Source organism: Nocardia sp. NPDC004260 (genome assembly GCF_053603155.1).
In genome coordinates, this window is the sequence record NZ_JBSGEZ010000044.1 from 1 (window position 1) to 56,287 (window position 56,287).

Annotated in this window: 57 protein-coding genes and 1 pseudogene (1 of these 58 cut by a window edge); 41 read left to right on the plus strand and 17 right to left on the minus strand. The window is 68.1% G+C overall.

Going from position 1 to position 56,287, the window contains the following annotated elements:
* Positions 1-132: 132 nt before the first annotated feature.
* From ACWEO7_RS24020 to ACWEO7_RS24075, 12 genes are all read left to right on the plus strand, one after another.
* Positions 133-1,260 (plus strand): glycosyltransferase family 4 protein, encoded by a 1,128-nt coding sequence (locus tag ACWEO7_RS24020; protein ID WP_452426265.1) that lies wholly within the window; start codon positions 133-135, stop codon positions 1,258-1,260.
* 29 nt (positions 1,261-1,289) lie between these two features.
* The gene (locus tag ACWEO7_RS24025; protein WP_452426267.1) at positions 1,290-1,673 is read left to right on the plus strand and encodes a polyketide cyclase / dehydrase and lipid transport; all 384 of its coding nucleotides are present in this window, start codon (positions 1,290-1,292) and stop codon (positions 1,671-1,673) included.
* Between the two features lie 37 nt (positions 1,674-1,710).
* On the plus strand, positions 1,711-2,145 hold the full coding sequence (locus ACWEO7_RS24030; RefSeq protein ID WP_450025660.1) for an SRPBCC family protein: 435 nt from the start codon (positions 1,711-1,713) through the stop codon (positions 2,143-2,145).
* 23 nt (positions 2,146-2,168) lie between these two features.
* The gene (locus ACWEO7_RS24035) at positions 2,169-3,443 is read left to right on the plus strand and encodes an ArsA family ATPase (protein ID WP_452426365.1); all 1,275 of its coding nucleotides are present in this window, start codon (positions 2,169-2,171) and stop codon (positions 3,441-3,443) included.
* Complete coding sequence (locus ACWEO7_RS24040; RefSeq protein ID WP_452426269.1) at positions 3,433-3,849, plus strand: hypothetical protein; 417 nt, start codon at positions 3,433-3,435, stop codon at positions 3,847-3,849. Before ACWEO7_RS24035 ends, ACWEO7_RS24040 begins: the two co-directional genes overlap by 11 nt.
* Complete coding sequence (locus tag ACWEO7_RS24045) at positions 3,846-4,856, plus strand: ROK family protein (protein WP_452426271.1); 1,011 nt, start codon at positions 3,846-3,848, stop codon at positions 4,854-4,856. Before ACWEO7_RS24040 ends, ACWEO7_RS24045 begins: the two co-directional genes overlap by 4 nt.
* Positions 4,857-5,033: 177 nt before the next feature.
* A complete protein-coding gene (locus tag ACWEO7_RS24050; RefSeq protein WP_452426273.1) occupies positions 5,034-5,765 on the plus strand; it encodes a lysophospholipid acyltransferase family protein in 732 nt (243 codons plus the stop codon).
* A gap of 44 nt (positions 5,766-5,809) precedes the next feature.
* Positions 5,810-6,481 carry a phosphoribosylanthranilate isomerase gene (locus ACWEO7_RS24055; protein WP_452426275.1) on the plus strand — a complete coding sequence of 224 codons (672 nt, stop codon included), beginning with the start codon at positions 5,810-5,812 and terminating at the stop codon, positions 6,479-6,481.
* 72 nt (positions 6,482-6,553) lie between these two features.
* Positions 6,554-7,318, plus strand: coding sequence for a sporulation protein (locus ACWEO7_RS24060; RefSeq protein ID WP_452426277.1), 765 nt, complete (start codon positions 6,554-6,556; stop codon positions 7,316-7,318).
* Positions 7,319-7,388: 70 nt separating this feature from the next.
* Positions 7,389-8,954, plus strand: coding sequence for an alkaline phosphatase D family protein (locus tag ACWEO7_RS24065; RefSeq protein ID WP_452426279.1), 1,566 nt, complete (start codon positions 7,389-7,391; stop codon positions 8,952-8,954).
* Positions 8,955-9,006: 52 nt separating this feature from the next.
* Positions 9,007-10,284 (plus strand): FAD-binding oxidoreductase, encoded by a 1,278-nt coding sequence (locus ACWEO7_RS24070; RefSeq protein WP_452426280.1) that lies wholly within the window; start codon positions 9,007-9,009, stop codon positions 10,282-10,284.
* 95 nt (positions 10,285-10,379) lie between these two features.
* Positions 10,380-10,685 (plus strand): YciI family protein, encoded by a 306-nt coding sequence (locus tag ACWEO7_RS24075; RefSeq protein ID WP_450025642.1) that lies wholly within the window; start codon positions 10,380-10,382, stop codon positions 10,683-10,685.
* A 192-nt stretch (positions 10,686-10,877) separates the two neighbouring features.
* Here the strand turns inward: ACWEO7_RS24075 and ACWEO7_RS24080 are convergent, their stop codons facing one another.
* The 3 genes from ACWEO7_RS24080 to ctaC form a co-directional block, all read right to left on the minus strand.
* Positions 10,878-11,534, minus strand: a complete 657-nt coding sequence (locus ACWEO7_RS24080) for a TetR/AcrR family transcriptional regulator (RefSeq protein ID WP_452426282.1) — start codon at positions 11,532-11,534, stop codon at positions 10,878-10,880.
* Between the two features lie 122 nt (positions 11,535-11,656).
* Positions 11,657-12,073 (minus strand): cytochrome c oxidase subunit 4, encoded by a 417-nt coding sequence (locus tag ACWEO7_RS24085; protein ID WP_450025638.1) that lies wholly within the window; start codon positions 12,071-12,073, stop codon positions 11,657-11,659.
* A 13-nt stretch (positions 12,074-12,086) separates the two neighbouring features.
* Complete coding sequence (gene ctaC, locus ACWEO7_RS24090; protein WP_452426284.1) at positions 12,087-13,178, minus strand: aa3-type cytochrome oxidase subunit II; 1,092 nt, start codon at positions 13,176-13,178, stop codon at positions 12,087-12,089.
* Positions 13,179-13,542: 364 nt separating this feature from the next.
* Here ctaC and asnB point away from each other — a divergent pair, with 364 nt between their 5' ends.
* Positions 13,543-15,486 carry an asparagine synthase (glutamine-hydrolyzing) gene (gene asnB / locus ACWEO7_RS24095; protein WP_452426367.1) on the plus strand — a complete coding sequence of 648 codons (1,944 nt, stop codon included), beginning with the start codon at positions 13,543-13,545 and terminating at the stop codon, positions 15,484-15,486.
* Between the two features lie 58 nt (positions 15,487-15,544).
* On the opposite strand, the gene ACWEO7_RS24100 is transcribed toward asnB, so the two are convergent.
* Together ACWEO7_RS24100 and ACWEO7_RS24105 are read right to left on the minus strand one after the other, a co-directional pair.
* On the minus strand, positions 15,545-16,513 hold the full coding sequence (locus ACWEO7_RS24100; protein ID WP_452426286.1) for a carbohydrate kinase family protein: 969 nt from the start codon (positions 16,511-16,513) through the stop codon (positions 15,545-15,547).
* Between the two features lie 252 nt (positions 16,514-16,765).
* Entirely contained in the window at positions 16,766-17,116 is a 351-nt protein-coding gene (locus ACWEO7_RS24105; RefSeq protein WP_355072914.1) for a HesB/IscA family protein, read from the minus strand.
* A gap of 256 nt (positions 17,117-17,372) precedes the next feature.
* On the opposite strand from ACWEO7_RS24105, the gene ACWEO7_RS24110 reads away from it, so the two are divergent.
* The gene (locus ACWEO7_RS24110) at positions 17,373-17,987 is read left to right on the plus strand and encodes a DUF3043 domain-containing protein (protein ID WP_452426369.1); all 615 of its coding nucleotides are present in this window, start codon (positions 17,373-17,375) and stop codon (positions 17,985-17,987) included.
* Between the two features lie 161 nt (positions 17,988-18,148).
* On the opposite strand, the gene ACWEO7_RS24115 is transcribed toward ACWEO7_RS24110, so the two are convergent.
* A complete protein-coding gene (locus tag ACWEO7_RS24115) occupies positions 18,149-18,310 on the minus strand; it encodes a hypothetical protein (protein WP_452426288.1) in 162 nt (53 codons plus the stop codon).
* An 85-nt stretch (positions 18,311-18,395) separates the two neighbouring features.
* Here ACWEO7_RS24115 and ACWEO7_RS24120 point away from each other — a divergent pair, with 85 nt between their 5' ends.
* The 5 genes from ACWEO7_RS24120 (at position 18,396) to ACWEO7_RS24140 (ending at position 23,047) form a co-directional block, all read left to right on the plus strand.
* The gene (locus ACWEO7_RS24120) at positions 18,396-19,364 is read left to right on the plus strand and encodes a helix-turn-helix domain-containing protein (protein WP_452426290.1); all 969 of its coding nucleotides are present in this window, start codon (positions 18,396-18,398) and stop codon (positions 19,362-19,364) included.
* A gap of 157 nt (positions 19,365-19,521) precedes the next feature.
* Positions 19,522-20,082, plus strand: coding sequence for a bifunctional adenosylcobinamide kinase/adenosylcobinamide-phosphate guanylyltransferase (cobU, locus tag ACWEO7_RS24125; RefSeq protein WP_452426292.1), 561 nt, complete (start codon positions 19,522-19,524; stop codon positions 20,080-20,082).
* A gap of 154 nt (positions 20,083-20,236) precedes the next feature.
* Complete coding sequence (cobT, locus tag ACWEO7_RS24130; RefSeq protein ID WP_452426294.1) at positions 20,237-21,316, plus strand: nicotinate-nucleotide--dimethylbenzimidazole phosphoribosyltransferase; 1,080 nt, start codon at positions 20,237-20,239, stop codon at positions 21,314-21,316.
* A 163-nt stretch (positions 21,317-21,479) separates the two neighbouring features.
* On the plus strand, positions 21,480-22,235 hold the full coding sequence (locus ACWEO7_RS24135; RefSeq protein ID WP_452426295.1) for an adenosylcobinamide-GDP ribazoletransferase: 756 nt from the start codon (positions 21,480-21,482) through the stop codon (positions 22,233-22,235).
* Between the two features lie 98 nt (positions 22,236-22,333).
* Positions 22,334-23,047, plus strand: coding sequence for an MBL fold metallo-hydrolase (locus ACWEO7_RS24140; RefSeq protein ID WP_450024738.1), 714 nt, complete (start codon positions 22,334-22,336; stop codon positions 23,045-23,047).
* A 1-nt stretch (position 23,048) separates the two neighbouring features.
* Here ACWEO7_RS24140 and ACWEO7_RS24145 read toward each other — a convergent pair whose 3' ends face one another.
* The 3 genes from ACWEO7_RS24145 to ACWEO7_RS24155 all read right to left on the minus strand — a co-directional run bounded on the left by ACWEO7_RS24145 (position 23,049) and on the right by ACWEO7_RS24155 (position 26,003).
* Positions 23,049-24,146 carry a branched-chain amino acid aminotransferase gene (locus ACWEO7_RS24145; protein ID WP_452426297.1) on the minus strand — a complete coding sequence of 366 codons (1,098 nt, stop codon included), beginning with the start codon at positions 24,144-24,146 and terminating at the stop codon, positions 23,049-23,051.
* 106 nt (positions 24,147-24,252) lie between these two features.
* A complete protein-coding gene (gcvT, locus tag ACWEO7_RS24150) occupies positions 24,253-25,353 on the minus strand; it encodes a glycine cleavage system aminomethyltransferase GcvT (RefSeq protein ID WP_452426298.1) in 1,101 nt (366 codons plus the stop codon).
* Positions 25,350-26,003 carry a GNAT family N-acetyltransferase gene (locus ACWEO7_RS24155; protein ID WP_452426300.1) on the minus strand — a complete coding sequence of 218 codons (654 nt, stop codon included), beginning with the start codon at positions 26,001-26,003 and terminating at the stop codon, positions 25,350-25,352. The genes gcvT and ACWEO7_RS24155 overlap by 4 nt, the downstream gene beginning before the upstream one ends.
* Before the next feature lie 109 nt (positions 26,004-26,112).
* Between ACWEO7_RS24155 and ACWEO7_RS24160 the strand changes: the two genes are divergently transcribed.
* The gene (locus ACWEO7_RS24160) at positions 26,113-26,916 is read left to right on the plus strand and encodes a TetR/AcrR family transcriptional regulator (protein WP_452426302.1); all 804 of its coding nucleotides are present in this window, start codon (positions 26,113-26,115) and stop codon (positions 26,914-26,916) included.
* A gap of 9 nt (positions 26,917-26,925) precedes the next feature.
* A complete protein-coding gene (locus ACWEO7_RS24165; RefSeq protein ID WP_450024748.1) occupies positions 26,926-28,437 on the plus strand; it encodes a leucyl aminopeptidase in 1,512 nt (503 codons plus the stop codon).
* A gap of 192 nt (positions 28,438-28,629) precedes the next feature.
* On the opposite strand, the gene ACWEO7_RS24170 is transcribed toward ACWEO7_RS24165, so the two are convergent.
* Positions 28,630-28,992 (minus strand): oxidoreductase, encoded by a 363-nt coding sequence (locus tag ACWEO7_RS24170; protein ID WP_452426303.1) that lies wholly within the window; start codon positions 28,990-28,992, stop codon positions 28,630-28,632.
* Positions 28,993-29,253: 261 nt separating this feature from the next.
* On the opposite strand from ACWEO7_RS24170, the gene sucB reads away from it, so the two are divergent.
* From sucB to ACWEO7_RS24205, 7 genes are all read left to right on the plus strand, one after another.
* Positions 29,254-31,035 carry a 2-oxoglutarate dehydrogenase, E2 component, dihydrolipoamide succinyltransferase gene (gene sucB / locus ACWEO7_RS24175; protein WP_452426305.1) on the plus strand — a complete coding sequence of 594 codons (1,782 nt, stop codon included), beginning with the start codon at positions 29,254-29,256 and terminating at the stop codon, positions 31,033-31,035.
* A gap of 19 nt (positions 31,036-31,054) precedes the next feature.
* Positions 31,055-31,963, plus strand: a complete 909-nt coding sequence (locus ACWEO7_RS24180; RefSeq protein WP_452426307.1) for a TIGR01777 family oxidoreductase — start codon at positions 31,055-31,057, stop codon at positions 31,961-31,963.
* Positions 31,960-32,496: an N-acetyltransferase family protein gene (locus ACWEO7_RS24185; protein WP_452426308.1), complete on the plus strand. Its 537-nt coding sequence runs from the start codon at positions 31,960-31,962 to the stop codon at positions 32,494-32,496. Before ACWEO7_RS24180 ends, ACWEO7_RS24185 begins: the two co-directional genes overlap by 4 nt.
* Before the next feature lie 259 nt (positions 32,497-32,755).
* On the plus strand, positions 32,756-33,502 hold the full coding sequence (gene lipB / locus ACWEO7_RS24190; protein ID WP_452426310.1) for a lipoyl(octanoyl) transferase LipB: 747 nt from the start codon (positions 32,756-32,758) through the stop codon (positions 33,500-33,502).
* Positions 33,503-33,512: 10 nt separating this feature from the next.
* Positions 33,513-34,553 carry a lipoyl synthase gene (lipA, locus tag ACWEO7_RS24195; RefSeq protein ID WP_452426312.1) on the plus strand — a complete coding sequence of 347 codons (1,041 nt, stop codon included), beginning with the start codon at positions 33,513-33,515 and terminating at the stop codon, positions 34,551-34,553.
* A 240-nt stretch (positions 34,554-34,793) separates the two neighbouring features.
* On the plus strand, positions 34,794-35,984 hold the full coding sequence (locus ACWEO7_RS24200) for a Fic family protein (RefSeq protein WP_452426314.1): 1,191 nt from the start codon (positions 34,794-34,796) through the stop codon (positions 35,982-35,984).
* A 773-nt stretch (positions 35,985-36,757) separates the two neighbouring features.
* The gene (locus ACWEO7_RS24205) at positions 36,758-37,351 is read left to right on the plus strand and encodes a transglycosylase SLT domain-containing protein (protein ID WP_452426316.1); all 594 of its coding nucleotides are present in this window, start codon (positions 36,758-36,760) and stop codon (positions 37,349-37,351) included.
* Positions 37,352-37,536: 185 nt separating this feature from the next.
* Here the strand turns inward: ACWEO7_RS24205 and ACWEO7_RS24210 are convergent, their stop codons facing one another.
* The gene (locus ACWEO7_RS24210; RefSeq protein ID WP_379253031.1) at positions 37,537-38,226 is read right to left on the minus strand and encodes an esterase/lipase family protein; all 690 of its coding nucleotides are present in this window, start codon (positions 38,224-38,226) and stop codon (positions 37,537-37,539) included.
* Positions 38,227-38,763: 537 nt separating this feature from the next.
* A complete protein-coding gene (locus ACWEO7_RS24215) occupies positions 38,764-39,984 on the minus strand; it encodes a helix-turn-helix domain-containing protein (RefSeq protein WP_452426318.1) in 1,221 nt (406 codons plus the stop codon).
* A 275-nt stretch (positions 39,985-40,259) separates the two neighbouring features.
* Between ACWEO7_RS24215 and ACWEO7_RS24220 the strand changes: the two genes are divergently transcribed.
* From ACWEO7_RS24220 to ACWEO7_RS24250, 7 genes are all read left to right on the plus strand, one after another.
* Positions 40,260-40,475 (plus strand): hypothetical protein, encoded by a 216-nt coding sequence (locus tag ACWEO7_RS24220; protein ID WP_355072875.1) that lies wholly within the window; start codon positions 40,260-40,262, stop codon positions 40,473-40,475.
* Positions 40,472-40,681, plus strand: a complete 210-nt coding sequence (locus ACWEO7_RS24225; protein WP_452426320.1) for a hypothetical protein — start codon at positions 40,472-40,474, stop codon at positions 40,679-40,681. Before ACWEO7_RS24220 ends, ACWEO7_RS24225 begins: the two co-directional genes overlap by 4 nt.
* 114 nt (positions 40,682-40,795) lie before the next feature.
* Positions 40,796-41,305, plus strand: coding sequence for a DNA-directed RNA polymerase subunit beta (locus tag ACWEO7_RS24230; RefSeq protein ID WP_452426322.1), 510 nt, complete (start codon positions 40,796-40,798; stop codon positions 41,303-41,305).
* Positions 41,306-41,456: 151 nt separating this feature from the next.
* On the plus strand, positions 41,457-41,996 hold the full coding sequence (locus tag ACWEO7_RS24235; protein ID WP_452426324.1) for a DUF3558 domain-containing protein: 540 nt from the start codon (positions 41,457-41,459) through the stop codon (positions 41,994-41,996).
* Positions 41,997-42,011: 15 nt separating this feature from the next.
* The gene (locus tag ACWEO7_RS24240; protein ID WP_452426326.1) at positions 42,012-42,386 is read left to right on the plus strand and encodes a hypothetical protein; all 375 of its coding nucleotides are present in this window, start codon (positions 42,012-42,014) and stop codon (positions 42,384-42,386) included.
* 13 nt (positions 42,387-42,399) lie between these two features.
* Positions 42,400-43,680 (plus strand): hypothetical protein, encoded by a 1,281-nt coding sequence (locus ACWEO7_RS24245; RefSeq protein WP_452426328.1) that lies wholly within the window; start codon positions 42,400-42,402, stop codon positions 43,678-43,680.
* Positions 43,681-43,741: 61 nt separating this feature from the next.
* Positions 43,742-44,506 (plus strand): ESX secretion-associated protein EspG, encoded by a 765-nt coding sequence (locus ACWEO7_RS24250; protein WP_452426330.1) that lies wholly within the window; start codon positions 43,742-43,744, stop codon positions 44,504-44,506.
* Between the two features lie 667 nt (positions 44,507-45,173).
* Here the strand turns inward: ACWEO7_RS24250 and ACWEO7_RS24255 are convergent.
* Positions 45,174-45,608 (minus strand): hypothetical protein, encoded by a 435-nt coding sequence (locus tag ACWEO7_RS24255; RefSeq protein WP_452426332.1) that lies wholly within the window; start codon positions 45,606-45,608, stop codon positions 45,174-45,176.
* Positions 45,609-45,789: 181 nt separating this feature from the next.
* On the opposite strand from ACWEO7_RS24255, the gene ACWEO7_RS24260 reads away from it, so the two are divergent.
* Positions 45,790-46,260, plus strand: coding sequence for a MarR family winged helix-turn-helix transcriptional regulator (locus ACWEO7_RS24260; protein ID WP_452426334.1), 471 nt, complete (start codon positions 45,790-45,792; stop codon positions 46,258-46,260).
* Between the two features lie 70 nt (positions 46,261-46,330).
* On the opposite strand, the pseudogene ACWEO7_RS24265 reads toward ACWEO7_RS24260, so the two are convergent.
* The 3 genes and pseudogenes from ACWEO7_RS24265 to ACWEO7_RS24275 form a co-directional block, all read right to left on the minus strand.
* Positions 46,331-46,504, minus strand: a pseudogene (locus tag ACWEO7_RS24265) (IS256 family transposase); the annotation flags it as partial.
* Positions 46,505-46,645: 141 nt separating this feature from the next.
* Positions 46,646-47,053 carry a hypothetical protein gene (locus tag ACWEO7_RS24270; RefSeq protein WP_452426336.1) on the minus strand — a complete coding sequence of 136 codons (408 nt, stop codon included), beginning with the start codon at positions 47,051-47,053 and terminating at the stop codon, positions 46,646-46,648.
* 101 nt (positions 47,054-47,154) lie between these two features.
* Complete coding sequence (locus ACWEO7_RS24275; protein ID WP_452426337.1) at positions 47,155-47,337, minus strand: hypothetical protein; 183 nt, start codon at positions 47,335-47,337, stop codon at positions 47,155-47,157.
* A gap of 1,109 nt (positions 47,338-48,446) precedes the next feature.
* Here ACWEO7_RS24275 and ACWEO7_RS24280 point away from each other — a divergent pair.
* Positions 48,447-48,944 carry a hypothetical protein gene (locus tag ACWEO7_RS24280; protein WP_452426339.1) on the plus strand — a complete coding sequence of 166 codons (498 nt, stop codon included), beginning with the start codon at positions 48,447-48,449 and terminating at the stop codon, positions 48,942-48,944.
* Positions 48,945-48,969: 25 nt separating this feature from the next.
* Here the strand turns inward: ACWEO7_RS24280 and ACWEO7_RS24285 are convergent, their stop codons facing one another.
* On the minus strand, positions 48,970-52,413 hold the full coding sequence (locus ACWEO7_RS24285; RefSeq protein ID WP_452426341.1) for a phosphotransferase: 3,444 nt from the start codon (positions 52,411-52,413) through the stop codon (positions 48,970-48,972).
* Positions 52,414-52,548: 135 nt separating this feature from the next.
* Between ACWEO7_RS24285 and ACWEO7_RS24290 the strand changes: the two genes are divergently transcribed.
* From ACWEO7_RS24290 to ACWEO7_RS24305, 4 genes are all read left to right on the plus strand, one after another.
* Positions 52,549-53,973 (plus strand): WGR domain-containing protein, encoded by a 1,425-nt coding sequence (locus ACWEO7_RS24290; protein WP_452426343.1) that lies wholly within the window; start codon positions 52,549-52,551, stop codon positions 53,971-53,973.
* A 219-nt stretch (positions 53,974-54,192) separates the two neighbouring features.
* Positions 54,193-54,396 (plus strand): hypothetical protein, encoded by a 204-nt coding sequence (locus ACWEO7_RS24295; RefSeq protein WP_452426345.1) that lies wholly within the window; start codon positions 54,193-54,195, stop codon positions 54,394-54,396.
* Positions 54,393-54,617 carry a hypothetical protein gene (locus ACWEO7_RS24300; RefSeq protein WP_452426347.1) on the plus strand — a complete coding sequence of 75 codons (225 nt, stop codon included), beginning with the start codon at positions 54,393-54,395 and terminating at the stop codon, positions 54,615-54,617. Before ACWEO7_RS24295 ends, ACWEO7_RS24300 begins: the two co-directional genes overlap by 4 nt.
* 95 nt (positions 54,618-54,712) lie before the next feature.
* Positions 54,713-56,287: the 5' portion of an elongation factor G-like protein EF-G2 gene (locus tag ACWEO7_RS24305; RefSeq protein ID WP_452426349.1), read on the plus strand. Its footprint extends 621 nt past the window's final position; only the first 1,575 of its 2,196 coding nucleotides appear in the window; it begins with the start codon at positions 54,713-54,715; the stop codon falls past the right edge of the window.

The window sequence follows — 56,287 nt, forward strand, 5'->3', positions numbered from 1 at the left end:
AACTGGTTTGGGGGGGAGCATGGGAGAAGCTAAGGATGAATCAAGCGGCGGTCGCGCACACGCGAGCCATACAGGGGCCGCGAACACGCCGCGACGAAGTCGCGGCCAAACAAGCACAGTATTTTGTTGCGCATGGCTCGAACTTTGCTGGTTACCAATGATTTCCCGCCGCGGCCGGGCGGTATCCAGTCGTATCTGCAGGCGTTGGCCGGTGAGCTGCCGCCGGACGACCTGGTGGTCTACGCTCCGCGCTGGCGTGGCGACAGCCATCTGAAGTTCGATGCCCGGCAGAAGTTCCAGGTCATTCGTCATCCCACCACGCTGATGCTGCCCACTCCGCTGGTGCTGCGCCGCGCCGCGCGGCTGTTGCGCAGCGAGCAGTGCGACACGGTGTGGTTCGGGGCGGCGGCACCGCTGGCGCTGCTGGCGCCCGCACTGCGTCGCGCGGGCGCCGAACGGATTCTGGCCAGTACCCACGGCCACGAGGTCGGCTGGTCGATGCTGCCGGGGGCCAGGCAGGCGCTGCGTGCCATCGGCGAGCACACCGATGTGGTCACCTACGTCAGCCGCTATACCCGCCGCCGGTTCGCGTCCGCGTTCGGCTCGAACGCGGCGCTCGAGTATCTGCCGCCCGGGGTGGACTCCGAGGTCTTCCGCCCGGATCCGGCCGCGCGGGCCGAGCTGCGCGAACGATACGGCCTCGGCGACCGGCCGACCATTCTGTGCCTGTCCCGGCTGGTGCCGCGCAAGGGGCAGGACGCGCTGATCCTGGCGATGCGCGATATCCGCGAGCGTGTGCCGGGCGCGGTCCTGGTGATCGCGGGCGGCGGCCCCTTCGAGGACAAGCTGCGCGCCTTGGCGGTCGCCGCGGGCGTCACCGACGACGTGGTGTTCACCGGCCGCGTCCCGTCCGGTGAGTTGGCCGCGCATCACACGCTGGCGGACGTCTTCGCGATGCCGTGCCGGACCAGGGGCGCGGGGCTGGATGTGGAGGGGCTCGGCATCGTCTACCTGGAGGCGTCGGCGTCCGGTGTCCCGGTGGTGGCGGGTAACTCCGGCGGCGCGCCGGAAACGGTAATCGAGGGCAAGACCGGTCGCGTGGTGGACGGGCGTTCCGTGCAGCAGATCGCCGACGCCCTGGTGGACATTCTGTCCGACCGGGATGCCGCCGCGCGGATGGGCGCGGCGGGCCGCGCGTTCGTCGAGCAGCAGTGGCGCTGGGACAGCTTGGGCGCGCGCCTGCGACAGCTGCTGCGGTGATCCGCGTCGCATCTACTACGCTCAGCGGAGTGAGCAGTATCCAGGTCGCAGATCAGACCTTCGTCGCCGCACCGGGAGCCGCCGTGGCCGAGCTGCTGGCGGGACCGAACAATTGGCGCCGTTGGTGGCCCGACCTGACCCTGGATGTGCGTGAGGATCGGGCCGAGAAGGGCATCCGCTGGTCGGTGTCCGGTGGCCTGACGGGGACCATGGAGGTGTGGCTGGAGCCCGCGCTCGACGGGGTGATCCTGCACTACTTCCTGCACGCCGAGCCGGAGCCCGCGCTGCCCGCGGGCAAGCTCGCCGCCGCCAACCGGGCGCGCCGGGTCGCGGGCAAGAACATGTCGTTCGAGGTGAAGTCCCGGCTGGAGGCGGGCCGCCCCGCCGGTGTCACTCCCGCGCCCCAGCCTTGATCTACCAGCACCGACGCTGAAAGGAACCGCTGTCCGTATGGCCGACCGGACCCAGAGATCGATCGTCATCGAGGCCCCGTCGCAGCAGGTGATGTCCGTCATCGCCGATCTGGGGTCCTATCCCGAGTGGGTATCCGCGGCGAAGTCGGTGGAGGTGCTGGAGGTGGGGCCGGACGGTTTGGCCAAGACCGCGCGGTTCGTGTTGGACGCCGGGGTGGTCAAGGACACCTACGTCCTGTCCTACGAGTGGCGCGCCGACCGTAAGGCGGTCAGCTGGCGGCTGCTCAGCGGCGAGTTGCAGAAGGCGCAGAACGGCACCTACGAGCTGATCGATCGGCCCGGCGGCACCGAGGTCGTCTACACGCTCACCGTCGATCTGAACATCCCGATGATCGGCATGTTCAAGCGCAAGGCCGAGAAAGTGATCACCGATACCGCTCTGAAGGAACTGAAGAAACGGGTCGAAGGCTGACCGCGCACAAGACCCGGGTCGAGCTGTTCATCGGCAAGGGTGGGGTGGGCAAGACCACGCTCGCGTGCGCCACCGCCATGGCCGAGGCCAGGTCGGGCCGTCGCGTGCTGATCGCCTCGCTGGATCAGGCGCATTCGCTCGGCGACGCGCTCGGCTTCCGTTTCCCGCACGATCCGGGCACCGTCACCGGCGTCGCCACCGTGCTGCCCGGACTGGACGTGATCGAGATCGATTCGCTCGCGCTGCTCGAGGACCGGTTCCGCGACGTGGTGCGTGTGATCTCGGCCGGCCGCGGGCACGAGCACGGTTTCGACCTGGCCGCGCTGGACCCGGCGGAACTGACCGGATTGCCCGGCGTGCAGGAACTGCTGATGCTGGTGGAGATCGCCCAGTTCGCCGCCGAGGACGACTGGGATCTGATCGTCGTCGACTGCCCGCCCTCGGCGGACATGCTGCGCATCGTCACCGCGCCGGGCACGCTGCTGGGTTACGTGGAACGGATATGGCCGCCGCACACACGGGCGATGAGCGCCGTCGGCACCGATCTGCGGCGCGCCGTGCTCGCGGCCACGGTGGAACGAATCGTACGGGCGGTCACGGAAGTTCGCGATCTGCTCGCCGACCACCGGCGCACGCGGGCGCGGCTGGTCACCCTCGCCGAGCGCGTCGCGGTGGCCGAGTCGCAGCGGGTGCGCTCCGCCGCGGCGCTGCTCGGCCTGCGGCTGGACGCCGTCGTGGTGAACAAGGTGCTGCCCGATCTCGCGACGCCCGACGGAGCCGAACATCCGGCGGTGCAGTGGTATTCGAACCGGCGCGGCGAGCAATCCGACGTCATCGCCGAGTTGCGGAGCACGATGCCGGGTATACCGGTGGTGATCGCGCGGCACACCGGGCCCGAGCCGATCGGGCTGAACTCGCTGGCCGCCCTGTCGTACGCGATGGACTCGGCGGACGACACCGGGGACGCTGCGCTTATGCTGAGCGACAATCAGACGGAGGTCGACGCGAGTTCCGGCGAACCGCTGGTTCTCCTGGAATCCGGCACCGGATTGCAGTCGGTGTACGCGCTGCGCATGCACCTGCCGGTGGTCGACGCCGCCACATTGCGCCTTGGCCGAGTGGAGGACGATTTGATCGTGGGAGCGGACGGTGTCCGGCGCCGGGTGCGGTTGGCGCCGGTATTGCGGCGGTGCACGGTCGACGGCGCCGAACTCGATGACGGATACCTGGTGGTCCGCTTCCGGCCCGATCCGCGGGTCTGGGCGCACGCGTCCGAAAGTCGCGACCATGACCGGTGATCCGCAGTCGCCCACGGGCGAGGAGGTCGGCGGCCACACCGCGCCGGACGGTGTCGCCGAATTCGCCGAGGAACTGAAGCTGCTGGCCCAGGCGGTGCTGGAACGGGTCGAGCCGGTGCTGCGGCGCGCGGCCGACGGACAGGTCGAGTGGTCCAGCTGCAGCTGGTGCCCGGTGTGCGCGGCAGCGGCGCTGGTGCGCGGGGAGCACCACGACGTGTTCGCCGCGGTCGCCGATCACGGCACCGCGATCGTCACCGTGCTGCGCGAGGCGCTGGCCGGAGTGCCGGTCGAACCCGTCATGCCCACCGACGCCGACCCGGAGACCGGCGCGCCGCATCGCCATGGTCGGCCCGGGGAGGACGACGGTCCCCGTTACGTCGACATTCCCGTGACGATCAAGGTATGACGCACCAGATGGCCGGTACGCGACCGCTGACCGTCGGAATAGACGTCGGCGGCACCAACATTCGGGCGTCGGTGATCGATGACAGCGGCGAGGTGCTGGACACGGTCCAGGCGCCGACGCCGCATTCCGCGCGAGCGCTGGAGGACGCGCTGGACCGGGCCGTGCGCGACCTGTCGGGCAGGCATCCCATCGGCGCGGTCGGCCTCGCGGTCGCCGGGTTCATCAACGGCGATCGCTCCACCGTCCGGTTCGCCCCGCATCTGCCCTGGCAGGACGCCCCCGTCGCCCAGCGTCTCACCGAACGGCTGGAACTGCCGGTGATCCTGGAACACGACGCCAACGCGGCGATGTGGGCCGAGTATCGGTTCGGCGCCGCCGCGGGCGGGCACAACGTGGTGCTGATCGCGATCGGCACCGGCATCGGCGCCGCCCTGCTGATCGACGGCCAGCTGTATCGGGGCACGCACGGCGTCGCACCTGAACTGGGTCACCTGCAAGTCGTTCCGCAGGGGCGGCCCTGTCCGTGCGGCAAACACGGGTGCTGGGAGCGCTACTGCAGCGGAACCGCTTTGGCAGAGACCGCGATCGAGATGCTGGCCAGCGATACCCTGCGCTCCGTGCTGGCCAGGGATGTGGCACGCGATCCCGGCTCGCTGACCGGACGGCGGGTCGCGGGCGCCGCGCAGGACGGCGACCCGCTCGCCGTGCGGGTGATGGCCGATTTCGCGCGCTGGCTCGGGCTCGGGCTGGCGTTCGTCAGCGACATCTTCGATCCGGACCTGGTAGTCATCGCGGGCGGCGTGAGCAGTTCGGCGCCGTTGTTCCTGGACGAGGCACGCGAAGAGTACGCGCGCGCGATCACGGGCGCGGGACACCGGCCGCTGGCCCGCATACGAACCACCCAACTGGGTGAGGCCGCGGGCATGATCGGCGCGGCCGACCTCGCGAGGGCGGCACTGCCCTCGGGCGCGCGCAAGTCCGCGCGCGTGGCACGGACCAGCCGGTGACGCTTCGGTCACGACCCTCGTGGCCTGCCGCGACACGCCGACTGTCGCCATCGCTCGGCGTCGGGGCCGAAGTGTGGTGAGATTCGCCGCTGCGGTTGGATGTGATCTTGCACCGGCGGTAAAGTCGGCAATTGAAGCAGGTGCCCGCAACTATCCCGGTCCCGGGGGAAGGACGTCATGTTCTACTGGCTGCTGAAGTTCGTGCTGCTGGGACCGTTCATTCATCTCTACAACCGGCCTACGGTCGAAGGCGTGGAGAACATCCCGGCGGACGGGCCGGCCATCATGGCGGGTAACCATCTCTCCTTCGCCGACTGGCTGTTCGCTCCGTTGCTCAGCCCGCGGCGGATCAACTACCTCGCCAAGGCCGAGTACTTCAACACCCCGGGCATCAAGGGCCGATTGCAGAAGTTCTTCTTCAGCGCCTCGGGCCAGTACCCGATCGATCGCAGCGGCGCCGACGCCGCCGAGGACGCGCTCAACGCCGCCCGCAAGCTGCTCGACCAGGGCCGTCTGGTCGGCCTCTACCCCGAGGGCACCCGCTCCCCCGACGGCCGCCTGTACAAGGGCAAGACCGGCTTGGCCCGCCTGGCGCTGGAGACCGGCGTCCCCGTCATCCCGGTCGCCGTCATCGGCACCGACGAGGTGAGCCCACCCGGACCGTTCCGCTGGCGCCGCAGGAAGGTGAAAGTCAAGTTCGGCGAGCCCATCGACTTCTCCCGCTACGACGGCATGGGCGGCAACCGCTTCGTCGAACGCGCCGTCACCGACGAGGTCATGTACGAGCTCATGCGGCTCACCGGCCAGGAGTACGTCGACGTCTACGCCCACAGCCTGAAGAAGGGCGTCCCCAGCGGCAGCCACCCCGCCGCCGTCCCCGTCCGCATCCCGGACACCGCCGCAGGCTGATCACTCCATCTCAGGACGATCGCGGTCCCCTCGAGCCGGCTGACGTGCGCCCGTCGACCGTACGGACGAAGATCTGTGGCATCCGATCGGATGCCGACCTGCGCGCCGCCGTCGCCGCGGGCGCCGACGCGGTCGGATTCATCTCGGGCGTAACGCATGTCAGTGAAGACGCGCTCGACCGGCATCGCGCTGCCACACTGGCGGCGGCGACCCCACCGTTCGTCACCCGCGTGCTGGTCACACATCTGGAGGACCCGGCGGCGATCATCGAACTGGCCGACCGGGTGGGTGTGGACGCGATCCAGGTCCACGGGCTGGTCTCCGCCGATGTGGTCGCCCGAGTACACGAGCGCGCGGCCGGGCGGCCGGTCCTCGCCGCCGTGCACGTGACCGGTCCGGAGGCCGTCGGCGCCGCACGCGCGGTGGCTCCGTATTGCGATGCGGTGCTGCTGGATTCGCGCACTCCCGACCGGCTGGGCGGCACCGGACGCGCACACGATTGGTCGATCAGCGCCACCATCGTCGGCGCGATGGCCGAGTTCGACCGTCCCGTCGTGCTGGCGGGCGGCCTCACGCCCGCGACGGTCGCCGCCGCCGTCGGGCAGGTCCACCCGTACGCCGTCGACGTCAACAGCGGCGTCGAATACCCAGGAGGCGACAAAGATCCCGCTGCCTGCGACGCTTTCGTCGCCGCCGCTCGATCGGCGCTGCCCTAGACTCGGCCGAGTCGTCCGCAGCGACAAGGTAATGACAAGCCTTCGGTAAGACGGCCCGGCGAAAGTACGGGCATGTTCAAGAAGTTGCTGGCGGTGGCCGGGGTCGGTGGGGCCGAAGTGGAGACCGAGTTGTTCACGCCGGGTGTGCAGCCCGGGGGCACGGTGGAGGGCGTGATCCGTTTGCGGGGCGGGGCGGTCGCGCAGGAGATCACCCAGGTGGCGGTCGAGTTCGTGACCAGGGCCGAGCAGGAGTACGAGGATCACGAGGGCGTGCGTGAGGTCGCGTTCGGACGTACCGGAGTGCACGGACCGTTGCATCTGCCCGAGGGGGCGCCGCTGGAGTTCCGGTTCGCGGCCCGAGCGCCGATGGAAACACCGATCACGTTCTACAACGGACGACACCTGCCCGGCACGGTGGTCTCGCTGCGCACGATCGTGGAGATCCACGGCGCGGTGGACGCCGCCGACACCGACCCGATCGGCGTCGGCGCCCTGCCCGCACAGCACGTGCTGCTGGAAGCGGTGGAACGCTTGGGATTCCATTTGCGCAGCGCGGACGTGGAATCCGGCCGAGTGCACGACACGCCCCAGACGTTGCCGTTCTACCAGGAGATCGAGTTCGCGGGCTCGCCGCGGTACCCCGGCCTGAACCAGCTCGAGGTGACTTTCGTTCCGACCGAGACCGGTATGAGCGTGGTCCTGGAGGCGGACAAGCGCGGCGGTTGGCTCTCCGAGGGCCGCGACGTGTTCGACGCGCTGTGGGTGGACTACCAGCACCTGGGCGGCGTGGACTGGGCGGGCGAACTGCACCACCGCATAGCGCGCCTGGCGCACTGACTCTTGCTTGTTGTCCACACGGACCCGGCCCGTTCACGCGCCGTTGACGTAGTTGCGTCAGGGTTGCCTCATGACCGGCTCGGACTCGAGACCATCCCGGCGCACCGTATTGCGCGCCTCCGCGCTCGGACTGGTGGCGGCCCCTGCACTGGCGGCATGCTCGCCGGACAACGGCCCGGCGCTGGTCCGCGGGCGGCCGGCGCTCACACACGGTGTCGCGGTGGGTGATCCGCGCGCGGACGGCGCACTGATCTGGGCCCGCGCCGATCGCCCCGCCACCTTGCTCGTGGAAACCGCCGCCACGGAATCGTTCACCGATCCCAAGCGTTTCACCGGACCGCTGCTCACACCCGACTCCGACGGCACCGGCCGGGTGCGGGTCAACGGCCTGCCCGCCGGAACGCAGGTGCACTACCGGGTGACGCTGCGCGGCGAGGACGGCGCCACCTCTGAACCGGTCACCGGCGTCTTCCGCACCGCGCCCACCGCCGCGTCGGACATCCGGCTCCAATGGTCCGGCGACGTCGCGGGCCAGGGCTACGGCATCAACCCGGAGCTGGGCGGCATGAAGATCTTCGCCGCCATGGCCGCCCGCGACCCGCATCTGTTCCTGCACTCCGGCGACTCGATCTACGCCGACGGACCGCTGCGGGAATCGGTCGCCCTGCCCGACGGGCGGATCTGGCGCAATGTGGTGAGCGAGGCGAAAAGCGCTGTCGCGCAGACGCTCGACCAGTTCCGCGGCAACTACGCCTACAACCTGACCGACGAGAACTACCGCCACTTCAACAGTTCGGTCGCCCAAGTGGTCCAGTGGGACGACCACGAGACGGTGAACAACTGGTACCCCGGCGGACTGGTCGGCGAATCCAAGGGCTACACCGAACGCGCCATGGACACCCTGGCAACCCGTTCCTGGCAGGCCTTCCACGAGTGGATGCCGCTGGAGCCGAGGGAAGCGGTGGACGGTCGCCTGTATCGCAAGATCTCCTACGGTCCGCTGCTCGACGTCTTCGTACTGGACATGCGCGCGAACAAGGACGCCAACAACGCGAACAACGGCCCCGACGGCCGCATCTTCGGTCCGGCGCAGACGAAGTGGCTCGTCGACAGCCTGCGCGAGTCCACCGCCACCTGGAAGATCATCGCCAACGACCTGCCGCTCGGCTTGGTCGTCCCGGACGGCGAACAGAAGAACACCACCGCCTTCGAGGGACCCGCCAACGGCGATCCCGGCGCGCCGTCGGGCCGGGAACGCGAGATCGCCCAGGTGCTGTCGTCGATCAAGGCGAACAAGGTGGCCAACGTCGTCTGGCTCACCGCCGACGTGCACTACACGGCGGCGCACCGTTATTCGCCCGAGCGGGCGGCCTTCACCGACTTCAATGAGTTCTGGGAGTTCGTCTCCGGTCCGCTCAACGCGGGCGCGTTCGGCCCGAACCAGCTCGACGGCACGTTCGGTCCGGAGGCGGTCTACGTGCACGCCCCGCCGGTGCAGAACAGCTCGCCACTGGACGCCTTCCAGCATTTCGGCGAGGTGCGTATCGACGGAAGGTCAAGGGAACTGACCGTAGATCTGTGCGACGCCGCCGGATCCGTCCTGTTCAGCAAGAGCCTTGCGCCGGCGTCGCGGTGACACCCGGCTTCGGGGAAGCGGCGCGGGCCGCGCTGTGGTTAGCTCTTCTGCCATGAGCACGCCGCAAATTGTCTCCAACGCCGAGGAATACCTCCCCCGCGATACCGCCGATGTCGTTCGCACGGTGCGGGATTCACGCGGGCGATCGGAACGGCTGATGGTGCGCGGCGGCGAGCTGATCGACGAGGGCCTCGCGCTGCCCGCTCAGCCGACCGTGGTGTCGCTGCGCCGGATGAATCAGGTGCTCGACATCAACCTGGGCCGGCGCACCGTCCGGGTGCAGGCGGGCGCCAAACTCTCCGATATCGACCGCAGGCTCGGCGCGCACGGCCTCGGCCTGCCCGTCGTCGGCGATCACCGCGACATCACCGCGGGCGGCTTCGCCTCGGTCGGCGGCGTCAGCGCGGCCTCGCACAAACACGGCCTGTTCATCGACCAGATCGTCGATCTGGAGTATGTGGACACCGACGGGCGCATCGGCACGTGTGGGCGCACCCACCACACCGAGCGGTTCCAGCGCATCCTGGGCGCGGGCGGCCGGGCGGGCATCATCACCGCGCTCACCCTGGACGCGATCGAGATCGACAAGGAACGCACCTGGCTGACCACCGACGCCGACCGGTTCCTGGACTTCGACTCCTTCGTCGAGCACGCCTATGCGGAGATCTTGCGGCCCGGCAACGCCGAACTGCAGGTCGGCCGCTGGGTCGATACTGCGCCGCTGAAGGTGGCGCGCCCGGTCGGCACCGGCCACGTGCAGCTGGGCACCGTGCGCTTCGGGCAGTGGTCGAGCCTGTACCCCACCGCGCCAACCAGGGGACTGCGCGCCCGGCGCGAGGTCGGGTCGCGCGCGCGGAAATCGCTGGGCGCCATCGCCTCCGCCGCGCCGGGCAAGGCGGGCATGCCTGTGCGCAACGCGGCCGCGGGCGCGGTGCTGTTCGCGCCGAAGGTGCAAACCCTCCGCGATGCCGAGTATCTGGCCGATACGGCGCTCAGCTCGTCCGAGCGTGGTCCCGCCTACCGGGTGGGCATTTTCGCGCCCCTGTCGAGCTATACGTCGGTGTTCTACCGCCTCCACGATCTGTTCTCGGGCCACCGGGAACGTACCGGCTGCTTCACCGTCATCTCCGCGATGACCTACGGCGTCCGCTCGCGCTACCTGCGCGCCGAATCCGCCGCCCGCGGCCTGCCCGCCGAAGACCACGGCCTGATCACCTTCACCTGCCGCCTGCGCCCTGCCGCACTCCCGTCGGAACAGTTGCGCGACATCGTCTCCGGCATCGAGGAGATCTGCCGTTCGGAGAACTCGCTGCGGTACGAAGCCGAGTAGCGGTTCGGCCCGCACCGTCCCTCGAGGACCGCTGGTGCGCGTGCCGCCGAAAATCGCCGTGACCACCGATCGAGGCGAGCGCTAGCGTTGCGTTCATGTTCGTCGTGACCGTCACCTACACCGTTCCGCTCGCTGAAGTGGACCCCCTTCGTCCCGCTCACGGTCGCTGGCTGCAGCAACTCGTCGACGACCGGCGGCTCGTGCTGGCGGGACGCCGCGTTCCGCTGGTGGGCGGCGTCTACCTGGCCGCAGGCATGCCACGCGATCAACTCGACGCGATCCTCGCCACCGATCCGTATCTCGTCCACGGCGTCGCGACGCATGAGGTGGTCGAGTTCACGCCACTCCTCGGCGTGCCGAACGTACTCGCAGACGCCACAGCGCGTGAGGCGAATCAGTAACCGCCGACCGAATTCCCGGAAACTCCACCGATGGCAAGTCGCGTGGTCGACCCCGGAGTCTGGTACCGCCCCGGCGGTTTCGCCGGACGCGGCGGCGGCGTCGACGTCCGGGGAAGGGGCGTGGTGACCTTCGATCGCGCGACGATCACCGGAAACACCGCTTCGGACGGCGGCCGGCGACAGAGTGGTGTCCTAGGCGGCAGGCGTCACAGGCGCGAGCAAGGCGCGATGGATGTACATGACGGCTTCCTCGAGCTCGAGCAAGTCCGCTCCGGCGCGAAGGGTTCGGCGGATGGCCTCGTTGGTCGCGTCGGTCACCGCGAGGTACGCGTAATCGGGGACGGAGGGTTCGACGGGGCCTGCCGTCGCACGCCACGAACGGATGAAACCGGCGAACCAGTGCTGGCATCGTTCGAACGACTCGATCGCGCGCGGCCCGGCCACGGCGGTCTCCAGATAGAAGGCACGGGCGAACGACGGCTCGTCACGCAGCAGGGTGAGATACTCGCGGATGCCGCGGCGGAGCGCTTCGAGCGGCTCCACGGGTTCGGCCAGGATCTGTTTCATCACCTGCCGGAGATGATCGATCATCAGATCGCGGCCGGTCTCGGCTGCCGCGAGGAAGCAGGCTTCCTTGTCCGGAAAGTGCTGGTAGAAGGTCCGGCGCGAAACCTTGGCCGTCGTGGCGATATCCGCGACAGTCGCATCGAGGTAGCCGCGGCCGGCCACGACGACCGTGACGCCGAACAGCAGACGCTGACGTTGCGACCCCGTCACCAGATCGCGAGCAAGGCCGTGCGGCCCGTGCGGTAGAGCCTTCAAGGTCGGCTCCAGCAACTTCTCTCCCACCCGCACCTTCATATCAGGTGCGGGCGCCGGAGCCGGACGAACTCCGCTGCTTCGTGCATCCCATCGCACATGCGAAACGGCCCCACCGGATATCCGGTGGGGCCGTTCGGTGAGTCTTCGGCTCAGTGCTTCTCGGGACCGAGGTAGTACTCGAACACCAGCCCGGCGGCGGCGGTCAGGATGCACACGACGCCGATGCCGATCAGCCAGAACTGGAAGAACGCCAGGCCGAGCGCGGTCACCGAACCGGCGGCGGCCAGCGTGATCGGCCAGAAGCTGCCGGGCGAGAAGAAGCCGAGGTCGCCCGCACCGTCGACGATCTCGGCGTCTTCGTAGTCCTCCGGGCGCAGGTCGAGACGACGGGCGACGAACCGGAAGTAGGTCCCGATGATCAGCGACAGACCCGCGGTCAACACCATGGCCGTGGTGCCCGCCCACTCGACACCCGTACGCGACTGACCGGTGAAGAAGCCGTAGACGCACGCGATGATGATGAAGAACACCGTGAGCAGTTCGAAAATCCGCGCTTCGATCTTCATGTCAGATCAATCCTCACTTGCTCTCGGCCGAGGCCGCGCTCTTGGTGTCGCGCCTGGTGTTGAACGGCGCGGTGGACGTGGCGACCGGGGACTCCCCGATGGACTCGAGCGCCTCGGCGTTGGTCTTGCCCGCCTGGCGCGCGTCCAGGTACTTGGTGAACTTCTCCGGAGTGACCGCGCGGACCTCGAAGTTCATCATCGAGTGGAAGGTGCCGCACATCTCGGCGCAGCGGCCGACGAACGCGCCTTCCTTCTCGATCTTGGAGATCTGGAAGACGTTGTCGGAGTGGTTTTCCTTCGGGTTGGGCATCACGTCGCGCTTGAACAGGAACTCCGGCACCCAGAAGGCGTGGATCACGTCGGCGGCGGCGAGCTGGAACTCGATGACCTTGCCGGTCGGCAGCACCAGGACCGGGATCTCGTTGCTCGAGCCGATCGTCTCGACCTTGTCGTAGTGCAGGTAGGAGAGGATGTCGTTCTCCGGCTTGCCGTGCACCGGGCCCGGCTGCGGGTGGCCGTCCTTGGTCCGTTCCTTGTACCCCTCAAGCTGCTCCTGGTTCAGCGCCTCACGGGAAGCGTCGATGCCGTCGAACCGGTAGCCGTCCTTGAAGTCGACGTTGCGGTAGCCGAACTTCCAGTTCCACTGGAAGGCGGTCACGTCGACCGTGACGTCGGGGTTGTCCACCTTCTCGTGCACGTAGTTCTGCACGACCACGGTGAAGTAGAACAGCACGGCGATGATGACGAACGGAATCGCCGTGTAGGTCAGCTCCAGCGGCACGTTGTAGCCGGTCTGGCGCGGGAACTCCGGAGAGTCGGCCTTCTTGCGGTGGAACGCGATGGTCCAGAAGGTCAGACCCCAGACCAGCACGCCCATCGCCAGCGCGGCGATGACCGACCAGGTCCACAACTCCCGCATCCGGGTGGCCTGCGGCGTGACGCCGGACGGCCAGCCGAACCGCAGCCAAACAGTGTCGATCGAGCAGCCCGAGACGAGCAGCGCGGTGATCCCCAAGGACACCGCCAGCCCGGCCCGCCGAAGGATACGGCCCTGCCGACCCCGGGCGGGTCGTGCCCCGATCTCTTCGCTCGCCTTGTGCGCCACGCTCACGCCTTCCTGGTCGCCACACATTCCGACAGTGCATCGTCCGGGCTGCGATCGGCCCCGACGATACGTCCTAAGCTCGTATCAGGGCACTCCCCGGGCCGGCGCATTCGCGCACGGGTCGCCTGAGAGAGACCTGAGTACTACGCAGCGTAGACCAAACGCACCCCCCCTTTGTCGTCGGGTCGGCTTCGACACCTCACCGGGCCCGCCGGGATCATCGTCACCAGCGATTCCGTCCTGACGTGACGCGCGCGAGGCGCGGACGCCCTAGGTGCGGCATACTCGGACACTAGATTTCGTCCCCTTGCGCCCCATCCGGTGCGCGCGTATCCCGACTGTGAGAAATGAGGTTGCCGACGCCGTGTGTGGACTGCTCGGATTCCTGGCATCTGACGAGGCGGCACCTGGCACGGTGGAGCAGGTCTACGAGGCCTTGCACTGCGTGCGCCACCGCGGCCCGGACGAGCGCGGCACCTGGCACGACGACCATGTGATCTTCGGCTTCAACCGCCTGTCGATCATCGACATCGAGCACTCGCACCAGCCGCTGCGCTGGGGCCCGCCCGAGCGGCCCGACCGCTACGCGCTCACCTTCAACGGCGAGATCTACAACTACCTGGAGCTGCGCGCGGAACTCGCCGAGGCGCACGCCGCCGAGTTCCCGGACGGCAAGATCTTCCAGACCGAGGGCGACAGCGAGGCCATCGTCGCGGCGTTCCACTACTGGGGTCCGGAGGCGGTGCGGCGGCTGCGCGGCATGTTCGCCTTCGCGATCTGGGACACCGAGACCCAGGAGCTGTTCCTGGCCCGCGACCCGTTCGGTATCAAACCGCTGTTCCTGGCCACCGGGCCGGGCGGAACCGCGTTCGGCAGCGAGAAGAAGAGTCTGCTCGAACTGCTGCCCGCGCTGCGGCTGAGCGACGCGCTGGACCCGCGCGCGCTCGAGCACTACACGGTGCTGCAGTACGTGCCCGAGCCGGAGACGCTGCACAAGGACGTCCGCAGGCTGGAATCGGGCAGCTACGCCACCGTGCGGCCCGGCGCGGCGCCGGTCGTCACCCGGTACTTCACCCCGAAGTTCCCGGTGCGCCCGTTCACCCCCGGCTCGGCGGCGTCCCGCTACCGGGAGATCGCCGCGGCGCTCGAGGACTCCGTCGCCAAGCACATGCGCGCCGACGTGACGGTCGGCTCGTTCCTGTCCGGCGGCATCGACTCCACCGCGGTCGCGGCGCTGGCCATGCGGCACAACCCGAAGCTGATCACGTTCACGACCGGGTTCGAGCGCGAGGGCTACTCGGAGGTGGACGTGGCCGCCGAGAGCGCCGAGGCGATCGGCGCGCGGCACGTGGTGAAGGTGGTCTCCCCCGCCGAGTTCGCCGCGGCGATCCCGGAGATCGTCTGGTACCTCGACGACCCGGTGGCCGACCCGGCGCTGGTCCCGCTGTACTTCGTCGCCAAGGAGGCCCGCAAGCACGTCAAGGTGGTGCTCTCGGGTGAGGGTGCCGACGAGCTGTTCGGCGGGTACACCATCTACCGCGAGCCGCTGTCGCTGAAGCCGTTCGAGAAGCTGCCCCGCGGCCTGCGCAGGCTGGCGGGCAAGCTGTCGGACCGGATTCCGGACGGCACGAGGGGCAAGAGCCTGTTGCACCGCGGCTCGCTCACGCTGGAGGAGCGCTACTACGGCAACGCGCGCAGCTTCAGCGACGCCCAGCTGCGCGCCGTGCTGCGCGAGTTCCGGCCGGAATGGACCCATCAGGACGTCACCGCGCCGCTCTACGCGCAGTCGCGCGGCTGGGATCCGGTGGCCCGGATGCAGCACCTGGACCTGTTCACCTGGTTGCGCGGCGACATCCTGGTCAAGGCCGACAAGATGACCATGGCCAACTCGCTGGAACTGCGCGTGCCGTTCCTGGACTCCGAGGTGCTGAAGGCGGCCGAGGGACTGCCGTTCGACCAGAAGATCACCAAGGAGACCACGAAGTACGCGCTGCGTCAGGCGCTGGAGGGCATCGTGCCGCCACACGTGCTGCACCGCGCCAAACTCGGCTTCCCGGTCCCGCTGCGGCACTGGCTGCGCGGCACGGAACTCTACGACTGGGCGCAGCAGCAGATCGCGGAGTCGCAGACCGACCACCTGCTGAACAAGGCCGCGATCAGCGAGATGCTGGTCGCGCACCGGGCCGGGACCGCCGATCACAGCCGCAGGCTGTGGACACTGCTGGTGTTCATGGTGTGGCACGGCATCTTCGTCGAGGACCGGATCAAGCCGGAGATCCAGGAGCCGGTCTACCCGGTCTCGCTCTGACTCCGAAACGCGGGAAAGGCGCGCACCCGGCCGGCTGCGCGCCTTTCGTTCGCACGGTCTACAGCAGCGTCTTGATGTCCGCCGCGGCTTCGGGACCGTAGGCCTGGCTGAGGCGCTCGAGCGCGGACTCCTTGGTCAGCGTCCATTCCTGGGTGCCCATGGTCTCCAGCACGAGCACGGCGATCAGCGAGCCCAGCTGCGCGGAACGCTCCAGGCTCAGCCCGGCGGTGTGCGCGGTGAGGAAGCCGGCGCGGAAGGCGTCACCGACGCCGGTCGGCTCGACCTTCTCGATCTCGGGCACGACGCCGACGGTCACGTCGGTGCCGTCTCGGTCGACGATCCGCACGCCGTCGGCGCCCAGAGTGGTGACGCGGACGCCGACCTTCTGGGCGACCTCTTCCTCGGTCAGGCCGGTCTTCTGCAGCAGGAGCCCCCACTCGTACTTGTTCGTGAAGAGATACGCGGCGCCGTCGATCAGCTGCACGGACTGGTCGCCGTCCAAACGGGCCAACTGCTGCGAGGGGTCGGCGGCGAACGGGATCCCCAATTCGCGGCACTCGGCGGTGTGCCGCAGCATCGCCTCCGGGTCGTTGGCGCCGATCAGGACGAGGTCGAGTTCCCGCGTCTCGGCGAGTTCGGCGATGGAGATGTCGCGGGCCTCGCTCATCGCGCCGGGGTAGAACGACGCGAGCTGGGCCATGTCGTTGTCGGTGGTGCAGACGAAACGCGCGGTGTGCGCGCGGTCGGACACCAGCACGGTGGAGCAGTCGACCCCGTGCTTCTCCAACCAAGCGCGGTACTCGCCGAAGTCGGCGCCGACGGCTCCGATCAGCAGGGGCGTCCGATTGAGCAGGCCCATGGCATAGGCGATGTTGCCACCGACGCCTCCGCGACGGATCTGCAGATCGTCGACGAGGAAGCTCAGCGACACGTGGTCGAGCTGATCGGCCAGCAGTACGTCGGCGAACCGCCCGGGAAAACGCATGAGGTGGTCGGTCGCAATGGACGCGGAAACGGCGATGGACACGTGGCTGAGCCCCTTCAACGGTAGGCGGCAGGCGGTGCAGACCGGGACGCGAGTCCCGATCTCACCGTAGCTGATGCCGCCTCTCCGGGTCTTCAGGCCGTACTAGTTGAGCGGCACCGGATTTGCGTTCAGGTCTTGCGCAAGTGCCGCTCGGGTCCTGGGCGTTCCCGACGAGTTACCCATGTCCTTACGAGATCAGTTGTTCCGATCGAACGCGGCCGATTTCCGCGACCGCGCCGGGACGCTACTACCTCAGTTGAAGGAGTCGCCGCAGGCGCAGGAGCCGGTGGCGTTCGGGTTGTCGATGGTAAAGCCCTGCTTCTCGATGGTGTCGACGAAGTCGATCGAGGCGCCCTGCACGTACGGCGCGCTCATCCGGTCGACGGCCAGCGTGACGCCACCGAAGTCGACGGTCAGGTCGCCGTCGAGCGAGCGGTCGTCGAAGAACAGCTGGTAACGCAGGCCGGCGCAACCACCCGGCTGCACCGCGATCCGCAGCGCCAAGTCGTCGCGGCCCTCCTGGTCGAGCAGGGCCTTCGCCTTCGTGGCGGCGGCGTCGGTCAGAGTCACACCGTGGGTGGCGGTCTCGTTCTGCACAGTCATGAACTCTCCTCGAGGAACCTGTGGTCGAACCCGTGGAACAGCGCACGGGTCGTGTCGGTAAACACCACTCGGCGGGCTGCTATTCCTCCATCTTGCCACCAGCCGGTCCGCGGTGACACGCAACCTCCGTGAGCCCGCACACTCCGGGCGAATCGGACCGCATTTCTCGCCGCGCCACCCATCGAATAGCCTGGTCGGTGTGAAATTGTTCCGTCGCGGCGAGTCCAGCACCACCGACGCGACCGCCGCATCGACGGTGGTCACCAACGGTGACCCGGCCGCAAGCACCACCCGCGCGGCGGCCACGGCCACCGCGGGCAAGGGCCGTCCCACCCCGAAACGCCGTGACGCGCAAGGCAAGCGCCGCGGCCCGATAGCACCCGCTCCGCTCACCGCGAAGGAGGCCCGCGCCCGGCGCAAGGCCGCGCGGGGCACCAGAGAGGAGCGCAAGGCGGCGTCCGCGAAGCGGCGCGAGGCCGCCGCGGATCGACGGGAGCGCATGCTCGCGGGGGAGGACAAATACCTGCCGCCCCGCGACCAGGGCCCGGTCCGGGCCTTCGTCCGCGACATCGTCGACGCCCGGCGCAACCTGGTCGGCCTGTTCATGCCGATGGCGCTGGTGCTGATCTTCTCGATGTTCCTCGCGCCCGCCCTGCAGACCGTCGTCACCCTGGCCATGCTGGTGATGATGCTGTTCATGGGCATCGAGGGCGTCCTGCTCGGCCGCGTGGTGAACAACCGGGTCAGGGAGCGTTTCCCGGAGACCACCGACGGCGGTTACCGCCTCGGCTGGTACGCCTTCGTCCGCGCCTCGCAGATCCGCAAGATGCGCGCCCCGAAGCCGCGAGTAACCCCCGGCGAAGCTGTGTAGTTTTTCCGGGCCCCTGCGGCGCTGGGTGTTCGCGGCCCCCTGGTGAGCTCGAGAGCCCAGGTGTGCGGTCTTCGCCCTCGGCCCGACGAGCCATGCCGGATGCTCGGAGATCGAGGTGGTGTCCGGACGCGGCGTGCGCTGGGCCGAACTTCCCCGGTTGGTCAGCGGTGATGGGTGTTGCGGCCGAGCATCGCCGTCAGCTCGGAGTGCAGCCGCTGCGCGTCGCGGTCGTCCACATCTGAGAAGCCCGCGCGGCCGGCGCCGCGGGCGATGAGTGTGGCGAAAGCCACGATGACCGCCAGGGTGATGAGAAATGTAACCATGGCAGTAATTTTTCGGTCAGTGATTTACCGCCGAAAGTGGCGGCACTGACATTGTTCGCAAAAATACGGCCACTAGACTGGTCGTATGCTGTCGAAGGTCGCCGTGGTGCTGTCCGAAGGCATGGCCATGTTCGAATTCGGGGTCATCTGTGAGGTTTTCGGCCTCGACCGCACGGCCGACGGACTGCCCGCCTTCGATTTCCGGGTGTGCGGGGCGGAGCCGGGTGTCCCGCTGCACTTGACCAGCCCCGGCATCACCGTCACACCGGAGTACGGGCTGGAGGAACTGGCGGCGGCCGATCTGGTGGCCATCCCCGCCGCCGCGGCCGACCGTGGATTCGATCCGCGGGTCGTCGCGGCCATCCGTGACGCGGCGGCCGCCGGGGCGACCGTGCTCACCGTGTGTTCCGGAGCGTTCCTGGCCGGGGCGGCCGGGTTGCTCGACGGCCGCAAATGCACCACGCACTGGCGCTACGTGGAGAAACTCGCGGCCGAGTACCCCGGGGCAACTGTCGATCCGGACGTGCTGTTCGTCGACGAGGGTGACCTGATCACCAGCGCTGGCACCGCCGCGGGCATCGATGCCTGCCTGCACCTGGTGCGGCGCGAACTCGGCAGCGGCGTGGCCAACGCGATCGCGCGGCGGATGGTGGTCCCCCCGCAGCGCGACGGCGGGCAGCGCCAGTTCATCGAACGCCCCGTCGCGGCCTGCACCTCCGACAGCCTGATCCCCACCTTGGAGTGGATGAACGAGCACCTCGACCTGCCGCACACGGTGGAAGACCTGGCCGCCCGCGCCAACATGTCCACCCGCACCTTCGCGCGCCGATTCGCCGCCGAGACCGGAACCACCCCCGTGAAATGGCTCACCAACCAGCGCGTCCTGCTGGCCAAGCAACTGCTCGAGGAAACCGACCTCGGACTGGAGCACATCGCCGATCGCTCCGGCTTCGGCTCCGGCGCCCTCCTGCGCCACCACTTCCAGCGCCTCGTCGGCATCGCCCCCACCGAGTACCGCCGCCGCTTCGGACGCAGCTCGGACACACCCGCCTGATCGCGGAACGCCGCCACCATCTGTTCGGCCTACCGCCGCGCCCGCTCGGCACGTCTCGCCGCAGGCCGCATTCCGAAGTTCGCCCGGAGCGCGGCACGCATCGGGCGTGCATCGGGAGTCACGCGGCAATCCGCCGTTCGATTGATACCGTGCACTCGTGTCGGAAAGTCCCTCGCCCGCGGCGCCGCGCAGCATCCTCGTTCTGGGTGGCGCGCGGTCCGGGAAGTCGGCGTTCGCGGAGGACCTCGCGCTCCGGGCCGGCGGCCCGGTGCGCTATCTCGCCACCGCGGTGCCCGATCCCGCCGACCACGATTTCGCCGAGCGCATCGCCAAACATCGCGGCCGACGCCCGGCGGGCTGGTCGACCATCGAAAGCGCCGACCCGACAGCGATTCTCACCGCGTTCATGCCCACGCCGCCCGACGTGACCCTGATCGACGACATCGGCACCTGGCTGACCGCCCGCATCGACGCGCGCGAGGCTTGGGAGGCTCCGCGCGGCACGGTCTCCCCCGACACCGACGCACTGGTCGCGGCCGTCGCCGCCTACACCGGTGATCTCGTGATCGTCAGCCCGGAGGTAGGCATGGGCGTCGTCCCGGCCACGCGTTCGGGCCGCCTCTTCCGCGACGAGATCGGCACCCTCAACCAGCGCTTGGCCCAGGTCTGCGACGAGGCATTCCTAGTCGTGGCGGGCCTCCCCCTCCGTCTCAAGTAGCCCGCGCGACTACGAGCGACGAGCGGCGGTGAACCGCGCGGATCGGTCGCACCGCCCACCGCCGGCGATCAGGTCACGGACCCACGGCACGAAGGGGCAATGGCAAGATTGGGCGGCGTAGTCGGCTGACCCGCCATGACCGAAAGGCTCGATAGTGACGCACGGATTCGGACCGGTAGCGCCTCCGGACACACAGTTTCGTGCGGCGGCCGAGCAACGGCAGGCGCAACTGACCAAACCCGCTGGTGCACTGGGCCGATTGGAGGAACTCGGCAACTGGGTGGCGGCCTGCCAGGGCACGTGCCCGCCGAAGCAGTTCGAGCGCGCCAGGGTCGTGGTCTTCGCCGGGGATCACGGCGTCGCGCGGCACGGGGTGTCGGCGTATCCGAGTGAGGTCACCGCGCAGATGGTCGCGAACTTCCTGGGTGGCGGCGCCGCGGTGAACGCGCTGGCGGCGGTGGCGGGCGCGACGGTACGGGTGGCGGACATCTCCGTCGACGCCGACACCGATCCGCAGGTGTCCGAGCACAAGGTGCGCCGCTCCAGCGGGGCGATCGATCGCGAGGACGCGCTCACCGCCGAGGAGGTGCGAGCGGCGATCGAAGCAGGCCGTGCCATCGCCGACGAGGAGATCGACGCGGGCGCCGACCTGCTGATCGCTGGTGACATGGGCATCGGCAACACCACTCCGGCCACCGTGCTCGTCGCGAGCCTGACCGATACCGAGCCGGTCGCGGCGGTCGGGCGCGGCACCGGCGTCGACGACGCCGGATGGATCCGCAAGGTCGCCGCGATCCGCGACGCGATGCGCCGTGCCCGCCCGGTGGTGAAGGACCCGGTCGAACTCCTCCGCGTGGCCGCTGGCGCCGACTTCGCCGCGATTGCGGCGTTCCTCGCACAGGCCGCCACCCGTCGGACCCCCGTCGTCCTGGACGGCGTCGTCGTCACGGCCGCGGCGATGGTCGCCGAGGACCTCGCCGCGGGCGCGAGCGCCTGGTGGCTGGCCGGTCACCGCTCCACCGAACCGGCACACGACCTCGCGCTGCGGCACCTGCGCCTGGACCCTCTGCTCGACCTGGCCATGCGCCTCGGCGAAGGCTCCGGCGCCTTGACCGCGCTTCCGATCCTCCGCTCGGCGGTGGCCGCTCTCGCGGAGATGTCCACCTTCGCCGAAGCGGGCGTCAGCACCTCCGACGCCGAACCGGCGAGCGCCCCGCCGAACCTGCGCAAGTGAAGTCCGCCCTGCCGCGCGGCCGCCACCTGCCTACCACTCGGCGCGGCTGCCGTGACCTCGTTCCCGGACCGTTCGGGGCTTCGAGCGGCGATCCGCAGGCGTCGGCAGTCCGCCCGCGGCACCCGGTCCCCAGGGAAGCGCCGCCCGTCCGCGGAGGACCGGCGTGAACGGGGTTCGGCTGGCGATTTCCTGGCTCACGGTGCTCCCGGTGCGCGAGCCGGATGCCGTGGACCGCGCGGCGGCGGGGCGGGCGATCCTGCTGGCGCCGCTGGTCGGCGCCCTGCTCGGGGCCGGGGCGGCGGGCCTGCTCTGGGCGCTGACCGTGGCCGGGGCGAGCGCCGCGCTGGCCGGGCTGCTGGTGGTCGGCGCGCTGGCGTTGATCACCAGGGGTATGCATCTCGACGGCCTGGCCGACACCTTGGACGGGCTCGGCAGCTATGGGCCGCCGGAGCGGGCCAGGCAGATCATGAAGAGCGGCGGGGCCGGACCATTCGGTGTCGCCGGGCTGACGTTCGTCATCGGCATACAGGCGTTCTCGTTCGCGTCCCTGGCCGATTCGGGCCGGTGGTTCGCCGCCGCTCTCGCCGTGGTGACCGGCCGCGTCGCGATACCCCTCGCCTGCCGGGGCGTCCCGGCCGCGCCGGGCACCGGGTTCGGTGTTCTGGTGGCCGGCACGCAATCGGCCGCCGCCGCGGTCGCGTGGCCGGTGACCGCGGCGGCTCTCGCCGTGTTCGCCGTCCCGGGCCGCCCGTGGCTCGGCCCACTGGCCGTGACGCTCGGACTGGCCGCGTCGACGGTTCTGGTCCGGCACTGCGCGCGCCGTTTCGGCGGGCTCTCCGGTGACGTCCTCGGCGCCGCGGTCGAGACCACGGTGGCCCTCACCGCGGCCGTGCTGTCCCTCACGATCCAGCCCGGCTGACCGTCCCCTGCGAGCCTTTGGGGGCGAGAGTCTGGGTCACTGGAATTTTTCCGGCGGTGGCGCGCGGATCGTCTGGGTCGGGCAATAAGGTGGGCGGTATGTCTTCTGAGCGCCTGTACTTTCGCCAGCTGTTGTCGGGACGCGACTACGCCGTGGGCGATCCGATCGCGACGCAGATGCGCAACTTCGCGTATCTGATCGGCGATCGGGAAACGGGCGACTGCGTGGTGATCGATCCGGCCTACGCCGCGGGTGATCTGGTGGACATCGCCGAGGGCGACGGCCTGCGGCTGAGCGGGGTGCTCGCCACCCACCACCACCCCGATCACGTGGGCGGCACGATGCTCGGCTTCACCCTGCGCGGGGTGCGCGAGCTGCTCGAAAAGACAAGCGTCCCAGTGCATGTCAACGCCAAAGAGCTGCCGTGGGTGGCCAACGTCACCGGGATCGCCGAGAGCGAACTCACCGGCCACGAGCACGGCGACAAGGTCACCGTCGGAGCCTTCGACATCGAGTTACTACACACGCCCGGCCACACGCCCGGCAGTCAGTGCTTCCTGTTCGACAACCGCCTCATCGCGGGCGACACCCTGTTCGTCGACGGCTGTGGCCGCACCGATTTCCCCGGCGGCGATTCGGACGAAATGTTCCGCAGCCTGCGCTACCTGGCCGGACTCGCCGGCGACCCGGTCGTCTATCCGGGCCACTGGTACTCGCAGGAACCCAGCGCCGCGCTGTCCACTGTCCGGGACAAAAACTACGTCATGCGCCCGCAGACGCTGGAGCAGTGGCACATGCTGATGCCGGGCTGAGTCACATCCGCCGCATCCACCCGTGCTTGTCGGCGAAGGTGCCGCGCTGGATGCCGGTGAGGGTGTCGCGCAGGGCCATGGTGACCGCGCCGGGCTCGCCACCGCCGATGGTGAATTCGCCCGCACCGGAGCGAACCCAGCCGACCGGCGTGATCACCGCGGCGGTGCCGCACGCGAAAACTTCGGTGATTTCACCGGATTCGGCGCCCTTGCGCCATTCCTCGACGGAGATCTTGCGCTCCTCGACCGGGAAGCCGGAGTCGGCGGCGAGGGTGAGCAGCGAGTCGCGGGTGATGCCAGGCAACAGCGAGCCGGACAGTTCCGGGGTCACCAGCCGCGCGTCGGAGCCGGAACCGAAGACGAAGAACAGGTTGTTGGTACCCATCTCCTCGACGTAGCGGCGCTCACACGCGTCCAGCCACACCACCTGGTCGCAGCCCTTGGCCGACGCCTCGGCCTGGGCCAGCAGCGAAGCCGCGTAGTTGCCCGCCACCTTCGCCTCGCCGGTGCCGCCCGGCGCGGCGCGCACGTATTCGGTGGACAGCCAGACCCGCACCGGCTTGACGCCACGCGGGAAGTACGCTCCCGCCGGGGAACCGAGCAGCAGGTACTTGTACGCCGCGGCGGGCTTCACGCCGAGTCCGGCCTCGGTCGCGAACATGAACGGCCGCAGGTACAGCGATTCCTCGCCGCCCGCCGCGGGCACCCAGTCGCGGTCCACCTCGAGCAATTGGCGCACCGACTCGATGAACAGCTCGTCGGGCAGCTCGGCCATCGCCATCCGGCGAGACGACCGGCGGAAACGCGCGGCGTTGGCGTCGATGCGGAAGCAGGAGACGCTGCCGTCACCGTGCCGGTAGGCCTTGAGTCCCTCGAAGATGGCCTGGCCGTAATGGAACACCATGGTCGCGGGGTCCAGCGCCAGCGGCCCGTACGGCTCCACCCGCGCGTTCGTCCACGTGCCGCCGACGTAATCGATCGAGACCATGTGATCGGTGAAGTACCGCCCGAACCCCGGCTCCGCCAGTACCTCTTGTCGCCGCTGCGCCGGAAGCGGCGCGGGGTGCGGAATACGGGTGAACTGTGCGGCAGCGGTCATGGCGACGATCCTATCCGGCCCGATTCCGGCCATTTCGCCATGGTCCACACCCCTCCGCGCAGTGCCGCCCGCAGCCGATCGCCCGTGCGTCCGGAAGAAGGACGGGTCACTTGGTGCTGGTCCGCACGAACGGCGGCCGCACGATTTCACAGCGCACGCGGCGGCCGCGCACGTCGACCTCGACCTCGGCGCCGGGTTGCATGTCCGCCGCGGTGTCGAGCAATGCCAGCGCGATGCCGACCTTGAGGGTGGGCGAGAAGGTGCCGGAAGTGGTTTCGCCGACGGGCTCGCCATCACGCAGCACGGTCTGTCCTTGCCGGAGCACACCCCGGTCGAGTGCCTTCAGCCCCAGCAGGATTCGGCGCGGACCGGCCGACTTCTCCTGCTCCAGAGCGGCCTTCCCCCAGAACTCCGGCTTCTGCCAGCCGACCGCCCACCCGCAGCGCGCCTGCACCGGGGAGATGTCCAGGGAGAGTTCGTGCCCGTGCAGCGGATACCCCATCTCCGTACGCAGGGTGTCGCGGGCCCCGAGCCCGGCCACCTGGCCCTCGGCGGCGCGCACCCGCTCGACCAAGGCGCGGAACAGCGATTCGGCGTCGGCCCAGCGCGGCAGCAATTCGTAGCCGTGCTCGCCGGTGTATCCGGTGCGGCAGACCCGGACGGGACGGCCGTCCCACTCGGCGTCGGCGTAGGCCATGTACTCGAGGTCGGTGGGCAGCCCGAGCGCGCTCAGCACCTCGCCGGAGCGCGGGCCCTGCACCGCGAACACGGCGTAGTCGCGATGCTCGTCGGTCACCGTGACGCCCTCGGGCGCGACCTTGCTCAGTTCCGCGACGACCGCCGCGGTGTTGGCGGCGTTCGGCACCAGGAAGATCTCCTCGTCGCCGACGTAGTAGGCGATCAGGTCGTCGATCACTCCGCCGTCCGGGGCACAGCACAGTGTGTACTGCGCCTTGCCCGCCCGGATCCGGCCGAGATCGTTGGTCAGGGCCGAGTTCACGAACGCCGCCGCGCCCTGGCCGCGCACCGTCGCCTTGCCGAGATGGCTGACGTCGAACAGCCCCACCGTCGTGCGAACCGCTTGGTGCTCGGTCACCGTGCCCGCATAGGACACCGGCATCTCCCAGCCGCCGAACGGCGCGAAGGTCGCCCCCAGCTCGACGTGCACGGCGTGGATGGGTCCTTGCAGCAGGTTCGTCTCGGTCACCAGCCGAGCTTATCCGGGACCAGGGCGTCCAACGCTCGCACGCGCTGACGCCGGAACCACATCGGGATGAGCGTCGGGCCGTTCTGCGGCAAAGTGTGCGTCGTTCCGGTCGGCGCGAATCCGCAGCGGCTGTAGAGCCGAGCGGATCGTTCGGTGCTGGCTTCCAGGAACGCCGGGACGTCCGCTTCGGACGCCGCCTTCAAGCGATCGGCGAGAATCGCCGCTCCGGCTCCCTTTCCGCGATGCTCCGGCACCGTGACGATCATCTGCAGGTACCGATGTGGGAACTCCCGGGGGTGTTCGCGGGCGAGCAGGTCGGTGACGATCACCAGCCGCTGCGCCACGCGCAGATCGGGAGCCTGCTCGAGCATGGTCCGCGCCTCGGCGGCTTCGTCGGCGAACCGTTCGACCGAGGTGACGTGCTGCCAGATCGACATCGACCAGATCTCCTCGCCCGCGCCCGCGACCCAGATCTCGTCGTCGCGCAACGCTCGATCGACCAGACCGGGCACGAACGAGGTACGGAAACCCGTATCGGGCTGTCCTTCGAGCACCCACGCGGTCACCACCTCGTCCGCGCTGGCGATGCCGAACGCCTCGATCAGCGCGTCACGGTCCTGGACGCGCGCCTGGCGAGCGGTGATCTCCATCCGCCTCCCCTTTCCCTGCGAACACCGTGTTCACGCATGAATCTAGGCAGGTCGAAGCCGTATCACTACTATTTCGTCACACCTGTTCGTGTGTCGAAACGGAAACCGGATGACCTGCGCGATCTGCCACGACGAACTCGCCCAGCCGAGCCGGGGCCGACGGCGCAAGTACTGCTCGCGCTCCTGCCAGGCCCGCGCCTATCGCGCCCGCCGCGCGGCGATTCCGGTGCGCCGCCCCACCCGTCCGGCGCGGCTCACCACCGTCGGCATCGCACGCGCGGCGGTGGAGCTGGCCGACCGCGACGGACTCGACGGACTCACCATGCGCCGCTTGGCCGGCGCGCTCGGCGTGGCGACCGCCACCCTCTACCGCCACTTCCCCGACCGCGAGGCGCTCCTGGCGAGCATGGCGGAGCTGGCGCTCGACGAGATCCCGCCACCCGGGACGGAGTGCACCGGCTGGCGTCCCCGGCTACGGCACGAGGCGCACGAGGAGTGGCGTCTCTACCGCAGGCATCCGTGGATGCTGCCGCTGCTGGCGCGCGTCCGTCCGCCGCTGGGCCCGGCGCTGCTGGACGTCCTGGAGCGCAACTTCGCCGCCCTCGACCATCCCGGCCTGACCCGGCAGACCGGATTCGCGACCTACCTCGCCCTGTCGGGCCTGGTCCAAGGGCTCGCGCTGTTGTGGAGTTCCGAGCGCGCCGACCGCCTCGGCGATCCGCGCGACGCCGCCGACCCGGCCGCGCCGCGCGAACTCGCCGAACTGCTCGACCCGGCGCTGCGCCCCGTCCTGCACCGTTACTTCACCGACCTCGACTCCACCTTCGAGATGGACTTCGACGACCTGCTCGCGACCGCGGTGGAACTCCTGCTCGACGGCGTCGCGGTGCGCCATCCGGAACGAAGCGAATAGCCTGTGCCAATGACCGCTGTTGCAGATCGCTCGCTCGGACCGGAACTGGCACGCACCGAGACCATCGGCGCGGACACCGATGTGCTCGTCATCGGGTTGACCTCCTCGGAGGACGGTCCCGCCATCGTGCCCGAGGACCTGTTCGGCGACGTGCTCACCGCCGACGTGCGCGCGGAACTGCTCGATCAGCTCGGCGCGGTGGGCGCCAAGGGCAAAGCCGAGGAGCTGACCCGCATCCCGGCGCCGGTCGGGCTGGACGGCGTGAGCAGCGTCCTGGCCGTCGGCCTTGGCTCCGCCGAGAAGCTCGACGCCGAGCAGATCCGCCGTTCGGCCGGTGTGGCCGCCCGCTCGCTGTCCGGCACCGAACTGGCGGTGACCACGCTGTCCGGACTGGATATCGCCGCCGCCGCCGAGGGCTTCTACCTGGGCGCCTACTCGTTCACGCCGTTCCGCTCGGACAAGTCGGCGCCCAAGCCGGACGAGCGGCCCGTGGCCCGCGTCGAGCTGCTCGTGCCCGAGCCGGGATTCGGCGAAGAAGCCTTGTTCCGCGCGCAGGTCACCGCCGAGGCCGTCGCCACCGCACGGGATTTCGTGAACACCCCGCCCAGCCACCTGTTCCCGGCCGAGTTCGCCTCCCGCGCTCAGGAACTCGCCGAGGCCGCGGGCCTCACCGTGGAGGTGCTCGACGAGAAAGCGCTGGAAGCGGGCGGTTACGGCGGCGTGCTCGGCGTGGGCAAGGGTTCCTCGCGCCCGCCGCGCCTGATCCGGATCACCTACGCGGGCGGCCCGAAGAAGGTGGCGCTGGTCGGTAAGGGCATCACCTTCGACACCGGCGGAATCTCCATCAAGCCCGCGCAGAACATGGAGAACATGACCTCCGACATGGCGGGCGCCGCCGCCGTGATCGCCACGACGCTGCTGGCCGCGCGGCTGAGCCTGCCGATCACCGTCACCGCGACGGTGCCGATGGCGGAGAACATGCCGTCGGCCACCGCGCAGCGCCCCGGCGACGTGCTCACCCAATACGGCGGTACCACCGTCGAGGTGCTCAACACCGACGCCGAGGGCCGGTTGATCCTCGCCGACGCGATCGTGCGCGCGAGCGAGGACGACCCGGAATACCTGATCGACGTGGCCACCCTGACCGGGGCGCAGATGGTCGCGCTCGGCACCCGCACGCCCGGCGTGATGGGCACCGACGAGTTCCGGGACCGGGTGGCCCGCATCTCCCGCGAGGTCGGGGAGAACGGCTGGGCCATGCCGCTTCCCGCCGAACTGCGCGGCGACCTGAACTCCAAGATCGCCGACCTGGCCAATGTCGCGCCGCACCGCTGGGGCGGCATGCTCTCGGCCGGGCTGTTCCTCAAGGAGTTCGTCCCGGAGAACGTGCAGTGGGCCCACCTCGACGTGGCAGGCCCGGCCTACAACACCGGCGGCCCGTTCGGCTACATCGGCAAGGGCGGCACCGGCGTGCCGGTCCGCACGCTGATCGCCGTGCTCCAGGACATCGCCGGGGAGTGAGCGCGACGCGCGTCGTCCGGGGCGGCTCCCGGACGGCGCGCGCAGGGCACCCGGTTCGCCGCGTCACGTGTTCCATGCCTCCCCGACCGACATTCCGGCGGGTCCGGCTCGCGTCACTGACGACAAGCGAGACGGCTCCGCGGCACCCCCACGGGTCCGGCAGGAATCGGGCGCAACGGACAATTCAGCGACTCAGAGGTCGTACAGGTCCCGCTCCATCTCGCGCTGCCGCTCCATCCTCTTACGCGCGTCGTAGTCACGCATGCGTTGCGGATATCCGGTCTTGCGGACGTCGTAGACGGGGATGTGCAAATCCTTGGCAAGCCGTTGCGCCCCGCGCTCGCCGACGATCCGGCGCGTCCATTCACCATCCGCGGCAATAAGGACAACTGTGACATCTGTCACCGTGGTCTTCGGTTCGATGTAGCCTTCGACGCCCACATGCGTGCGCACCCAGTCGGCCAGATGCCGAGCGTCCGGCCCGGACACCGAACCCCCACGTGAAGTGCCGCCACCCCGGGCGGCGCCGCCGCGGAAACGATCCAGCAAACCCAACGACGCCGACCTCCTTTTCCTGCACCGGAGAATGTTCACCGCCGGTCTTCCCATACTGCCAGCTCCGCGCAGTACGCCGCCCTGTGCTACATGGCTTGCGCGCGAGTGCAAGGATGGACCGCGGTACAAGAACCACACGGATCTCCGGTGCCACGCACAATGATCGGTGGCTTCCGGACTCCCGTCGCGACCCGCGGCGGGCGTCCGCAGCGAGATCAACTGTTGTAGAACCCCGTCGAGCAGTCAGAGGAGTCAACGGACATGGCCTTCTCCGTCCAGATGCCCGCTCTTGGTGAGAGCGTCACCGAGGGAACGGTGACCAGGTGGCTGAAGCAGGAAGGAGACACGGTCGAGGTCGACGAGCCGCTGCTCGAAGTCTCCACCGACAAGGTCGACACCGAAATCCCGTCCCCCGCGGCGGGTGTGCTGTCGAAGATCGTCGCGAACGAAGACGACGTGGTCGAGGTCGGCGGCGAGCTCGGCGTGATCAGCGAGCCCGGTGAGGCGGCTTCTTCCGCGCCCGCGCCCGCTCCCGAAGCCGCGGCGCCCGCGCAGGAGACCCCCGTCCCTTCGGAGGAAGCGCCCGCCGCCGAGCCCCAGCCCGCCGAGCAACCCGCGCCCGCCGCCCAGGCCGCGCCCGCGTCGTCCGGTGACGGCACGCCGGTGAAGATGCCGGAACTCGGCGAGTCGGTCACCGAGGGCACCGTCACCCGCTGGCTGAAGTCGGTCGGTGACGAAGTCGCCGTCGACGAGCCGCTGCTCGAGGTCTCCACCGACAAGGTCGACACCGAGATCCCCTCGCCCGTCGCGGGCACCCTGCTGGAGATCTCCGCCCAGGAAGACGACATCGTGCCCGTCGGTGGGCAGCTCGGCGTCATCGGCAGCGGAGCACCGGCGGCCGCCGCCCCGGCTCCCGCGCCCGCCCCGGCACCTGCTCCGAAGCCCGAACCGGCCCCGAAGCCCGAACCGGCTCCGGTCGCCGCCGCTCCGGCTCCCGCGCCCACCCCGGCTCCCACTCCGGCTCCGGCTCCGGCTCCCAAGCCCGAACCGGCTCCCGCGCCCGCCGCCGCGGCGGCCGCCGAATCCTCCAACGGCGCAACTCCGTACGTCACTCCGCTGGTCCGCAAGCTGGCCGACGAGCACAACGTCGACCTCGCCGCGATCACCGGTTCCGGTGTCGGGGGCCGCATTCGCAAGCAGGATGTGCTCGCCGCCGCCGAGGCCAAGAAGGCCCCGGCTCCGGCCGCCGCTCCGGCCGCGTCAGCTCCGGCCGCGCAGGCGCCCGCCGCGCCCGCCGCCGCCCGTTCCCAGCTGGCCCACCTGGTCGGCACGGTGCAGAAGGCCAACCGCATCCGCCAGATCACCGCGACCAAGACCCGCGAGTCGCTGCAGACCACCGCGCAGTTGACCCAGGTGCACGAGGCCGACGTCACCAAGATCGCGGCGCTGCGCAATCAGGCCAAGGCGGCGTTCAAGGAGCGCGAAGGCGTCAACCTGACGTTCCTGCCCTTCTTCGCCAAGGCCGTGGTCGAGGCGCTCGGCGTGCACCCGAACGTCAACGCCAGCTACGACGAGTCCACCAAGGAGATCACCTACCACGCCTCGGTGCACCTCGGCATCGCCGTCGACACCGAGCAGGGCCTGCTGTCCCCGGTGATCCACAACGCCAGCGACCTGTCGCTGGCCGGGCTGGCGCGCGCCATCGCCGACATCGCCAACCGGGCCCGCAACGGCGGACTCAAGCCCGACGAGCTGGCCGGCGGCACCTTCACGATCACCAACATCGGTAGCCAGGGCGCGCTGTTCGACACCCCGATCCTGGTTCCGCCGCAGGCGGCCATGCTGGGCACGGGCGCGATCGTCAAGCGTCCGGTCGTCGTGACCGACGAGACCGGCAACGAGTCCATCGGCGTCCGCTCGATGTGCTACCTGCCGCTCACCTACGACCACCGCCTGATCGACGGCGCCGACGCCGGGCGCTTCCTGACCACGATCCGTCACCGGCTCGAGGAAGCGGCGTTCGAGGCCGATCTCGGCCTGTGAGGAAGGTCCCGCGGCACGTATGAAGGTCGTGATCGCCGGCTCGTCCGGGTTGATCGGGACGGCGCTCGTCGCGGCTCTGCGCCGCGACGGGCACGAAGTCGCCAGGCTGGTGCGCAGGAAAACCGCGGGTCCGGACGAATTCGCCTGGAACCCGGCCCGCGCCCAGCTGGACGAGCGGGCGCTTCGCGGCGCCGACGCCGTGGTCAACCTGTGCGGCGCGGGCGTCGGACGGCGCCGTTGGAACGGCAGCTTCAAACAAGAGCTGCGAGACAGCCGGATCACGCCCACCGACGTGCTGGCCGGGGCGGTGGCCGACGCGGGTGTCCCCGTGCTGCTCAACGCCAGCGGCATGCACTACTACGGCGGCGCGACCGGCGATCGGGTGGTGGACGAGTCATCGCCCGCCGGTTCCGGATTCCTGGCCGCGCTGTGCCGTGACTGGGAGAAGGCGACCGAACCCGCCACGGCGGCGGGGGCGCGCACCGTGCTGTTGCGCAGCGCCGTGGTGCTGTCCCGGGCCGGTGGCCTGCTCGGCATGCTGCACCCGCTGTACGCGGTCGGCTTGGGCGGGCGGCTCGGCAACGGTCGCCAGTACACGCCGTGGATCTCGATGGCCGACGAGATCGGCGCGATCGTCTTCGCGCTCACCCATGACGCGGTGTCCGGTCCGATCAACGTGGTCGGTCCCGCACCGGTCACCAACGCCGAGTTCAGCCGGGCGCTCGGCCGGGCGCTGCATCGCCCGACTCCGCTCGTCATCCCGGCATTCGCGCTGCACGCGCTCGTCGGCGAGATGGCGCAGGAGGCGATCCTGCACGGCCCGAGGGCCATTCCCACCGCGCTCGAGGAAGCGGGCTACCAGTTCCACCATCCCACCATCGGCGCCGCGCTCGCGGCCGCGGTGGGACGACCCGGAGATGTTCGATGACCGACCGACTCGACACCAGGCCCGCCACCGTCATCCGCGACGCCACCACCGACGATCTTCCGGCGATCCTCGACATCCACAACGCGAATATCGCCACGTCCACCGCGATCTGGGACACCGAGCGCGTCGGCTTGGACGAACGCCTCGGCTGGTTCCGGGCCCGCACCGGCGCGGGCCTGCCCGTGCTGGTCGCCGAGATCGGCGGGGAGCTGGCCGGTTACGCGAGCTACGGGCCTTGGCGCGCCAAATCGGGATACCGCTACACCGTCGAGAACTCCGTGTACGTCGACGAACGCTTCCAGCGTCGCGGCATCGCCACCGCCCTGCTCACCGACCTGATCGACCGTGCGCGCCGCGCGGCCGCCGTGCACGCCATGATCGCCGCCATCGAATCCTCCAACACCGGTTCGATCGTGCTGCACCAACGCTTCGGCTTCCGCACCGTCGGTGTGCTACCCGAGGTGGGCCACAAATTCGGCCGCTGGATGGATCTGACCCTCATGCAGCTGACCTTGCCGGTCAAGGTCGACTGATTCCTGGCTCCCTCGAGGGACCGCGATATGCGGCACAGGCTTTCGCTGAGCCCGCCATATGGACGGCAGGGCTACCGGCCGGGGGTGTGACCGGGCCGTGCGGCTCCCGAGCGAATCCAGATCGTCCCCGCCGCTCCGCGATGCCGTAGCCGAACATCGCAACCTTCCAGCTCTCCCCCTGGCAACCTCGCTCCGGCTGTGGGGGTTCCCACATCGTGGTGCTGGAATCGGTCGGCCCCGTGGGCGTACCGTCGTCGCTGTGATCAACCCGCGCACCACCCGGTCCGCCCGATTCGATACGACCCCGATCGTGGTCGAGGATCTCGGACTCATCGACTACCACGCCGCCTGGGACCTGCAACGCGGCATCGCCGAGCAGCGCGCCGACGGCAACGGATCCGATCATCTGCTGCTGCTCGAACACCCGTCGGTGTACACCGCGGGCCGCCGCACCGAGGCCGACGACCTGCCCATCGACGGCAGTCCGGTGGTGCAGGTCGACCGCGGCGGCAAGATCACCTGGCACGGTCCCGGCCAACTGGTCGGCTACCCCATCGTGCGGCTCGCCGAGCCGGTCGACGTCGTCGACTACGTGCGCCGCCTCGAGGAGGCGTTGATCACCGTGTGCACCGGCCTCGGCCTGATCTGTGGCCGCGTCGAGGGCCGCTCGGGCGTCTGGCTGCCCGCCACCGAGTTGTACGCCGAACGCAAGATCGCCGCGATCGGGGTGCGCGTGCAGCGTGGCGTGGCCCTGCACGGCGTCTCGTTCAACTGCAACGCCGCCATGGACGGCTTCCAGGCCATCGTGCCCTGCGGCATCCGCGACGCTGGCGTCACCACGTTGACCCGCGAACTCGGTCGAGAAGTGACCGTCGCCGAGATCAAGCCGCTGGTGGCCGACGCCATCGTCCGCGCGCTCGACGGCGACCTGCCGGTCGGCGAGCACGATATCTCCCGCGTCACTCCTGGTGACACCACCCCGCGTACCACGAACGCGACGGCGTAAGGTCGATCAAGTGACCTCAGTCGATACCCCGACACCACACAGCGCGTCCGCACCCAACGGCCGCAAGCTCTTGCGCATCGAAGCCCGCAACGCGGAAACCCCCATCGAGCGCAAACCCAAGTGGATTCGCACCCGCGCCACCATGGGGCCCGAGTACTCCGAACTCAAGGGTTTGGTGAAGCGCGAAGGCCTGCACACTGTTTGCGAGGAAGCGGGCTGCCCCAACATCTTCGAATGCTGGGAAGACCGCGAGGCCACCTTCCTGATCGGCGGCGAACAGTGCACGCGCCGCTGTGATTTCTGCCAGATCGACACCGGCAAGCCCGCCGCCCTGGATCGCGACGAGCCCCGCCGCGTCGCCGAGAGCGTCCAGGCCATGGGCCTGCGCTACTCGACCATCACCGGCGTCGCCCGCGACGACCTGGAAGACGGCGGCGCCTGGCTCTACGCCGAAACCGTCCGCGCCATCAAGCGTCTGAACCCGCACACGGGCGTGGAACTGCTGATCCCCGACTTCAACGCGAACCCCGACCAGCTCGCCGAGGTCTTCTCCGCGCGCCCGGAAGTGCTGGCGCACAACCTCGAAACGGTCCCGCGCATCTTCAAGCGCATCCGCCCGGCCTTCCGCTACGAGCGCTCCCTCGCGGTCCTGACCGCCGCCCGTGAAGCCGGTCTGGTCACCAAGTCGAACCTCATCCTCGGCATGGGCGAAACCCCCGAGGAAGTCACCCAGGCCATGCGCGACCTGCACGAGGCAGGCTGCGACATCCTCACCATCACCCAGTACCTGCGCCCCTCCCCTCGCCACCACCCCGTCGACCGCTGGGTGAAGCCGGAGGAGTTCGTCGAGCACTCCAAGACAGCCGAGGGGCTCGGCTTCGCAGGCGTCATGGCAGGCCCCCTGGTCCGTTCCTCCTACCGGGCCGGGCGGCTCTACGCCCAGGCGATGGCCCACCATGGCCGCGAAATCGCCCCGGAAATGGCGCACCTCGCCGAAGAAGGCACCGCCTCCCAGGAAGCCAGCTCGGTACTGGCCCGCTTCGGCAACTGACCGGTTCTGGCAATTTCTGTCTCACACACGTCGAGCCGCGTGCGCGGGTTGAAGCACGTTTTTGACGTGCAGCGGCCGCGCGTTCCGGTGTCGGATGGACGCAGGATCCCTTCTGCAAGTCGTCGCTTGATGCCCAACGAAGCTGAAAAGTACAACAGCGACATCTTTATTATACTTTCACTACGCTAAAGTATAATGAACTCGCAGACTGTGTACGTTTCTCCGGCGAAGGGAGGTTTCATGGGCTGGCCACCCCATCGCTTCGAGACCCGCCCATGGAACCCACGACACCGGCAGGGCTCACGGGCCGACCGCACTCTAGCCGAGATCGAAGTTTCGATTCCGCCCCGGATCGCCGACCTTCCATACGCACCCGCAGGCCGCGTCGCACGAGCACACGAAGACGCGATCATCGCGATAGTGCGACTCGAGGCGGGCTTCGGTCAGCACCTGGCTCCGCTGGCGGACTTCCTGATGCGAAGCGAGTCCGTGGCTTCTTCGAAGATCGAGCACATTGATGCGGGCTGGCGGGCCTTCGGCAAAGCGGTTGCCGGCGGAAAGGCCAGCGACGAGGCCAAGGCACAACTGGCTGCGGTCCGCACGCTGGCAGCACTCGTCGCCGCAGCCTCCGAGGGGCCGATCCGCCTCGAGTCCATCCTCGAAGCACACCGACTGCTGATGGCTCCCGACTACTACACGGCCCGAGACTCGGGCACACTGCGAACCGTCCAGAACTGGATCGGCGGCAGCGACTACACCCCGATCGACTCGTTGTTCGTGCCGCCCCCACCAGAACTGGTCGCCGAACTGATGGACGACCTCATCCTCTTCCTCGACCGCAGCGACTTGCCGATTCTCGCGCAGGCCGCCATCGCGCACGCGCAATTCGAATCGATTCATCCGTTCACCGACGGCAACGGCCGGATCGGGCGCGCTCTCATCAGCGCCGTCCTGAGGCGGCGCGGCCTCACCCAGCGGGTCACGGTCCCATTGGCGTCGGCAATGCTCGCGAACACAGAGCGCTACTTCGGGCAGCTCAATGGTTACCGCGAAGGCGGTGTCGACCAATTCGTGGAGTACATGGCAATCGCGACGATTCATTCGTGCGAGGCAGCACACGAATCCGCCCGCGCCCTCGCCGAGCTTCCCGCGCGGTGGCGCGCCATCGCCAAGCCCCGAGCCAACTCGGCGGATGAAGCGGTACTCGCCGCGTTGCTCGACACGCCGATTCTCAATGCCGATGCCGCACAGGCGATTACCGGAACCACCGAAGCCAGCGTCTACCGAGCTCTTGGCAGATTGACCGACGCTGGCATCCTGGAGGTCTTGTCGGAGAACAAACGTCACCGGATCTGGGCCGCATCCGACGTGTTGGCCGAACTGGACGCGCTCAGCGCAGCCATCGGACGGCGAAGCCAAGTAACTGGCTGACGCTATATCGATGTCGGCTCCGATCCGCTTCTATTCGATCTTGGGGAGAACTCGCCGCTGGCAATGCATTGGAGGCCAGAGGATCTCGTTCGAGCATGCGAGTGGATCTCGACCCGAATCGGTCTGTTCGGCCCCGGGCGGACGCCCGGATAATCTGCGTCCAGGACTCGAGGATGCCGAGCGATGCGAACGGAATCGACTCATCGGACGTGCGGAACTTTTCGCGCAGCGCGATCTTGTAAGCCGGTCGGACTGGTTGCGAGGTAGTCGCGAGAAAATTGCCCATGTCCGCTCCGAGCTGTCAGCACAAGGGTCGATACAGAGTTCCAGTAATCGGATCGAGACAAAGTTGGTCTCGTTACTGCAAAATATGAATTTGTGGTCCAAATCACGTTTGGCAGCAAAATACCTGGTTGTGGCGTTGATAGATGTAGCCGTCAGGCGCTTACAAGATCGCTGATCCGAATCATTAACTGACTGTTTGCCCTGTGTTAACCAGTCGTGATCAAGCTGAGATCAGGTCTGAGCGGGACCTGGGAAACAGCTCCACAGCACACGGCTTGTTTCTCTTCGGGTACGACAGCGGCACCGACGGGCATCGCCCCGAGTTGTGCACCGCGTCGCGCCGCCAGGAATTCGAACCCTGGCCTTCACAACGAAATCCGAAAACCGCACACGAGCCGAGATGGCGAACACCTTACCTGGTGCCCGCCGTGGATCCGCGCTGGGTTTTCCCGGCCGGATCGCCGCACGAACAAGGAACTGATTTCTCGATGTCTGACGCACGCCTTTCTTTTCTCCGCCGCCCGTCCCTTCGTAAGGGCGCTGCCCTCGCCGCCACCGTCGGCGTGATCGCCGTCGGCTTCTCCGCCGGTGTGGCGGGGGCCGACGACAGCGCTCCGGCGCCCGTTACGCCGGTCGCCGCGCCGTTCGATCTCCCGGCTCTGCCGGGACTGCCCGCGCTACCCGAGCTGCCCACGGTGCCAGGGCTGCCCGCGCCTGCTCCCGCGCCAGAGGGTCTCCTGCCCGCGCCGCCGCAGGTCTACGAGAACAACCTCGACGGCTGGATCCGCCAGTCCCTCGACGTCATGCGCCTGCACGGCATCCCGGGGAGCTACGAGGGCATCCACCGCAACATCATGCGCGAATCCGGCGGCAACCCCAAGGCCATCAACCTGTCGGACTCCAACGCCGCCAAAGGCACCCCCTCCAAGGGCCTGCTCCAGGTGATCGACCCGACCTTCAACGCCTACCACGTCGACGGCACCGCCTTCGACATCTGGGACCCGGTCGCCAACATCACCGCCGCCTGCAACTACGCGGCGCACCGCTACGGCTCGATGGACAACGTCAACGGGGCCTACTGAGCCTCGAACTCGGATCCGGCAAGCGCCTCCTCGTCTCCTCGACGCGGAGGCGCTGCCGATTCCGGGTGCGACTGCACCACCGCGGCACCGCTGTTTCAGCCCTGTCCCCACGACTCGGGCTGGACTTCTTCGACGCGGAGGCCGTCGATGCTCACGGACAGCTTTGCCTGGCTGGGCTCAGCCGGCTACTTCACGAAGTCGCGCACGCCCTCGAAAACCGTCGACGAGGACAGCAGCGCGATATGGCCGAGGCACGCCGTCTGGGTGTTGGTGGCACCGCTGAGAATCGTGCTCTGATCGGGGTTGATGATCTCATCGCACGGCGACCACCAGGTGCCGTAGTTCACCCGGCCGGGGGTTTCGTCGGTGCTGTTGAGTTCGGCGAGGAAGGCTGAGCCGGGCAGCATCTCCACGCAGGAGGCGTCGAAGCATCCGTTGGCGACGTCGGTGCCGTGATTGGGGCCGGCGATGGAGACCCAGTCGTCGACGACATTCAGGCCGTCCAGCTTCTTCAGGTACCAGCGACTGTTGAGGCCGCCCATCGAGTGGGAGATGATGTCGACCTTGGCGGCACCGGTTTTCGCGCGCAGCGCATCGGCCTGCGCTTTCACCTGTAGTGCGATGTCCTTGTTCGACTGGGTGGTGTCGTAGCTGAATCGTGCCATCTCTTCTGCGGAGTATCCCGCGTCCAGGAATCTGCTCCACATGTAATCCCAGTCCGCCGCCGATCCGTGCCAGCCGTGGACGAAAAGGATAGGATCTCGCGCCGGCGCCGCAGCCGCCTGTGGCGTGGCGATGCCGAGTGCAGCCGTAGCCGTCGTGACCAGGGTGATTGCGGCCATGCCTAGGCGGCGTGTGATCGACGTGATGCGCATGATTTGACTCCGATCTGCTCGCTGCACTGCGAGCAGACAGAAGGTAGCGCCTCAAGGCTCATCCGGGGCATTGTGAGACTTGGTTATTTCAACTTGCCGCCGAGTCCTTGGATCTGTCACGACATTCCGCGAAGAAGGTCCTGGGCGAAGCTACGCCGCGCCGACGAGCTGACCGCAGAGGGCAGGTCGGGAGAGGTGTCCAGAGCCTCGAACCCGTGCCGTTGAAGTGGCGGGCCGCCTACCGTACATACTCTTCCGAATACTCACGTCAGCTTGGCGATGAATCCGACCGGCTGACGCTTGTGCCGACACCATCACCGCCGCCCGCTGAATCCGGACCAGCCGCTTGCCGCGCAGCGGGATATGGGCCAGCTTGCGGCCGCCACCCCGGACCGTGGGTTACCGCCTCGAATTCCGGACGCGGCACCTGGGACGGCGCGGCGCGCCAGGACCCACCTCCGAGCTAGATCTCGGGGCGGCGAGTCCTGGTTCGCGCTTCCCACGAACTGGGCGATGCCGACGAACGGATACGAGGTATCAGACTTGTGCCGCGCGCCGGGCCAAGAAGTCTCGAACTTCCGGGACCCGGGCATGACCGCGAACCGTATTCGCGATGGCATCGATTCGCTGGTGCAGGCGGGTGGACGCGAGTCCGGCGATGGTGTCGTAGTTATCGGCGAGCAGTGAGCATGCTCGTGCGACGTCACCGGAGCTGACCAAGTTGCGCGCGAGGTTGAGCTGCCACGCCGCCCGCTCCCTCGGCCAAGCCGATGAGCCGTCGATGGCAGCTTGCATGTGTGTCGTTGCTGCCGCGTGCTCTCCGACCCACATTTGGGCTTTGCCGGTGATGAAGTTCAGTTCGGCCTCGGGCAGGAACACCCACTCCGGATCATGCCCCCGAGTAGATTCATACGCACGGAAGGCCCTGCTGATCGCCGTCGTCATCGCGGTCTTGTCTCCACGCGCACCGTGGGCTTCGGCTTCCCGAACCGCCATCAGCGCACGCAGTTTCGGCCCGCCTTGACGAAGGGATGCCTGTGAGGCGGCCTGCGCGTATTGCACCGCCAAAGGGTTCTTTCGCATATCTCCGGGAAGGCTGATCATCAGACAGCTGGCATTCCCCAGTGCATGCGCCGCAGCGATCCCGTCACCTGCCGCATTGGCGGCGTTCGCCGCGTCCGCGTAATACCGCCGAGCATCGTCGAGACGCCCGGCGTCGTAGTGCACCCACCCGGCGGCAGTCATCATCTCGGCCGCGGCCCTGGTGAGCGCCCGACCGACCGCCTCGGTGTAACTCCCCTGGTCGAGAAGCTGCTCGACATAGCGGACTTGATTGGCCGCCACCCGGCACAATCGGTCGCCGCCGACCACCAGATCCAGTTCGTGGATCTCGTTCACGCTGTCTATGAGGGCTTCCACGTCGCTCGCGCCGACTTTTCCGGCGGACGCCGACGCGGCGTTCGCGGGGGCGGAAACCGACATCATGGCGGCCCCCGCGCTTACTGTTGCCCCTGCTTTGAAGAAGTTGCGACGGTCCACATCTGCCTCCCGGTCCGACTCCACTACCAGTATGGCAAGCGGAACGTCCAGTGCACGGGCTACGAGCCGCAGGACGCGAACGTCGTGCGAGGCCGGGCCGCCGCGCTCCAGACCAGAGACGGCGGGCTGCGAGAAGTTGATGAGCGCGCCCAATTCCGTCTGCGTCATGCCGACGGATTTCCTGATGCGCCGAATCACTTCGCCCGTGGTCATGTACATGGCCGAGCGTCCCCCGATCGTTGGTCGAATTTCCCCACAGCTTTTACCCCGAAAGCGATTGCCCCGGCAGGATATACGGCTCTTCGCATAGCCGGAACGGAAACCGCGATCCGTGCTCCCACCTCGGTGTTCGCGCGACCTACGTTCGGTCGCGGGTGCCCGGTGCCGGGGCGGCGCCGCGCCCTCAGCGGCGCACCGGCCGCCAGAGTGGCGGGCCGGTGGCGAAAGCCCCCGGTACCGGGCACCGGTCGATCCGCGAGACAGAGAGGTTTCCCGTGTCCACGCATTCCCTCGCCATGTACCAACTCATCGCCTTGTGTGACGCGGCCGCTCACCAAGCGCCGATGCGGCCGCTCAGCATCCGCCAGGCCCATGAGGTGATGCAGATCCATGTGGCCTGCCGCGCGAAATACTGCGCACGCAAAGCGGCGGCGCGACAGGTGCTGGTCGACAGCGGACGGATGGTGCCGGACCCGAGCAGGCCGCAGTGAAGGCAGCTGCTCCCGGACCGCCGAACCGGCGCCGCCACATCCGAATCGAAACCGGTCCGCTGCGCCTGGACTACCAGGCGAGCGCCGAACAGGCGGGAAGCGTCGCACGCGCACTGGCGCAACGGTTCCCGGAAATCACGGTGACTGTCGACGACAACCTGGACGACGATCTCCCGCACCTCCCCTGCGCACAGCTGTGGGACTGATCGCTCCGCGCCGCCACCCCATCATCCTCGAAATGCGAACGGAGACTGCAACGATGCGATCTGCCCAACTCGAGCAAGGCCGACTCCACCTTGATTCGTGCTGACGGGGCGGCCATGAATACAGAGTCCGCCTCCGATCCCACACTCATCCGCTGCCAGCGCTACCGGCACGTCTATGGCCTACCGTGCTACGTACACGAGGAAACTCGGCGAATCACCCTGCGCGCGGCAGACGTAGGCGCGGTCACCGTGCCCGAACGGCTCGGCAGAATGGTCCACACCGACCTGGCCAGACAATACTTGCTCGGTCCCGTCATCGCACACGGCTCCGGACGCTGGACGATCCTCGTCCGCCCCGACGACACCCACCAGCTCGCCAACGACACCGACCTCTTCGTCGCACTGCTGCGCGCCTCCGCGACGATCGTCCCCGACGGCGGCGAGATACCGCTACCCTCCCCCGCCGACGAACGAACGGGATACCGCCGGTGGGTCGTCGCACCACGCGACGCGTTCCGCCCACACATCAGCACCGTCGTCCAGTCGATCATCATCTGCGCGGACCGAACTGCACACCATCACTACGGGTTCCGAACGCCTGAACAGCCTCGAGACCACCCCTAGCAACGCCAACCCGACTGCGCGCCCGTCGATCAGATGACGCAACGACCCGGAACTCCTGATCCGAACGAACCGAATCCGGTGGAACCGAAGACCCTGTATATGCGTCATAGACTTCAGGGACGACTTTGACTGCCCGGATCGGGAGGCTTCGGTGGGACGACGGACGACGGCGACGGTTGTGGCGCTCGCTGGGGTGGCGCTGGTCGCTTCGGGGTGCGATTCGGGCACGAACGGGACTGCCACGCCCAGCACGACCGATACCTCGGCGGCCACGGCCGCCCTGTGGGATCCGTGCACGCAAGTGTCGGATCAGGTACTTCAGAAAGTCGGCGTAGGCCCGTCGACGAGAGAGTCCGGGGTGGGTGGCGTCGAAGAGCCCGGATGGAAGCACTGTAACTGGAGCAATGCCGACTTCACACTCGGCATCTGGTCGACAATTCATTCCGTGGACGACTTCAGGAGGAAGGAAGGAAATATCGACTTCACCGATGTCTCCGTCGGCGACCGAAACGGCGTTCAGTACCGTCGAGCGAAAGACAAGTTCGACGAAGACTGCGACCTGGTCTTTCCTGCAAGCCATGGCGCACTGAGTATCACAATTTACAACCATGCCTCATCGAAAAATGTGATCGCGCCATGCACCAGGGCGATGAAAGCCGCTGAGACTCTAGTCCCGATATTTCCGCGCTGACCAAGGAGATCATCTATGGCTATGGAAGAGGAGGTATCGCGCTGGCGATACCTCGCTGACGAAGCGAAGGCTGGCCGCCTCTACCTGGACCGCTCGGTTGCGAAAGCATGCTGGGATGCCTGCGATCGTCAGATCCAGCTCTACAACTCTCTCCGGACGAACCTGAAGGATGTCGAGGTGGTCACGGGCCTCGGCAAGTTCGACTGCTCTGACGATCTAGCGAACATGCTGGGAGCCAAGGCAATCGGCGGCGACGGCGATGTGGACTCCGCCCTCAAAGAGCACATCGAAGTACTGACCCTGATGCGTGATACGATCCAAATTTCCGTGGACCGCATCGGCGCACAGGACGACTCCAACGCGCAAGACACGAGCAATCTGCTGAACTGACCGGGGGATGATCATGGGCCTGCCGTTCTTGGTAGCGATTGGCGCCGCGCTGTACGAGCAGTCGAAATCGGGCCCACCGGACAGCGGTTCGCGCGACGAGAGCCCCGACGCGGCCATTGCCCGGAACCGCATCACCGAAATCATGCGCGCCGGTAATGATTTGCAGACCCAATCGCCGAAAGTTCCGGAGAGCGCGTACAAGACCCCGGACGGAATCGATGATCTCTACCAACGCGTGCAGGCGATGTCGATCACCGATGTCGTCGCGCTGCACCAGCGGTGGGAGTCCATTCGCAACCGGCTCGAGCAGGGTTTGCAAGGTTTCGCCCCGGAGATCGGCAAGGCCATGGAAGGCAAATGGGAGGGGGCGGCGGCGAAGGCCGCGGCGGACGGGATCAAGGAGTATGTGGACAAGTCCAGCGGACTGATCAGCTCGGTGCAGATCGTCGCCGAGAAGGTGAAGATCATCCGATCGGGTATCGAGGTCACCCGGCCCGCCGTGCAAGAAGCACCCGCCCATACATGGACCAGCGACGTCGCGAGTTGGGTGCCGGGCCCGACCTGGAAGCTGAACCAGCATCGCGAGGACGCCGCGCACAACGCGTCCGTGAACGTCGTCAAGAACGTCTTCTACCCTGCCGTCCGGGAAGCCGACACCGGCGTTCCACTGGTACCCAAGCCGTACAACCCGGTGCACAATTCGAGCGATCAGCCGTCCGCCCCGAACAGCGGCTGGCAGCCGTCGTCCAGCACCGACATCGGCACCGCAGACAAAGCCACCACGGTGGACCCAGCACAGCAACCGGGTAGCGAGAACACGCCGGAGAGCACGGTCCCGTCCAGCACGAATCCTGGTGCCCAGCACGAAAGCACGCCCGAACAGAGCGCGACCACACCCGCGAGCACGAACCCGTCGACCCAACCGGCGAACACCAATCCCGGAACCGATCCATCACTGACCCGCCCCGGAACACCGAGTCCCGGATCTCCCGGCACTCACAGCCCGGGCACGCTCAACCCGAACGCTCCCGGCCTCGGCACTCCCGCACCGGGTCGCAGCATCAACGGTGTCCCGGGCGGCGTCCCCGCCGCCGCTTCCGCGCGGCCCGGCACCGGTCGGCCGGGAACGAGCGGCATGCCGGGCATGATGGCGCCGGGCGCTCGCGGCAAGGGCGACGACGACAAGGAACACCAGACGAAGGACTACCTGGTGAACCAGCGCAACGGTGAGGAACTCACCGGTCTCGGCGCGGAGAACAGTGTGAAGTCGGTACCACCGGTGATCGGCGAATGAGCCGGACCGGTCTCGACGCCACGCCACCACGCGCGGGGTCCATGACGAAGGAGCCGGTTGCATGAGCCGACGGGACTGGTCGTTCACCGCGCTCGGCTTCACGGTGCTGTGGCGGGCCGTCGAGCGCGACGTGCTGCCATACCCCTTGCAGTACAGATCCACGGCGGAGACCGTCGCCGATTACGAGTCGGAGTGGAAATCCGAAGCCGCCGGACTGCACCGTCGCCTCGACGAGTCCCTGTACAGCGCACTGCGTGTGCTGGCCGAACCCGAGGCACGTGTTGAGATGGCGGGTTTCAGCGGGAAGGACAAACTGCGCGTCCACGCGGCCGTGCACTATCGGCACGCCGTGCTGCTGGTACAGGAGCCCACCGCATCGCCGGATCGTGGTGGGGCCGTGCACATGTCACTGATCGACGCGGAAAGCGTGAGCCGCCGAGTCATCGACCACCTACCCGGCGCCGCACGCGGCAGCGGCCCCGGCATCGAGATCTCTCGGCAGGAACTCGACGCCGAGGAGGACGACGAACCATACCGCGTGGGCGCGCCGCTTCCGCCCCGCGCCCGAGCCGAGCAGTTCTTCGAACGCCCCCGCACCACCATCGCCCACGTCGCGGTCTACGCGGGCCCGGCCTGGGACAACCGCCCGGCGCCCGCCCGCGGCTTCCACGTGATGGACTACCCCGACGGCCGCTACCTCGTCCGCAGCGGAACCACCATCAAGGCCGTCCCCGCCGACACCACGGAAGTGCGATCCCAGCTCGACCGGGTCGTACACGCAACGATCGCGGCCTTCCGCGAGGAAAACGATCCCAGCTACACCTGACGCCACCCTCCACACACGCAACCGGGACCAGGCGGGCCAGAGAAGTGAGCCAACGATCCAGCGCTGCAGACGCACCGGAGTTCACCAGCCCGATTCTCTGGGCAAACCTTGGTTTTCGATGGCACCGACGACATGATATGGCCTGTTCGATGGCCTACGTGTGGTGTACCCGCTCAGCGACGGCCGGATCGGTCGAACCCGGCTGAGCTGGGAGACAACCAGAGGCCGAGAGGTCCCGCACAAGTCGATCGGGACCGAGCCACCGAGCGAGGGCAGCGGATCGCTTCATTCTGCAGCCCGCGCACAAGACACAAAGAGCTGCTGCAACCGCTGCCCGTCGACCAAGCCCCCGCCGAACTGTTGTTCAATCCGGTGACGCGGGCATTTGCCTCCTGAAGTGCGGCTCGACAGGGCAGGTTGACCGCCCCGCGCGCTGTTGCCAGTACTGGTGTAACCGCCGCTCCACAACGGCCGCCGAATCAGAGGAATTGTCAAAACCTGTGTATCGGTATGTGTCAGGCGGCCCCCGTTCCGGTGGCGTCGGCCGAGCAGGTTGACGATCCGGGTGTGGTCTCGCGGGGAGTTCGAGCAGTTCGCCCTTGTGGCACAGGGCACCGGCGCGGGCGAGCGCGCCCAGTTCGGACGCGTCGACCTTGTGGCAGCGCGCTCAGTCGGTGGATGTCTTCTGACGCCTCAGGACCAGCGCTAGCCCGATGACGACCAGCACAATCATGAGAACCGCGGTGGCGACGTTGTCAGGCATTCCTAGGAATTCGGGGCGATAGAGGGGATGGCTGTAGACGGGATCATCGACGAAGAAAGCCGAGGTGCCGGGCCAGCAACCCGCGGCGAGCACCGCGATCCAGAAGGCGCCGGCGAGGTAGGCGCCGGTTGCCATGCTGAAGCGATCGGTCACCGGGCGGCCGAGCAGGCATATCAGCGCACCTACGCCCAGGCCGATGGCGGCGAAGAAACCCATCGCGGTATGCAGCTTGGCGTGCGGCAGCCAAGCGGGATTGTTCATATGTCTGCTTGCCAGGATCACTCCGTCGAGCAGGACGGGGACAACGATGGTGGCGATGCCGACGACAACCAGCAGCACCCGCCCGACGTGGGGTACCTCGGTGCGTCTCGGTGGATCCGAGCGGACCGCGGCGCGTTCGGTGGTGGTGTGATCGGACATCGGTATCCTCCGACTTCATGACAGGATATTATCTCAATCGAGATAGTATCAAGTGAGATACATCTGGTCGAGTGATCGACCAGAGAGGTAGCCTCCCGCCATGCCTATCCGTGACGCGACACCGGACTACGCCATCGGCCCCCTCCTGCAGCGAGCGCACCGGCATGCGGCTGACGCGTTCAACTCGGCGCTCACGGCACTGGACATACAGGGCAGGCATTTCGGAGTGCTGATGACCCTGCAGCGCCTCGGCCCGATGAATCAGACACGGCTGGTAGAACATCTCGGCGCGGACAAGTCCGCTATGGTCCGAATGATCGATGATCTCGAGTCCAGAGGATTCGTCAAACGCTGCGACGACCCTGCCGACCGGCGAGCGGTCGCCGTCACACTGACCGAGTCCGGCACCAAGGCGTTCAAACATGCGGAAACGATCGCCGAGGCCGCCGCCGACGACCTGCTCGAGGGATTCGATGCCGCTGAGCGCGCGCAATTCAAACGACTGCTGGGAAAATTCGTGAACGTTGCACCCAGTGACGTCGCACCATTGCCCGGCCGCGGACAACAATGAGCATCAGCACTTCAGAATGGGCGCCCTCCTTGCAGTGCGGAGGTTGGTCACGTTAGGTGGAGCGGGTCGGTGCCTGTTCTGGAGGAACCGTCGAAACGTTCGACGATTCGTGAAACCAGCAACGCTGTTCTCGCGTTTCCGGGGACACATCGCGTAGCGCTCTCCAGAATCCGAGCGCGCCGTCCCCGACCGCCGGCACCGGCGCGGTCATGCCGCGCCGCCGGCAGCCCCGCAGCAGATCGGCTTACGACTGACTACCGTAAGCACGGACGTACCATCCCGACCGGCGTTGGCGCGCCGGCATGATCAAGACTTCGGACTGATAGATCATCCGGGAAGGTGCGTCCCTCCCGTCATCCACAGGTCCTGATCATTGCTCGCCGAATCAACCTGCGACGGTGACCGTGACTTCATGTGTGGCCCCTGCGAGGGGATCGGCGAGATGGATATCCAGGACCCGTCGTCCGCTGCTGTCAGCCAAGTGCGGGTCTGGAGCGTGGAACACGGTGTAGGAGTAGCCAGCGCTGGAGCTAGTAGCGCCTCCGATTTCGATGGGACCTCGCCCGTCGACATGGAGGACAGCAGTGGGTCGATGGTTCAGCAACGAGGGCGCGTCGTCCGAGACGGCGATCGCGGTGTAGTCGAACTGCAGTCCGATCGGGGTGGACAGGATCGGGGACAGCCACCCCCGGATACCGTTTTCCCCGTTGCAGACGAACGCTGGTGAGCTCACGCGCACGAGGACCTCGGGACCGGTGAACGAGTCCGTGTCGGGGTCGGGCCGGGTACGCATCGAGAGTTCTCCTGTCAGGGTGAGGCGGAGCCGGCCGTCCCAGTCTTCCTCGAGCTGAGCCGAGGAAGCAGACCGGGACGGCCGGCACCGGCGGTTGATCGTCAGAAGTCGCAGGGCACGGTGTACTCGTGGGTGTCGAGGACCTCGGCCTTATGGCTTCCAGCGGTCACTCTCACCTTCATGCGGTAGGTGCTGCTCGTGGCATGTTCGCACTGATCGATGTTGAAGTGCAGGCTGATGTCCGGCGAACCCAGCTGATGGCTGGCCGATTCCCGCTCGGTCACATCGGAGAGAAAGATCCCGGTGTGCTCGTTTTGCAACGTGGCAGTCAGATGGTGGGGATGCCAGCCAGTGCCGGTGCAGTGGTTCTCGACCCCCCCATTCCAGGATGTTGTCGACCTTCCGAACTGGGTGGAACCAGCCCGCGCATCCTCCCCCCTTGAAGTCCGGGGCCTGCGCCTGGGCAGGCGCGGCGGCGACGCCCACAGCCGCCATGACGGCGGCGAAGGCAGCCACCGAACGGACACTCGTCGCCGTCAGGACGCGACGGATGATGATCGAAGTCGTGGTAGACACGGTGCTTCCTCCCAAAAGCGATCCTGCCAAGACATAGAGCGGCAGAGTTCCCGAAACGGCACCTCCCCGTTGCGGTACCGCTCACCTACTTAGACTCCCGGGAAGCCGTTCCGGTTCCATTCCTCTCTGAATCAAGCACTCACCGCCGATTGCGTGGTGGCCTGAAGATTTCAAGATCGGACGCCGCAACGACGCCATTGCTCGGAGCAAGTTTGTCCAGGATGCGGGAAGGGCCCCACAGCGGCAGGCGCTTCGACGACTCGGCCGAGAATGTTCGCCACCACCGCCGCGATCACTGGGGCGCAGCAAGCCGAAGACGACCCACCGGTGCGAGTCCAGCTGGGACCGGAGCTTGCGGGGCACTCGCGCCTGGCGAAAGCTGGCGGGGTGCTGCGGTCGATGAGCGACGTACGCTGCCCCACAGACGATTTCGGTCTTCCCCGCGGTGCCGATTGCGACCCGTAGTCGCCACGCGAACGGCCCATCGGCCCGACGACAGCCCATCGATGCAGGTCACACCGCTACTCCCGCCAGTGACAACAAACACAGCGCCGGGTGAACATAACCTTGCCCTATGCCTCGCTGGAGTACGCACCGACGGAAGCCGGCGGAGGTGGGCCGGCTGGCACGAGTCGGCGGGGATCCCGAATCATTCTCGGCAGCAACACTTTCCAGATCGATAACCAGATCGATCACCGCCGCCGCGAGTGGGCCCGGCGCATCGTCGAACGCGCACAACCAAGCACCGCCGCCGCGAGTACATCCGGGCGCACTCGCACCGAAGAGCGAATCCGATTCGCAGACCATAGTGATGGCGATGCCTCCGCTGCCACCACCACGTCAGGACGACGAGCCGCACCGGCTGCATCACTCGGGCGCGGCCGCTTTCGTCGGACTCTGCGTCGGTGTGGTGCTCCTGCTGGTGTCGGGGTGTCTACTGGTGAACCACCCGACGGGGACGTCGGCGTCGTCCACGGCCCTGCGCACCAGCGCACCCAGCGCCCCGGCACCGACGTCCACCGTGCAGAAGACAACGTCGGTAGCGGCTCCCCCTCCGGTCGGGACGGGCATCGGTGTCACCTTCGGAAAGGTCGTCGCCAATGACGGCACGACGATGGTGGTCAGAAACGCGTTCACCAGCAGTAGCGTCAAGGTCCGCGCCGACGCCAACACCAAGGTGAACGTCCTGGTCGCCAAACAGGCGACGGACATCCGCGTCGGCGCTATCGTCGCCGTCTACGGACGGCGGTATCCGGATCACACGATCCTCGCGGAGTTCATCACCGGCATTTCGATCGGGGCCCCTACCCGGTGAGCACGGGCGTACGCGGATCGCCGCGTCAATCACGCCCGCGCAACGCCGCTTCCACCGCCGCGTCGTCGACCGGCTCGGTCTGTCCCCACACCTCTCGTGCCAGCCGTAGCTTTCCGCACATGCTGGCCACCAACGCCGCCTCCGCCGCCGCGTCGGCCCCGCCCTGCTCGATAGCTTTGCGGTAGCGAACCGCATCGACGACGACCGATTTGACCCGCTCGTGTGCGAGGTAGGTCCGCAGGTCGCGACGCCATTGCCCGATCGCGGCCTCGGGCTCGGCGGCGACCCACGCGGCGAGGAACGCCTCCTGCTCTTCCGGCAGGTAGCCCATCTTGTGCAGATGCGTGGCCACGTCGTAGACCGGGTCGCCGTACAGCGCGAATTCCCAATCCAGGAATACGACCCGATCGTTGCGCACGATCATGTTCTTCCGGTGCACGTCAGCATGCAACATGCGGAAAGGCCTGGCCTCGAGCGTGTCCCACGCCGCGAGGATGTGTTCGAGCGGCTGATCGGGCACGCCCAAGCGGCGGTACAGCTCGCCGAAATCCGCAGTGCTGTCACGGTGCACGCGGGCGGTGACGGCGGACAATCGGCGGGCGAACCCAGCGGGTTCGTCACCCCAGTCCGGCTCGACCGGCGGCAGTAGATCTCGTGGGATGCGCCGAAGTTCCCCGAACAGCGCCGCCACATCAGCCGGTACATGAGCCGGAACTCGGACCCCGCGCGGCGCGATGCGATCCAGCAGGTCGCCGTCGATGTAGTCGTGGATCTGATAGGCGGGGTGAACCGATTCCCAGCGCAGTCTCGGCGCCGCGGCGACGAAGGGCTCGATCGCGATCAGCACCGCGGGTTCGGGCCATTGCCGCAGGTCCATCACATCGGCGCCGTCTACCGGAATCCGCACGTTCACCGCACCGGCGACGCCGTCGACGCGGACGTTGTGGTTGTAGTACCCCGCGGCCGACTGCGACCGGGACAGCGCGTCGATGTACATCGCCTCGGCGTCGACACCGATCGCCCGGGCGATCACGCGTGCGGCGTCGCGGTCCACACCCGATCCGGGCGTCGGCGGCTGAATGCGCGACCGTGCGGCCGCCGCGGCTTCGGAGATGTCGGGTTCGGTCCAGCCGTACAGCGCCAGGACCGCTCGCGCGACGAGGACCAGCCCCGGATAGACGTTCGCCCCTTCGAATTCCGCGATGGCCCAGCGCGCACTGCGGACCGCGTCGTCGCGCTTCCCGCGGCGCGCGAAGACGCCCGCGCGGAACAGTTCGGCCCTGGCCCGACCGGAGCGGTACCCGGCCTGCTCGAGAATCTCGCACGCTTCGGCGAGCGCGTGCTCGGCGGCATCCAGCTCGCCGAGCGACAATCGCGCCAGACCCAGTGCGGTATAGGCCTTTCCGAGTTCGTGCAACGCGCCGAGCTCACGCTGCCGCACGATCGCCGTCCCGGCGGCCTCGATCGCCCGGGCCGGGTCCGTGAGCGCCAGGAGTTCCGCTAGGTTCGTCGCGACATTCGCCTGTCCGACAACGCTGCCCGCGGCTCGATAGTGGGTGTCGGCCTCCGTCAGATACCGGGCGGCGCGTTCGGTGTCGAACGCCAATCGGTAGGCGAGATGACGCAACCGGGCGATGTCGCCGAGGAACTCGTGGTCGTCCTCCGCCATCGCGACGAGCTCCTCGCACATGCTCAGGGCCTGACCGAATCGGCCCTGGCACATGTGCAAATCGGCCGCCCACTGCCCCGCGACGAGCCGGGCCCGCCCCGATCCGCGCGACCACACGTCGTGATAGATGGCCAACGCGTCGTCGGTGTCGCCGAGTATGCGGCGTGCGTTCGCCGCGGCGACCGCCAACCGCTCCGCGATCGGGCCGGTCCGGTCCAAAGCGACGTCCCGGGTGAGCCGATCGGCTTGTTTGGCGTCGCCGAGCAGCACCGCCGCTTCCGCTTCCAGGCATCGCGTGAGTTCCGACAGTTCCGCCATACCTGTCAGGTTCTCATGCGGATCGCTCAGATAGCGGTCCAGATCGCTGATCACTCCGCCGATGCCCTGGCTGCCACCCGCCGCCTCGATCCGGTCGACGTATCCCAGCAACGTCACCGCGGACAGCTGCCCCGACCGGACACCGTGATATCCCGCCTCCCGCAAGGCCGCGACCCGGCCGAGCGACCGTTCGGCGCGTGCGAACCACAGGTCGTGCAGCACCCCGTGCAGAGTGCGCCGGACGTCCGGATCCAAACGCCACTGCAACGCGTCCACCATCAATTGGTGCAGCTGGAAGCGCTCACCCTCGTCGTTCTCGTCCGCCGCGTACACGAACGAGTACGCGACCAGGGACTTCCACGCGGCGATATGGTGCGGTAGCTCGAACTGCCGGGCGACCGCGGTGAAGATCTCCTGATCGAAGGTGCGCGGCAGGCCCAGCAGTTCCAGCATGCGAACCTCCTCGGGGCGCACGTGCTGAAGGAAACGCTCGAGAATCGTTTCCGGAGAGACCAATTCGGCGGGCGTCACCCACCCCGCGCGGGTACGGGCATCGATGGCCAGATGCAGATAGAACGGGACACCCGCGCTCGAAGCGGCGATCGCCGCGCGCTCGTCGGGATCCTCGATGCCGGAGGAGTCGAGCAATTCGAAGCGAGCGTCCATCGGCAGGTCGTCGACGGGCACGGCCCGGATGCGGGCCGACCACTCCGAGTCGTGCCGCTCCCAGCCCAGCGGCTCGCGGCTGGCGATCACCACCAACCCGGTGTCCAGCTGCGCGACCACATCGCGTAACCAGGCATCGGACGCCGCCGCGCGGCCTTCACGATCGGCGCCGCCCATCAGCGCTTCGTAGGCGTCCAGGAAGACCACATACGGTTTCCCCTCCGTCCCACTCTTCAGATCCTCCGCGAACAGGTAGGAGACGGCTTCTTCCAGGCCGGCGAGACTCAACCGGTCGAGTTCCCCGAGGACCGGATCGTGGCGGATCCGATGGGTGCGGATCACCTTGCGAGCGCCGAGCTCGAGCAACCGGGTCGCGGTGCCGAAGACCGGGATGCCGGTGGCGTCGTTTAGGATCTCGGTCAGGATCTCGCTGTGCTCGGCGAGTGCGAGCGAGTCCGAGGTCAGGCGCAGATGCGGGTGCATGCGCTGCCACAACACCGCGCGGGCGATGTCGAAGCGGTGGAACTTGATCTTCTGCGCGCCGAACTGCATGCGTAGCACGGCGAGTCCGTCCGCGGCCTGGCGATGACTCGGAACCTGCAGGTCGAGCACCGCCGCCGGGTGTTTCTTGCCGACCCGCGCCCGCAGTTCGGTAACGAGCCGGGACTTGCCGATCCCGCCGACGCCGCCGAGCAGCATGACCCGGGGATGCCCGGCGGCCTCGGCGAGCAGTTCGTCGAACCGCGTCAGCACCGGCGCGCGGTCGACGAACGGACGGCTGGTCGATCCCGGCTGGAACCGCGCGGTCAACACCATGGCGTACCCCCTCCTCATGAGCCCGGCACGATTGTGCCAGAGCCGACCACCGGCGATCTCGGATGCGCCGTCGAATGTCGGTGCCTCTTGCTAACTTTCGTTTCGTTCTGATCTGACGAAAACAGGCGAGGCGCTATGACTATCGGGGGAACCACCTATCTCGAACTGTCCGAGGACAGTGGTACCGCGCACAAGTTCTACGAGGTGATCGTCGCGGGTACGCAAGTGAGCGTCCGTTTCGGTCGCATCGGGGAACAAGGGCAGACGAAGGTGAGTTCGTTCGCCTCCGAGGAGAAGGCGCAGGCGGCCGCGCCGAAGAAGATCGGCGAGAAGGTACGCAAGGGCTACGCGCCCGCCGTGCTGGGTGGGCGGGCCAGGCGTCCGGTGACCAGGCGCGCGATCAGCAGCGGCCGCTCCACCGCGAAGGCGGCGCCCGTGCTGTGGAGTTTCGACTCCGGCGCCGCCGCCTTCGGCATCTTCGTCGACGAGCGCCGCTGCTGGGTCGGCAACGAGAGCGGCGACGTGTTCACCCTGACTCCCGACGGTGCGGTCACCGGCCGGTACCGCCTGCCGGATTCGGTCAAGTGCATTGTGGCCGACGACTTCTGGATCTACGCCGGCTGCGACGACGGGCGCGTCTACGACCTGTCGGGCAAGGTGCCGCGGGCGGCTTACGACATCGCGGCCGATGTCGACATCTACTGGCTCGACATCCACGACGGCATCCTCGGCGTCTCCGACCGCCAAGGCGGGATCACCGTGATCGACTATGAGGAGGAGTCGCTGTGGACGCGGCGCAGCACCGGCGATTCGGGCTGGATGGTGCGCATCGACGCGAACGGCGTCTACCACGGGCATTCCGCCGGCGTCACCAAGTACGACCTGGACAGCGGAAGCACCCTGTGGCAAATGGGCACCGGCGGCGGCGTCCTGTTCGGCTGGCAGGAATCCGACGCCGTCTACGCGGGCACCGCCCGTAACCAGGTCCGCATGGTGGCCAAGAGCGGCCGGGCTGAGCGCGTCTATCAGTGCGACGCAGCGGTCTTCTCCTGCGCCACCTCGCCCGACGGCCGGTATGTCTTCGCCGGCGACAACTACTCCTCGGTGTACTGCTTCGACGCCGCCGGGAACCGCGTGTGGAAGCTGGCCACCGGCTGCGGCTCGGCGTATTCCATGCAGTACCACGACGAGAAGCTGTACTTGGTCACCACGACCGGCACGCTGGCCTGTCTCGATGTCGGCGAAGCCGCCATCCGCGACGCCGAGCAGGGTGTGCTGCCCGAAACGGTGTCGGTGAAGGCTCCCGAGATCTCGGCGGTGGTGCCCAGCGACACCGTCGAGATCACCTCCGAAGCGGGCAGCGGAATCATCGTGGAGTGCGTGAGCCAGGGCAGTTCGCTGCGCGTGCGAGTCGTCTCGCCGGGATATCACCAGGGGTGGAATGTTCAGTTCCCCAAGGATATTCGTCTGGCCGGGGCTCGTTACGTGGTCGAGGGCATAGCGGAGTCGGCGCGCGGCGGCTTCTACCGCGTCCGAGGGGATATCCGCCGGTTGTCCTGAGCGGCAGATGTTCCGGAAGGGAGCGTTCCTCGCACGTCGGCGCGAGATGCGCGAGGGACGTCTCTGACGAGAACACGACCGTTCGGCGTCCTGGCACACTGACAAAAGCACTATCGAATAGGGGGGCTCGATGAGGGGACGATTCATGGGCTGTCTCCCGGAGCAGGACTCCAGCGCCACCGTCGCGGTCAACGAGTTCACCTCTCCACCCCTGCTGGGGTGACCGCCTCGATCATCTGGTTCGGCCTCACCCGTCAGCTGTATCCGGGCACGGTGCCCGACGCCCCGGCGAACGCCCAGCCCGATCCACCGGTGCCCGCTGTCACCGATCTCGACAATCGACTACGACAGACGCTCGACCCGGCGGTTCCCGCGGTGCGGAAACCGCTGCGGGTCGCGGACGACGACAAGGACCGGAGTTGATCACCCGGGTCGCTCAGGCCTTCACCTCGATCACCACGACGGTCGGCAAAGTGACCGGCGCAGGCGGTTACCTCCTTGCGACCGTCGTTCTCACCGGACCGAGCGGCCGCCGTCCGACGATCGTGCCGTTCATCTCGCGCGACGGCTCCTGGCGTATCGACCGGTACCGGGCGTGCGAGAACATCGCCGGGACCGGGCCGCCCTCACCCGCCTGCGAATGACGGGCGCCGCGCCCTGATCTGCCGATTCGTCGACGGAACGCGACGCCCGGTGGGAAGGTGGATGTACGGCAGGTGTCGGCGAAGGAGCGAGACACATGGTGGACAAGACCAACGGAGCTGCCGCGGGCGACGGCGGCGTGATGACGGCGGACCGGCCCGAGCAGATTCGCAACGTGGTCCTGGTCGGGCACAGCGGGTCGGGAAAGACCACGCTGGTCGACGCCATGGCGCTCACCGCGCGGGCGGTCAATCGCGCCGGACGGGTCGAGGACGGCACCTCGCTGTCGGACTACGACGAGATCGAGCATCGCCAGCACCGATCGGTGCAGCTGTCGGTGGTGCCGGTGGCGTGGGACGGAATGAAGATCAATCTGGTCGACACGCCCGGATACGCCGACTTCGTCGGCGAGCTGCGGGCGGGGCTGCGCGCGGCCGACGCGGCGCTGTTCGTCATCTCGGCGGCCGAGGGCGCGGACGGGATCGCGGGAGCGACCAGGGCCTTGTGGGAAGAGTGCGCGGCGGTCGGGATGCCGCGCGCGATCGTGATCACCCATCTGGACACGGCGCGCGACGAGTACGACGTGATGACCGAGGCCTGCCGCACCGTGCTCGGCGGAGGCTCGTCGGAGAGCATCCTGCCGCTGCACCTGCCCGTGTACGGTCCGAAGAATCCGGACGGGCACCGGCCGGTCACCGGCATGGTGGAGCTGCTGCCGCACTGCGTGGGCGACTACTCCTCCGGAGAGGAGGTCCAGGGCGCCCCCTCGCCCGATCAGGCGTCGGCGCTGGAGGAGGCGCGCAATCGCCTCATCGAGGGCATCATCGCCGAGAGCGAAGACGAGAGCCTGATGGAGCGCTACCTCGAAGGCGAGGAGATCAGCTTGGCGACGCTGGTCGCCGACCTGGAGCGTGCGGTCGCGCGGGGCAGTTTCCATCCGGTGCTGTTCGCCGCGCCCGCGCCCGAAGGGGCCAAGCAGGGCCTCGGCACGGTCGAGCTTCTCGACCTGATCACCGGCGGCTTTCCGACGCCTGCCGAACACCCCATCATCGCCAGCAACGGCGCCGAGCCGCACCCGCTGCGCTGCGACCCGGGCGGGGAGCTGGCCGCGGAGGTCATCCGCACCGCGTCCGACCCGTACGTCGGGCGGGTCTGCATGGTCCGTGTCTTCTCCGGCACCTTGCATGCCGATGACACGGTGCACGTCAGCGGACACGGCCTGGAGGATCGCGGCCACGAGAGCCACGAGCTGGACGAGCGGGTGGGCGCGATCTCGGCACCGTTCGGCAAACAGCAGCGCCCGCTGCGCCAGGCGATCGCGGGCGACATCGCCTACGTCACCAAACTCGGTCACGCCGAAACCGGCGACACCCTGTCGTCCACCGACAGCCCGTTGCGGATCGAGCCCTGGCCGATGCCCGACCCCCTGCTGCCCGTCGCCATCCGCGCGCACAGCAAAACCGACGAGGACAAACTCTCGCAGAGCCTCGCCCGCCTCGCCGCCGAGGATCCGGCACTGCGGCTCGAGCACAACGCGCAGACCCATCAGCTGGTGCTGTGGTGCCTCGGCGAAGCGCATCGCGACGTCGCGCTGGAACGTTTGCGGACCCGGTTCGGCGTGCAGGTCGACGTGACCGACCACCAGGTGGCGTTGCGGGAGACGTTCGCGGGC

Excerpts from the sequence above, each read along its gene's own strand:
- ACWEO7_RS24260 (WP_452426334.1), top strand. The coding sequence starts at position 45,790 with ATGCCTATCCGTGACGCGACACCGGACTACGCCATCGGCCCCCTCCTG.
- ACWEO7_RS24085 (WP_450025638.1), bottom strand. The coding sequence starts at position 12,073 with ATGAAGATCGAAGCGCGGATTTTCGAACTGCTCACGGTGTTCTTCATC.
- ACWEO7_RS24200 (WP_452426314.1), top strand. The coding sequence starts at position 34,794 with ATGGGCTGGCCACCCCATCGCTTCGAGACCCGCCCATGGAACCCACGA.
- ACWEO7_RS24180 (WP_452426307.1), top strand. The coding sequence starts at position 31,055 with ATGAAGGTCGTGATCGCCGGCTCGTCCGGGTTGATCGGGACGGCGCTC.
- ACWEO7_RS24230 (WP_452426322.1), top strand. The coding sequence starts at position 40,796 with ATGAATACAGAGTCCGCCTCCGATCCCACACTCATCCGCTGCCAGCGC.
- ACWEO7_RS24105 (WP_355072914.1), bottom strand. The coding sequence starts at position 17,116 with ATGACTGTGCAGAACGAGACCGCCACCCACGGTGTGACTCTGACCGAC.
- ACWEO7_RS24065 (WP_452426279.1), top strand. The coding sequence starts at position 7,389 with ATGACCGGCTCGGACTCGAGACCATCCCGGCGCACCGTATTGCGCGCC.
- ACWEO7_RS24215 (WP_452426318.1), bottom strand. The coding sequence starts at position 39,984 with ATGTACATGACCACGGGCGAAGTGATTCGGCGCATCAGGAAATCCGTC.
- ACWEO7_RS24270 (WP_452426336.1), bottom strand. The coding sequence starts at position 47,053 with ATGCGTACCCGGCCCGACCCCGACACGGACTCGTTCACCGGTCCCGAG.
- ACWEO7_RS24115 (WP_452426288.1), bottom strand. The coding sequence starts at position 18,310 with ATGGTTACATTTCTCATCACCCTGGCGGTCATCGTGGCTTTCGCCACA.
- ACWEO7_RS24060 (WP_452426277.1), top strand. The coding sequence starts at position 6,554 with ATGTTCAAGAAGTTGCTGGCGGTGGCCGGGGTCGGTGGGGCCGAAGTG.
- ACWEO7_RS24070 (WP_452426280.1), top strand. The coding sequence starts at position 9,007 with ATGAGCACGCCGCAAATTGTCTCCAACGCCGAGGAATACCTCCCCCGC.
- sucB (WP_452426305.1), top strand. The coding sequence starts at position 29,254 with ATGGCCTTCTCCGTCCAGATGCCCGCTCTTGGTGAGAGCGTCACCGAG.
- ACWEO7_RS24165 (WP_450024748.1), top strand. The coding sequence starts at position 26,926 with ATGACCGCTGTTGCAGATCGCTCGCTCGGACCGGAACTGGCACGCACC.
- ACWEO7_RS24250 (WP_452426330.1), top strand. The coding sequence starts at position 43,742 with ATGAGCCGACGGGACTGGTCGTTCACCGCGCTCGGCTTCACGGTGCTG.
- ACWEO7_RS24145 (WP_452426297.1), bottom strand. The coding sequence starts at position 24,146 with ATGACCGCTGCCGCACAGTTCACCCGTATTCCGCACCCCGCGCCGCTT.
- ACWEO7_RS24045 (WP_452426271.1), top strand. The coding sequence starts at position 3,846 with ATGACGCACCAGATGGCCGGTACGCGACCGCTGACCGTCGGAATAGAC.
- ACWEO7_RS24210 (WP_379253031.1), bottom strand. The coding sequence starts at position 38,226 with ATGCGCATCACGTCGATCACACGCCGCCTAGGCATGGCCGCAATCACC.
- ACWEO7_RS24120 (WP_452426290.1), top strand. The coding sequence starts at position 18,396 with ATGCTGTCGAAGGTCGCCGTGGTGCTGTCCGAAGGCATGGCCATGTTC.
- ACWEO7_RS24280 (WP_452426339.1), top strand. The coding sequence starts at position 48,447 with ATGCCTCCGCTGCCACCACCACGTCAGGACGACGAGCCGCACCGGCTG.
- ACWEO7_RS24040 (WP_452426269.1), top strand. The coding sequence starts at position 3,433 with ATGACCGGTGATCCGCAGTCGCCCACGGGCGAGGAGGTCGGCGGCCAC.
- ACWEO7_RS24075 (WP_450025642.1), top strand. The coding sequence starts at position 10,380 with ATGTTCGTCGTGACCGTCACCTACACCGTTCCGCTCGCTGAAGTGGAC.
- ACWEO7_RS24050 (WP_452426273.1), top strand. The coding sequence starts at position 5,034 with ATGTTCTACTGGCTGCTGAAGTTCGTGCTGCTGGGACCGTTCATTCAT.
- ACWEO7_RS24160 (WP_452426302.1), top strand. The coding sequence starts at position 26,113 with ATGACCTGCGCGATCTGCCACGACGAACTCGCCCAGCCGAGCCGGGGC.
- ACWEO7_RS24030 (WP_450025660.1), top strand. The coding sequence starts at position 1,711 with ATGGCCGACCGGACCCAGAGATCGATCGTCATCGAGGCCCCGTCGCAG.
- ACWEO7_RS24140 (WP_450024738.1), top strand. The coding sequence starts at position 22,334 with ATGTCTTCTGAGCGCCTGTACTTTCGCCAGCTGTTGTCGGGACGCGAC.
- ACWEO7_RS24240 (WP_452426326.1), top strand. The coding sequence starts at position 42,012 with ATGGCTATGGAAGAGGAGGTATCGCGCTGGCGATACCTCGCTGACGAA.
- ACWEO7_RS24290 (WP_452426343.1), top strand. The coding sequence starts at position 52,549 with ATGACTATCGGGGGAACCACCTATCTCGAACTGTCCGAGGACAGTGGT.
- ACWEO7_RS24205 (WP_452426316.1), top strand. The coding sequence starts at position 36,758 with ATGTCTGACGCACGCCTTTCTTTTCTCCGCCGCCCGTCCCTTCGTAAG.
- ACWEO7_RS24020 (WP_452426265.1), top strand. The coding sequence starts at position 133 with ATGGCTCGAACTTTGCTGGTTACCAATGATTTCCCGCCGCGGCCGGGC.
- ACWEO7_RS24285 (WP_452426341.1), bottom strand. The coding sequence starts at position 52,413 with ATGGTGTTGACCGCGCGGTTCCAGCCGGGATCGACCAGCCGTCCGTTC.
- ACWEO7_RS24185 (WP_452426308.1), top strand. The coding sequence starts at position 31,960 with ATGACCGACCGACTCGACACCAGGCCCGCCACCGTCATCCGCGACGCC.
- ACWEO7_RS24245 (WP_452426328.1), top strand. The coding sequence starts at position 42,400 with ATGGGCCTGCCGTTCTTGGTAGCGATTGGCGCCGCGCTGTACGAGCAG.
- ACWEO7_RS24155 (WP_452426300.1), bottom strand. The coding sequence starts at position 26,003 with ATGGAGATCACCGCTCGCCAGGCGCGCGTCCAGGACCGTGACGCGCTG.